The sequence below is a fragment of the Sphingomonas sp. UYP23 genome, assembly GCF_054059235.1.
Genome location: NZ_JBSSBX010000001.1, coordinates 4,573,455 through 4,631,125 on the forward strand (window position 1 = coordinate 4,573,455; position 57,671 = coordinate 4,631,125).

At 67.1% G+C, this 57,671-nt stretch carries 47 protein-coding genes, 1 pseudogene and 1 riboswitch (2 of these 49 cut by a window edge); of the genes and pseudogenes, 33 read left to right on the forward strand and 15 right to left on the reverse strand.

Features of this window, described 5'->3' with window-relative positions:
* The 5 genes from ACVWYO_RS22395 to ACVWYO_RS22415 all read right to left on the reverse strand — a co-directional run.
* Positions 1 to 917, reverse strand: partial view of a glycoside hydrolase family 2 TIM barrel-domain containing protein gene (locus ACVWYO_RS22395; RefSeq protein ID WP_457354596.1) — the 5' end (the start) only. It extends 1,804 nt beyond the left edge of the window; 917 of the gene's 2,721 nt are visible here — the first part of the coding sequence; its start codon is at positions 915 to 917; its stop codon lies off the left edge, out of view.
* A gap of 83 nt (positions 918 to 1,000) precedes the next feature.
* Entirely contained in the window at positions 1,001 to 1,426 is a 426-nt protein-coding gene (locus ACVWYO_RS22400) for a hypothetical protein (protein WP_457354598.1), read from the reverse strand.
* Positions 1,427 to 1,471: 45 nt separating this feature from the next.
* Positions 1,472 to 2,596, reverse strand: a complete 1,125-nt coding sequence (locus tag ACVWYO_RS22405) for an FAD-dependent oxidoreductase (RefSeq protein ID WP_457354600.1) — start codon at positions 2,594 to 2,596, stop codon at positions 1,472 to 1,474.
* Between the two features lie 111 nt (positions 2,597 to 2,707).
* The gene (gene uxuA / locus ACVWYO_RS22410; protein WP_457354602.1) at positions 2,708 to 3,877 is read right to left on the reverse strand and encodes a mannonate dehydratase; all 1,170 of its coding nucleotides are present in this window, start codon (positions 3,875 to 3,877) and stop codon (positions 2,708 to 2,710) included.
* 13 nt (positions 3,878 to 3,890) lie between these two features.
* Positions 3,891 to 5,171: an MFS transporter gene (locus ACVWYO_RS22415; RefSeq protein ID WP_457354604.1), complete on the reverse strand. Its 1,281-nt coding sequence runs from the start codon at positions 5,169 to 5,171 to the stop codon at positions 3,891 to 3,893.
* Positions 5,172 to 5,449: 278 nt separating this feature from the next.
* On the opposite strand from ACVWYO_RS22415, the gene ACVWYO_RS22420 reads away from it, so the two are divergent.
* Positions 5,450 to 5,635, forward strand: coding sequence for a hypothetical protein (locus ACVWYO_RS22420; RefSeq protein ID WP_457354606.1), 186 nt, complete (start codon positions 5,450 to 5,452; stop codon positions 5,633 to 5,635).
* On the opposite strand, the gene ACVWYO_RS22425 is transcribed toward ACVWYO_RS22420, so the two are convergent.
* Positions 5,632 to 6,603: a LysR family transcriptional regulator gene (locus tag ACVWYO_RS22425; RefSeq protein WP_457354608.1), complete on the reverse strand. Its 972-nt coding sequence runs from the start codon at positions 6,601 to 6,603 to the stop codon at positions 5,632 to 5,634. The two genes, ACVWYO_RS22420 and ACVWYO_RS22425, sit on opposite strands and share 4 nt — an antisense overlap.
* Positions 6,604 to 6,715: 112 nt before the next feature.
* On the opposite strand from ACVWYO_RS22425, the gene ACVWYO_RS22430 reads away from it, so the two are divergent.
* Positions 6,716 to 7,783, forward strand: a complete 1,068-nt coding sequence (locus ACVWYO_RS22430) for a TonB-dependent receptor (protein WP_457354610.1) — start codon at positions 6,716 to 6,718, stop codon at positions 7,781 to 7,783.
* A gap of 21 nt (positions 7,784 to 7,804) precedes the next feature.
* On the opposite strand, the gene ACVWYO_RS22435 is transcribed toward ACVWYO_RS22430, so the two are convergent.
* The gene (locus tag ACVWYO_RS22435; protein ID WP_457348219.1) at positions 7,805 to 8,737 is read right to left on the reverse strand and encodes an IS5 family transposase; all 933 of its coding nucleotides are present in this window, start codon (positions 8,735 to 8,737) and stop codon (positions 7,805 to 7,807) included.
* Between the two features lie 155 nt (positions 8,738 to 8,892).
* On the opposite strand from ACVWYO_RS22435, the gene ACVWYO_RS22440 reads away from it, so the two are divergent.
* From ACVWYO_RS22440 to ACVWYO_RS22530, 19 genes are all read left to right on the forward strand, one after another.
* Positions 8,893 to 9,555, forward strand: a complete 663-nt coding sequence (locus ACVWYO_RS22440) for a TadE/TadG family type IV pilus assembly protein (RefSeq protein ID WP_457354613.1) — start codon at positions 8,893 to 8,895, stop codon at positions 9,553 to 9,555.
* Positions 9,549 to 10,223, forward strand: coding sequence for a TadE/TadG family type IV pilus assembly protein (locus ACVWYO_RS22445; protein WP_457354615.1), 675 nt, complete (start codon positions 9,549 to 9,551; stop codon positions 10,221 to 10,223). The genes ACVWYO_RS22440 and ACVWYO_RS22445 overlap by 7 nt, the downstream gene beginning before the upstream one ends.
* A gap of 8 nt (positions 10,224 to 10,231) precedes the next feature.
* Entirely contained in the window at positions 10,232 to 12,073 is a 1,842-nt protein-coding gene (locus ACVWYO_RS22450; protein ID WP_457354617.1) for a pilus assembly protein TadG-related protein, read from the forward strand.
* Between the two features lie 276 nt (positions 12,074 to 12,349).
* Positions 12,350 to 13,501: a bile acid:sodium symporter family protein gene (locus ACVWYO_RS22455; protein WP_457354619.1), complete on the forward strand. Its 1,152-nt coding sequence runs from the start codon at positions 12,350 to 12,352 to the stop codon at positions 13,499 to 13,501.
* A complete protein-coding gene (locus tag ACVWYO_RS22460) occupies positions 13,498 to 14,841 on the forward strand; it encodes an AtzE family amidohydrolase (RefSeq protein WP_457354621.1) in 1,344 nt (447 codons plus the stop codon). Before ACVWYO_RS22455 ends, ACVWYO_RS22460 begins: the two co-directional genes overlap by 4 nt.
* Positions 14,842 to 14,882: 41 nt before the next feature.
* Positions 14,883 to 16,214 (forward strand): NCS2 family permease, encoded by a 1,332-nt coding sequence (locus tag ACVWYO_RS22465; RefSeq protein WP_457355124.1) that lies wholly within the window; start codon positions 14,883 to 14,885, stop codon positions 16,212 to 16,214.
* A 4-nt stretch (positions 16,215 to 16,218) separates the two neighbouring features.
* Complete coding sequence (locus ACVWYO_RS22470; protein WP_457354623.1) at positions 16,219 to 17,799, forward strand: gamma-glutamyltransferase family protein; 1,581 nt, start codon at positions 16,219 to 16,221, stop codon at positions 17,797 to 17,799.
* Positions 17,793 to 19,058, forward strand: a complete 1,266-nt coding sequence (locus ACVWYO_RS22475; protein ID WP_457354625.1) for an allantoate amidohydrolase — start codon at positions 17,793 to 17,795, stop codon at positions 19,056 to 19,058. The genes ACVWYO_RS22470 and ACVWYO_RS22475 overlap by 7 nt, the downstream gene beginning before the upstream one ends.
* Positions 19,048 to 20,289 (forward strand): pyridoxal-phosphate-dependent aminotransferase family protein, encoded by a 1,242-nt coding sequence (locus ACVWYO_RS22480; protein WP_457354627.1) that lies wholly within the window; start codon positions 19,048 to 19,050, stop codon positions 20,287 to 20,289. The genes ACVWYO_RS22475 and ACVWYO_RS22480 overlap by 11 nt, the downstream gene beginning before the upstream one ends.
* Positions 20,289 to 21,173, forward strand: a complete 885-nt coding sequence (gene puuE / locus ACVWYO_RS22485) for an allantoinase PuuE (protein WP_457354629.1) — start codon at positions 20,289 to 20,291, stop codon at positions 21,171 to 21,173. The genes ACVWYO_RS22480 and puuE overlap by 1 nt, the downstream gene beginning before the upstream one ends.
* On the forward strand, positions 21,170 to 21,559 hold the full coding sequence (hpxZ, locus tag ACVWYO_RS22490; RefSeq protein ID WP_457354631.1) for an oxalurate catabolism protein HpxZ: 390 nt from the start codon (positions 21,170 to 21,172) through the stop codon (positions 21,557 to 21,559). Before puuE ends, hpxZ begins: the two co-directional genes overlap by 4 nt.
* Entirely contained in the window at positions 21,556 to 21,996 is a 441-nt protein-coding gene (gene uraD / locus ACVWYO_RS22495) for a 2-oxo-4-hydroxy-4-carboxy-5-ureidoimidazoline decarboxylase (RefSeq protein WP_457354633.1), read from the forward strand. Before hpxZ ends, uraD begins: the two co-directional genes overlap by 4 nt.
* Positions 21,993 to 23,435 (forward strand): FAD/NAD(P)-binding protein, encoded by a 1,443-nt coding sequence (locus ACVWYO_RS22500; protein ID WP_457354635.1) that lies wholly within the window; start codon positions 21,993 to 21,995, stop codon positions 23,433 to 23,435. Before uraD ends, ACVWYO_RS22500 begins: the two co-directional genes overlap by 4 nt.
* Entirely contained in the window at positions 23,432 to 23,761 is a 330-nt protein-coding gene (gene uraH, locus ACVWYO_RS22505) for a hydroxyisourate hydrolase (RefSeq protein WP_457354637.1), read from the forward strand. The genes ACVWYO_RS22500 and uraH overlap by 4 nt, the downstream gene beginning before the upstream one ends.
* Position 23,762: 1 nt before the next feature.
* Positions 23,763 to 25,172, forward strand: a complete 1,410-nt coding sequence (gene xdhA, locus ACVWYO_RS22510) for a xanthine dehydrogenase small subunit (protein ID WP_457354639.1) — start codon at positions 23,763 to 23,765, stop codon at positions 25,170 to 25,172.
* Positions 25,165 to 27,477, forward strand: a complete 2,313-nt coding sequence (gene xdhB / locus ACVWYO_RS22515; RefSeq protein ID WP_457354641.1) for a xanthine dehydrogenase molybdopterin binding subunit — start codon at positions 25,165 to 25,167, stop codon at positions 27,475 to 27,477. The genes xdhA and xdhB overlap by 8 nt, the downstream gene beginning before the upstream one ends.
* Positions 27,474 to 28,397: a xanthine dehydrogenase accessory protein XdhC gene (gene xdhC / locus ACVWYO_RS22520; protein ID WP_457354643.1), complete on the forward strand. Its 924-nt coding sequence runs from the start codon at positions 27,474 to 27,476 to the stop codon at positions 28,395 to 28,397. The genes xdhB and xdhC overlap by 4 nt, the downstream gene beginning before the upstream one ends.
* The gene (gene guaD, locus ACVWYO_RS22525) at positions 28,394 to 29,686 is read left to right on the forward strand and encodes a guanine deaminase (RefSeq protein WP_457354645.1); all 1,293 of its coding nucleotides are present in this window, start codon (positions 28,394 to 28,396) and stop codon (positions 29,684 to 29,686) included. Before xdhC ends, guaD begins: the two co-directional genes overlap by 4 nt.
* Before the next feature lie 83 nt (positions 29,687 to 29,769).
* Complete coding sequence (locus ACVWYO_RS22530; protein WP_457354647.1) at positions 29,770 to 30,876, forward strand: nucleoside hydrolase; 1,107 nt, start codon at positions 29,770 to 29,772, stop codon at positions 30,874 to 30,876.
* Between the two features lie 6 nt (positions 30,877 to 30,882).
* Here ACVWYO_RS22530 and ACVWYO_RS22535 read toward each other — a convergent pair whose 3' ends face one another.
* Both ACVWYO_RS22535 and ACVWYO_RS22540 read right to left on the reverse strand, forming a co-directional pair.
* On the reverse strand, positions 30,883 to 31,413 hold the full coding sequence (locus ACVWYO_RS22535) for a phosphoribosyltransferase (RefSeq protein ID WP_457354649.1): 531 nt from the start codon (positions 31,411 to 31,413) through the stop codon (positions 30,883 to 30,885).
* Between the two features lie 91 nt (positions 31,414 to 31,504).
* The gene (locus tag ACVWYO_RS22540) at positions 31,505 to 32,446 is read right to left on the reverse strand and encodes a LysR family transcriptional regulator (protein WP_457354651.1); all 942 of its coding nucleotides are present in this window, start codon (positions 32,444 to 32,446) and stop codon (positions 31,505 to 31,507) included.
* Between the two features lie 428 nt (positions 32,447 to 32,874).
* On the opposite strand from ACVWYO_RS22540, the gene ACVWYO_RS22545 reads away from it, so the two are divergent.
* From ACVWYO_RS22545 to ACVWYO_RS22560, 4 genes are all read left to right on the forward strand, one after another.
* Entirely contained in the window at positions 32,875 to 35,358 is a 2,484-nt protein-coding gene (locus ACVWYO_RS22545; protein ID WP_457354653.1) for a TonB-dependent siderophore receptor, read from the forward strand.
* A 93-nt stretch (positions 35,359 to 35,451) separates the two neighbouring features.
* On the forward strand, positions 35,452 to 36,555 hold the full coding sequence (locus tag ACVWYO_RS22550; protein ID WP_457354655.1) for a purine nucleoside permease: 1,104 nt from the start codon (positions 35,452 to 35,454) through the stop codon (positions 36,553 to 36,555).
* The gene (locus ACVWYO_RS22555) at positions 36,552 to 37,913 is read left to right on the forward strand and encodes an 8-oxoguanine deaminase (protein ID WP_457354657.1); all 1,362 of its coding nucleotides are present in this window, start codon (positions 36,552 to 36,554) and stop codon (positions 37,911 to 37,913) included. The genes ACVWYO_RS22550 and ACVWYO_RS22555 overlap by 4 nt, the downstream gene beginning before the upstream one ends.
* Entirely contained in the window at positions 37,913 to 39,265 is a 1,353-nt protein-coding gene (locus ACVWYO_RS22560) for a uracil-xanthine permease family protein (protein WP_457354659.1), read from the forward strand. The genes ACVWYO_RS22555 and ACVWYO_RS22560 overlap by 1 nt, the downstream gene beginning before the upstream one ends.
* A 118-nt stretch (positions 39,266 to 39,383) precedes the next feature.
* On the opposite strand, the gene ACVWYO_RS22565 is transcribed toward ACVWYO_RS22560, so the two are convergent.
* Positions 39,384 to 40,892 (reverse strand): adenosine deaminase family protein, encoded by a 1,509-nt coding sequence (locus ACVWYO_RS22565; protein ID WP_457354661.1) that lies wholly within the window; start codon positions 40,890 to 40,892, stop codon positions 39,384 to 39,386.
* 218 nt (positions 40,893 to 41,110) lie between these two features.
* On the opposite strand from ACVWYO_RS22565, the gene ACVWYO_RS22570 reads away from it, so the two are divergent.
* The 6 genes from ACVWYO_RS22570 to ACVWYO_RS22595 all read left to right on the forward strand — a co-directional run bounded on the left by ACVWYO_RS22570 (position 41,111) and on the right by ACVWYO_RS22595 (position 47,983).
* Entirely contained in the window at positions 41,111 to 43,525 is a 2,415-nt protein-coding gene (locus tag ACVWYO_RS22570) for a DUF1592 domain-containing protein (RefSeq protein ID WP_457354663.1), read from the forward strand.
* Positions 43,526 to 43,535: 10 nt separating this feature from the next.
* Positions 43,536 to 44,876, forward strand: coding sequence for a DUF1552 domain-containing protein (locus ACVWYO_RS22575; RefSeq protein ID WP_457354665.1), 1,341 nt, complete (start codon positions 43,536 to 43,538; stop codon positions 44,874 to 44,876).
* A 4-nt stretch (positions 44,877 to 44,880) separates the two neighbouring features.
* Positions 44,881 to 46,254, forward strand: coding sequence for an ankyrin repeat domain-containing protein (locus ACVWYO_RS22580; RefSeq protein ID WP_457354667.1), 1,374 nt, complete (start codon positions 44,881 to 44,883; stop codon positions 46,252 to 46,254).
* A gap of 29 nt (positions 46,255 to 46,283) precedes the next feature.
* A complete protein-coding gene (locus tag ACVWYO_RS22585) occupies positions 46,284 to 46,766 on the forward strand; it encodes a c-type cytochrome (protein ID WP_457354669.1) in 483 nt (160 codons plus the stop codon).
* Positions 46,767 to 46,773: 7 nt separating this feature from the next.
* Positions 46,774 to 47,457: a cytochrome b/b6 domain-containing protein gene (locus ACVWYO_RS22590; protein ID WP_457354671.1), complete on the forward strand. Its 684-nt coding sequence runs from the start codon at positions 46,774 to 46,776 to the stop codon at positions 47,455 to 47,457.
* 64 nt (positions 47,458 to 47,521) lie between these two features.
* A complete protein-coding gene (locus tag ACVWYO_RS22595; RefSeq protein WP_457354673.1) occupies positions 47,522 to 47,983 on the forward strand; it encodes a hypothetical protein in 462 nt (153 codons plus the stop codon).
* Positions 47,984 to 48,019: 36 nt separating this feature from the next.
* On the opposite strand, the gene ACVWYO_RS22600 is transcribed toward ACVWYO_RS22595, so the two are convergent.
* From ACVWYO_RS22600 to ACVWYO_RS22615, 4 genes are read right to left on the reverse strand one after another with little or no spacing between them, the layout of a single operon-like run.
* Entirely contained in the window at positions 48,020 to 49,135 is a 1,116-nt protein-coding gene (locus tag ACVWYO_RS22600) for an adenosine deaminase family protein (RefSeq protein WP_457354675.1), read from the reverse strand.
* A 5-nt stretch (positions 49,136 to 49,140) separates the two neighbouring features.
* Positions 49,141 to 50,469 (reverse strand): NCS2 family permease, encoded by a 1,329-nt coding sequence (locus ACVWYO_RS22605; RefSeq protein ID WP_457354677.1) that lies wholly within the window; start codon positions 50,467 to 50,469, stop codon positions 49,141 to 49,143.
* Between the two features lie 3 nt (positions 50,470 to 50,472).
* Positions 50,473 to 51,576 carry a nucleoside hydrolase gene (locus ACVWYO_RS22610; protein ID WP_457354679.1) on the reverse strand — a complete coding sequence of 368 codons (1,104 nt, stop codon included), beginning with the start codon at positions 51,574 to 51,576 and terminating at the stop codon, positions 50,473 to 50,475.
* A complete protein-coding gene (locus tag ACVWYO_RS22615) occupies positions 51,576 to 54,599 on the reverse strand; it encodes a TonB-dependent receptor plug domain-containing protein (protein ID WP_457354681.1) in 3,024 nt (1,007 codons plus the stop codon). The genes ACVWYO_RS22610 and ACVWYO_RS22615 overlap by 1 nt, the downstream gene beginning before the upstream one ends.
* A gap of 187 nt (positions 54,600 to 54,786) precedes the next feature.
* Between ACVWYO_RS22615 and ACVWYO_RS22620 the strand changes: the two are divergent.
* Both ACVWYO_RS22620 and ACVWYO_RS22625 read left to right on the forward strand, forming a co-directional pair.
* Positions 54,787 to 55,512 (forward strand): annotated as a pseudogene (locus tag ACVWYO_RS22620) (LysR family transcriptional regulator); the annotation flags it as partial.
* Between the two features lie 468 nt (positions 55,513 to 55,980).
* Positions 55,981 to 56,057: riboswitch (Fluoride riboswitch) on the forward strand.
* A gap of 23 nt (positions 56,058 to 56,080) precedes the next feature.
* The gene (locus tag ACVWYO_RS22625; RefSeq protein ID WP_457354683.1) at positions 56,081 to 57,439 is read left to right on the forward strand and encodes a voltage-gated chloride channel family protein; all 1,359 of its coding nucleotides are present in this window, start codon (positions 56,081 to 56,083) and stop codon (positions 57,437 to 57,439) included.
* 171 nt (positions 57,440 to 57,610) lie between these two features.
* On the opposite strand, the gene ACVWYO_RS22630 is transcribed toward ACVWYO_RS22625, so the two are convergent.
* Positions 57,611 to 57,671: the 3' end of a serine hydrolase gene (locus tag ACVWYO_RS22630; protein ID WP_457354685.1), read on the reverse strand. 797 nt of this gene lie beyond the right edge of the window; only the last 61 of its 858 coding nucleotides appear in the window; its start codon lies beyond the right edge, outside the window — the gene reads right to left on this strand; the stop codon is at positions 57,611 to 57,613.

Sequence of the window (57,671 nt, forward strand, 5' to 3'; positions counted from 1 at the left end):
AGATAGGGATCGGCGACGCCCTGCCAGAGATGTGCCGCGGGGATCGCCAGCGACGCCTCGAGCGTCGCCGCGGCCCCACCGCGCAGCGCGAGCTTGCGTTCGACCGAACCTGCCGCCTTGCCGTCAGCATCGCGCAGCGTCGCGCGCATCAGCACCGGCTGGTTGCGCGCGCCATCATTCTTGAGCTTCACGCTGAGGTCGATCTGCGCGGTGCCGGCGGTGATCGCGCGGGTATGCGCATAGGCGCCGGGGCCGCCGGCATCGAGCATGTCGAGATGCACCGGATCGGTCGCGATCAGCCGCACCGGCCGATACAACCCACCCGGCACGAAGAAATCGCCCGTCAGCGGCAGCACGTCGGCGGTCGACGAGCCCGGCGCGGGCTTGGTATTGTCGGTCTTGACGACCAGCACGTTGTCGCCGGCCTTGGCAAGCGCATCGGTCGCATCAAGGCGGAAGCGCGAATAGCCGCCCTTATGCTCGCCGAGCAGCCGTCCGTTGAGCCACACGCTCGCGATCCGGCTCGCAGCGTCGAATTCGAGCCAGACGCGCTTGCCGGTGAAGCGCGCATCGGGGGTGAAGTGCAGCCGGTACCAGCCGATCCCCTGGACCTTGTTGACCACGCCCGGCAGGTTGATCCGCCCCTTGGTTGCCGGTCCGTAGACGCCGACGCGATTCCAGCTGTGCGGGACCGAGACCGTCGTCCAATCGGCATCGGCAAAAGCGCTCGCCTCGGCGCCCGTCGCGCGATCATCCTGGCGGAAGCGCCAGCCGTCGGCGAGCGGCATCACCGCGCGATCGCCAGCGGCGCGCAGCGCATCGGCTGCGGCGGACGGCGCCGACTGCGCGCTTGAGGACATCGGGGCGGCCAGCGCCACAAGGGCCACACCGAGCTGCAACGCGAGTTTCCCGGTCATACAATCCTGTCCTTCGTTGCGCGCGCCGAGCGCGCGTATTTTTCGTTATGTGCCGGGGCGTGAATTGGCACCACCCCGGTCGATCAGGCGTGCCGCGCCGCGGCGATGATCGGCCACACCGCGAGCGGCGCTACGATCGCACCGAGCACCGCGCCGAAGAGCGCCTTTATCGTTATCGCCGGGGCAGTCGGCAGCATCGCGGCACCGTGCAGCGCGCATAGCCCATAGGCGGCACCCCCTGCGATCGCCGCGCCGAGCAGCGCGAAAACGACCGCGCGCACCACGATTGGCTGAACCGCGCCGCCCAATTGCCGCCGCATCAGCAGCGCGGGGACGAGGCTCCCCATCAGCGAGACCATGAAGGCTTGCGGCAGGAAGTCCTGCCCAAGCGCATCCAGTCTCGGCGCCACCGAGATGCCGAAGACCAAAATGAAGAACACGATGCTCAGCGCCGCGTTGATGACAGCGCTGATCGCCGCCTCGCGCAACAGCAGCGCGCGCGCCGTCATCGCGCCGCGCCGGTCAGGACGAAGGATCGTTGCATCGTCCGCTCCTCAGATCGGTTCGGCAACGCGCACGAACATGTCGCGCGTGGCGGCGGCATTCTCGACCAGTGGGCCAAGCCCAAGCTGCCCCAGGCAGATGCTGCGGCTCGCCTCGACGATGTAGCGGCAACGCTCGACGCGCCTTGCATGAAAGGCGGTGAGCGCCGCATCGACCGTCTCGGCGCGCGCCAGTTCGTCGGCGAGCACGATCGAATCCTCGATCGCCATCCCCGCTCCCTGCCCGAGATGCGGCGTCGTCGCGTGGATCGCATCGCCGAGCAGCACGACCCGCCCCTTGTGCCACGCGCCCTCGAGAAACATCCATTCGAGCGGCTTGTAGACCACTTCGCTATCCTCGACGATCTGTGCGCGGAGCGCCTGGATCTCGGGTGCGGGAATGCCGGCGAGCGTGTCGGGCATCTTCGCCGCGATGCCCTCGACCGGATACCAGGGATTGCCCGGCTCGGCGGTCGTCACATACATGTACATCAGCGTGTCGGAGAGCGGGACCAGCCCGACCCCGGTCGGCCCCTCGAAGATCCGCATCCCCGTAAGATCGGGCAGCCGCGGAAAATTGTAGCGCCACACCGCCTGGCCGGTGAAGGTCGGCACCGGCGCCTCGGGAAACACCGTCTGGCGCGTCTGCGAATAGAGGCCGTCGGCGCCGATCACGAGATCGTAGCGCCCCTCAGACCCATCATCGAAGCCGACCGACACGCCAGCACCATCATCGTCGATCGTGTCCGCCGTCACCCCGAGCCGCACCACCGCGCCCGCCGCCTGGGTGCGCGCGCCGAGCACCGCATGCAGCGCGCGGCGACCGATCCCGACATTGCCGGGCAGTCCCTCGACCAGCCGCGGCGTCGGGATCTTGGCAACGACCTTGCCCGTCGGGATCGCGATCTCGAGATGGTCGAAGCCGAAGCCAGCCCCCAGATAATCCTCGATCAGCCCGAGCTCGGACATCGCGCGCACCACATTGCCCTGCTGGATGATCCCGACGCCGTAAACCGACCAGGTCGGGTCGCGCTCGATCACATCGACCGCGATGCCTTTCCCGCGCAGCGCGATCGCGGCGGTCAGCCCGCCGATGCCGCCGCCAATGACCAATGCCTTTTCGATCGAACGTCCCATGGGCTACCCCTCCTCATGCCGCTCGGCGCGGCTTGTCGGCAGATTTAGAGCGAGCGGGAAGCAAGCGGAAACTGATAGAACGAATAGAATTCGATCAGCTTTATTGCTGACTTACGCGGCGGCGCCATAAGCGATGCCGCGCTCGAGCCCGCGCAGCTCAGCAAGGCCGCGCATCCGCCCGAGCAGCGAATAGCCCGGATTGGTCGATCGCCCGAGATCATCGAGCATCTGGTGCCCGTGATCCGGCCGCATCGGGATGCTGCGGCCCCCACGCGTCGAGACGCGATGGACCGCCGCCATTACCGCGATCATTCCGGCATCGCCTTCGAGATGCGCCGCCTCGTGGAACGCGCCGTCGGGCTCGCGCTGGACCGAGCGCAGATGGAGGAAGCCGATCCGCTCGCCGAGCCGATCGACCATGCCCGGCAGGTCGTTATCGGCGCGCACGCCGAACGAGCCCGTACAGAAGCACAAGCCGTTCGACACATTGGGCACGCGCGCGAACAGGTCGGTGACATCAGCCTCGGTGCTGACGACGCGTGGCAGGCCGAAAATCGGAAAGGGCGGATCGTCGGGATGGACGACCAGGCGGATGCCGACCTCGTCCGCGACCGGGCAGACCGCCTCGAGAAAGGCGACATGGTTCGCGCGCAGCGTCGCCGCGTCGATCCCGGCATAGGCCTCGATCGCGCGGAGGAATTCGGCCGAGGTGAAGCCCTCCTCGCTGCCCGGGAGGCCCGCGATGATCGTGCGTTCGAGACGCGCGCGCGCCGCGTCGTCCATCGCGGCATAGCGCTCGCCTGCCGCCGCGCGGATCGCATCGTCATAATCGGCGGCGGCGTTCGGCCGGCGCAGGATGTGGATGTCATACGCCGCGACCGCGACCTTTTCGAAGCGCAACGCGCGCGCACCGTCGGGCAGTTCCCAGGCGAGATCGGTCCGCGTCCAGTCGAGCAGCGGCATGAAATTGTAGGTGACGACATCGATCCCGCATGCCGCCAGATTGCGCAGGCTCTGGCGATAGTGGTCGATCAGGCGGTCCCACTCGCCCCCACGCGTCTTCAGCCCCTCGTCGACGGGCAGGCTCTCGACCACTTTCCAGTCGAGCCCGGCCGCGACGATCTCGGCCTTACGCGCCGCGATTGCCTCCTGCGACCAAACCGCGCCGTTGGGCATTTCGTGCAACGCGGTGACCACGCCGGTCGCCCCCGCCTGGCGGATGCCCTGCAAGCTGACCGGATCCTTCGGCCCGAACCAGCGCATCGTCTGTGTCATCAACATGCGTTTCAATCCCTTACGCAGGTTCAACGAGCCGCGGCGGCTTCGCGCGGAGCAGGCTCCACAAGACGCCCGCGGCGATCAAATCAAGTCCGGCGAGCGCGACGAACAGTGGGTCATACCCCCATGCGTCGGCGCTCTGCCCGATCAGCAGCGTGAACAGCATCCCGCCGATCCATGCCGAAGTCCCCGCCATGCCGCTCGCCGTGCCGACGGTGCGGCTGTCGAACATGTCGGCGCACAGCGTGATCAGCGCGCCGCTCAGCATCTGGTGGGCAAAGCCGCCGATGCAGAAGAGCAGAATCGCGATTCCCGGCGACCAGGCAAGGCCGATACACGCCGGCCCGATCATGCACGCCGCCCCGACGCTCATCGTGATCTTGCGCGAGGCGACGAGCGGCACGCCGCGCTTCATCAGCCAGGTCGGCAGCACGCCAGCAGCAAGGCTGCCGAAGTCGGCGGCAAGGAACGGCAGCCACGCCCACAGCGCGATCCCCTTGAGGTCGAGCTTCCACACCGCGACGAGATAGAGCGGGATGAAGAAGTTGAAGGTCTGCCACGCCGGCTCGGCGAGGAAGCGCGGCACTGCGATCCCCCAGAAGCTGCGGCTGCGCAGCAGCGCGCGGCGCGTCGTCGGCTTGGCTGCGACATCTTCCTCGCGCGCCGCGATCAGCGCAGCGCGTTCGTCGTCGCTCAGCGCGGGGTGATCTGCCGGGCTGCGATAGCCCCACCACCACAACAATGCCCAGGCGAGGCTGAGCCCGCCGGTCACGAGGAATGCCGCCTGCCAGTTCCACGCCAGGATGCAGAACGCCACCAGCGGCGGTGCGATCATGTTGCCGACGCTCGTTCCCATCTGGAAGACGCTGGTCGCCAGTGAGCGTTCGCGCGGTGGAAACCATTCGGACACCGCCTTCGCACCCGCCGGGATCGCCGCCGCTTCGCTCGCGCCGAGCAGCGCGCGGAAGAAGGCAAGGCTCGGCCAGCCCGTCGCAAAGGCATGCGCCATATTGGCGAGCGCCCAGCCGACCGCGAAGATGAAGAAGCCGAGCCGCGTGCCGAGCGCATCGAGCACCCCGCCCGCGACGGTCTGCATGATCGTGTAGCTCGCCTGGAAGGCGAGCACGACCCAGCTGTAATCCTCGGTCGTCATGCCGAATTCGGTCTTCAACTGCGGCGCCGCGACCGACAGCGTCGAGCGCGCGAGATAGTTGAGGATCGTCCCGAGCATCACCAGCCCGATCAGGCGCCAGCGCAGCGGCACGCGGCGCAGGGACTGCAACCGTCCGGACGTCATGCGGCGAGCTCCCGCCATGTCTGGGCAGACAAGGACCTGCCCGCTCGCGCCCGGATGATCGCCGTCACGGCGGTCTCCGGAGGCACATCTGTGCACGTCCCCCGCATAGTCCTCTCCTATTGTTTGGCCAGATTGGTAAGGCCATAACAACTTTTGTCAAAATGAATTGATTTTGTACCGATGCCTTCATTTTCGTGATCGATGCGCAGACGTCGTCGTCCGCGATGTGGACTGCCTCCAGCGCAGGAGGGGCACCTCGTTTCGGATAGAGCACCACGATGGGCCAAGGCCGCGCAGGCGCTCGTCACTGGCTGTGGTTCGGTCGCGGGACATTCGATGGGCGCTCGAGCACGATCCGCTGCCCGGTCATGGTCGGTGTCGGGCGGCAAGACGTCTGGAGTCCGCACGAGCAAAGTGAAGCAATCGCTGCTGCGATCGCCGATGCGCGCTATGCCATTTTCTAGGACGGCGCCCGCATAGCGCCGATAGAGGCGCCCAAATCGACTGCGGCGGCATCGGGATATTGCTCCACCGCGATCCGCCGCATCAGCGCCAGGATCCACTGGACGCCTTCGTCGTTTGCGCGCGCCGAATGGACCTGCCCCACTTCGTGCATCGGGGGGATCTCGAGTGCTGGCGGCAACGGCAGGATCGCCATCGGAAAACTCTGCGCAAGCAGACGCGCGAGTCGCTCATGCATCACGGCCAGCCGATTTGTCCCGCAAAGGAGCCACGGCACGGTCGTGAAGGACGCCGTGACGACCTGAACGTTGCGGCGCCGCCCCAGCGTCCCGAGAAACGAGTCGGCATATGTCCCCTTGCCGATGCGCCCGATCGAGACAGCGACATGCTCGGCGGCGAAGAAGGCATCGTCGTCCATGTTGGCGAACGCGGTTTCGTTCGCGGAATCGCACACGATCACGTGCCGTTCGGAAAAGATCCGCTCGAACGGGTGGGCGGGCGAGACATAGACTTCGGGCGTGATGATCAGGTCGAGCTTGCCGTCGTCGAGATCGATCGTGCTGCGCTCGTCGGGGGCATTGATCTCGATCTGAATCGCGGGCGCGGTCTCGGCGAGCAGGCGGACCAGCGGACTGATCAGGATCGCGGTGATATAGTCCGATGCGGCAATGCGAAAACTGCGCTGGCTGGTCGCCGGATCGAACCCCGACTGGATCGCCAGGAGCCGCTCGGATTCCTGCAGGCAGCGGCGGATCTGCGGCCACAGGCTGTCGGCATGCGCGGTCGGATGCATCCGCTTGCCGACCGAGACGAGCAGATCGTCCTGAAAGAAGTCGCGCAATCGGCTGAGCGCGGCGCTGACCGCAGGCTGGCTGAGGTTGAGATGCTCGGCCGCGCGCGAAACGCTGTGAGTCGTCATCAGCGCGTCGAACGCGACCAACAGGTTGAGATCGAAGCCTTTGAACCGCATGCTCTATCCATGACTGTGATCGTTTTTTATTAGTATAAGCAATTATTCAAATGATGCCAGCTGCGATACGCTTTGTGCAGCCGTCGAGAGAACGGCCAACAGGAGAGAGAGCATGAAAGCAGCCCGTTGGATGGTGCAATGCGCCGTATTCGGTTTCGCCACGGCGGCGCATGCGCAGGTCACGCCCCCTTCGGCCGAAACACCGGCGGCCGCTCCCTCCGAGGCCGGGTTGCAGGACATCATCGTAACGGCGCAGCGCCGCTCGGAAAATCTCCAGCGCGCAGCGGTCGCGATCAGCGCGGTGTCGGGCGATACGCTCGCCAGCGCCGGCATCACGCGCCCGACCGAATTGACCTCGGTCGTCCCGTCGCTTCAGGTCGCGCCTGCCGCGGGCCCGTACGCGCTGTTCTACCTGCGTGGTGTCGGCAATTTCAACGGTAACGCGCTGTCGGATTCGGCGGTCGCGTTCAATTTCAACGGCGTCTATGTCGGCCGCCCGAGCTCGACCACGGGCTTCTTCTATGATCTCGAACGCGTCGAGGTGGTCAAGGGGCCGCAGGGCACGCTGTACGGCCGCAACGCCACCGGCGGTGCGATCAACGTTATTCCCAAGCGCCCCGATTTCGACACGGCGAGCGCCGAGGGCAATGTCGAATATGGCAATTACAACGCGCTGCGGCTCGACGCCGCGGTCAACGTGCCGCTCGGCGAAAATGTCGCGCTGCGCGCATCGGGTATCTATGTCCGCCACGACGCCTACATGAACGACGGGACCGACAATCAGAAGGACGGCGGCGGGCGGGTTTCACTGCGGCTGCGCCCGACCAACACGCTATCGATTAACCTCACCGCCGATTACTTCCGCCAGCGCGGCCGCGGCACCGGCGCCACCCCGCTCGGGCTCAACCCGGAGAATCGCGACGGCTTCTTCTCGCCCGCGGGCCAGGCGTTCGTCAACGGACAGGTCAACCAAGTGCTCGGCCGCACGATGGTCGCGCAGACCACGCCGCAGTTCCTCAACAACAGCTATTGGGGCGTGTCCTCGACGATCGAGCTGAACACGCCGGCAGGCACGATCACCGTCATCCCGGCCTATCGCGAGGGCAAGCTCGATTATCTGTCCTATTCGCCGGGTTTCTACATCCGCCAGGCTTTGTTGCATAATTACGCGAGAGCATGACCGACGTTTTACTTGAAGATGTTATTGGATGCGGACGGTCACCGGCGTTCCTATTTCGGAGAACCGATTGAGAATTGCAGCACGGACTTTGAGCTCGGTAATCTGACGATCGAAGGTGCGGGCGACAACGCGCTGGCCCAGGAGTTTGAAGCAGTGCATTTTGGTCTCGACCAGACTGCGGCGATGATAGCCGCTCCACTTTTTCCAGATTGCGCGACCAAGCCGCTTTGTCGCGCGTAGCGCTCCATTGCGTGCATCGACGCCGGGACCGCCTTCTGCCCATGGTTGCCCGTTGCGGCGGACCGGGATGACCGCATCGGCACCGCGCCCGGCAATAGCGGCATGGCAGTCCCTGGTATCATAAGCGCCATCTCCGCCGACGCTGAGTATCCGCTCGTCTCCGGGAATTTGCGCCAGGAGAACGGGCAGCGTCGGTGCGTCACCAATGGCATTCGTCGTGACCTCAATGGCCCGGATATCCAGCGTCCCAGCATCAATCCCGAGATGCACCTTGCGCCACTGGCGACGGTAGGACGGTCCGTGTTTGCGCGTCTTCCACTCGCCTTCTCCCGTCATTTTGATCCCGGTGCTGTCGACCAGCAGGTGCAGTCCGCCCGAGCTGATCCGCCCGCCGAGGTTGACCTTCAACGTCTTCTGCCGTCGGCACAGCGTCGTATAATCCGGCACCGACCAATCCAGCCCCGCCATTTTGATCAGGCTCGAAACCAACCCCGTCACTTGCCGCAAAGGCAGGTTGAACAGCGTCTTCAGCGTCAGGCACAGCTCTATCGCGCTGTCTGAAAACCGCATCGGGCGACCAGGGCGACCACACGGCTTCGAAAGCCAGTGCATCTCCGGATCAAACCATATTTCCAGCGACCCACGCCGCTTCAGCGCCGCATTATACTCAGGCCAGTTCGTCGTACGATACACAGGTGCGGCAGGTTTGGGCATTACGCCTATCTATACCGCTCGATTCCCTGCGTGAATCCCCGCCATCAGTTTTGCAACAAAGCCATTGGTTGCACCGCATATTTTCAGTCGCATTAACGAAATGTGAAAGAGAATTTCCCTACATACGGCGCAAAGGGGGCCTCACGGTGGTGGTATTGCGCGATAAGATCCGGTCATTCAGCGTGCCCGCGCGCCGTCGCCCCAATCTTGTGGAAAATTGCGCTGGGGCAGCCGCCACCGAATTCGCTATCGTCGGACCGGCCCTCATCGCCCTCATCCTCGCCATCCTCTACACGGCGCTTATTTTTCTGGCGCAGCAGATGCTGGAAACGGCAGCCCTCGCCTCGGCACGCCTGTACGTGACCGGATCTGCGCAAACGATCAAGTTGGCCAACGGCCAGATCGGGCTGTCCGCGAGCGACCTGAAGAATGCGATCTGCAACGGCACTACCGGCACGGACGCGAGCGGCCATGCCATCACTATTGCACGCTTGTTGCCGCCGATGCTCTCCTGCAGTCGGCTCACCGTCAACGTCAGCACCGCGGGCAGTTACAATGTAACGAGCACAGCTGCGCCAACATTCGCCTACAATAGCAATGGCGTCATAACGTCGACCAACACCGGCTATAACACGCAGTCGGGCGGAGACGGACAAAGCCAGATCCTGGTCGTGCAGCTCATCTACCTGTGGCCGACGGGCACGGGGCCGTTTGGGTTGAATTTCACGAACCAGCCCAATGGCAACCGCATGCTCGTCGCGACGTCGATTTCAACGACCGAGGCCTATTCGTGCAACTCGGCGCAAACCTCATGCTGAGGCGCCTTGTCCATGCCACGCGCGGGGTAGCGCTGATCGAATTCGCGCTGTGCCTGCCCGTCCTCATCGTTCTGTATCTCGGCGGATACGCTGCGCTCGACATGATATCGTCGACGCGCAAGGTCACCACCGCCACGCGCTCGCTCGTCGACCTGGTCAGCCGAACCATGTCGCCAGCGATTATCTACAATAGCCCGCAGGACGCGAATGCCACGTCGTATCTGAGTGCCGCCGCGGTTGCCCTGGCACCCTACAAGCTCAACAACGCAACCGCGCAGATCTCGCTGCTGAGGATCTGCGACGCCACGCACGCCTATGTCGTCTGGACCCAGGCGCAGACGCAGACAGTCGATGGCAGCATCGTGAGCGCCGCGACATCGACTCTCACCGCCGGGACGCTTCCCGCGAACCAAACACAGTCGGCCCCCACCGTCGTCTCGATCCCGGGCACGATGGTTACGTCCCCGGTAGTACCGGCTTCGCCCGACGGCTCGAATGTGTGCGGGAACTTCGCGCCGAGTACCAGCACCAAGACACAAGTCGGCACCGCGGGTGGCTGGCTGTTCGTCGGTACAGTCAAATATCGGTACACCCCGAGCATCAACTTCTTGTCTTTGCCGACAACGATGCTGACCGACACGATCTATATGTCGCCGCGCCTTTACTAGGTGGATAGATGATGAAAAGCCCACGTACGTTCCGACCCTGGGTTGATTTGGTCACGCTCTTTCGACGGCTCAGCGCCGATCGGAAGGGCGGCGTCCTGATGATCATGGGTTTCTCGATCATCCCGCTCACCTTCGCGACGGGCTTCGGGATCGATTATGCACGGGCCATGCGACTTCAGACCCATCTGAACTCCGTTGCCGATGCGGCGGCGCTGGCGGCGGTCTCTCCCGCGATGATCCTACGCGCCAGACAGGATTCGACCGATGCCGGCAATAACATGTTTGACGCGCAAGCATCGGGTATTGGCGGCTATCTGGGGATGCAGAGAACCGTCACCGTCACGGATGGCTCGTCCGGCAGCGGCCAGACATTGGCAGCCCTCCGCACGGCGACCGTGACCTACACTGCGCAGTCGATCAACATTTTCGGCGGCATTCTCGGTTCCAGCTCATTGACGGTGCATGGCACCGCGACCGCAAACGCTGCACAGCCGCCCAACGTGGACTTCTATCTGGCGATGGACAATTCCCCATCGATGCTGCTCCCGGCAACCGCGGACGGCATCAGCAAGGTCCAGAGCGTCACTGGCTGTGCCTTCTCATGCCATGAATATTTGCCGCATAGTCCAAGCGACAAGATATTTGTGAAAAACAACAAGGGCTTGGACGTTTTGCTTTCCGCTAGCTATTACGCCAAGGGAAATTCCAAACACAATGTCTTCTATCTCTACAATTCCACGACGCTGACGCTCTACGACGGCGCGGGAATTGCGATGAATTCCACATCGTCGGTGTCCGGTACTACGGTCACCACTGCGGGAAGAACCGGCGCGCAACCAACCAGCATCGCCACCACGCCGGTTACGGACACCACGATCAGCTACGCCATTACCGATCCGCCAGATGCGGCGGTAACGATCACCCAGACGACCACCGTAACGCAAAAAACGCAAGTCGTAACGACGCAGAGCAACGGAACCTCGACCAGAAGCGCGACGACCAACAGTACCCAAAAAACGAACGCGACCTTCGACACCGGATATTGGGCGGACGGCTACTGGCTAACGCACAATTACGGGCTTGCCTATGGCAGCCCCTCGAGCATCGTCTTGCGCAAGGACGACGTCGTTTCCGCCGCATCCCAATTGATGCCGTTTGCCTCCAGCCAGGCAAAGCAGTTCAAGGTCACCTACCAGGCACAGATGTTTTCGTTCGACTGGACTCGCTCCGGCGCCAGTTCTCCCGTCAAGACGCTGAACACCCTGACCGATGTCACGAAGTACGCCAGCGACTTTTCGGCAGCCACCTTGTTTCCCGACGACGACTATTGGTGGGTGAACAGCCAGCCGACCAAGGGGAACAATACCAACGATCAAGCCACCGAGATCTCCAACATGCTGACCACGATGAACGGCCTTATTCCCAAGGCCGGCACGGGCGCGCCCGGCGACACCCCCCAGAAAATCCTGTTCCTCGTAACGGACGGCATGGTGGATCAACCCAGCCGATATTTTGGACCGCTGCGGAGCAGTGATCAGACCATTTGCACCGCCATCAAAGCAAAAGGCATCAAGATCGCGATCCTGTATACGCAATATCTGCCGGAGGCGCTGGCTGGCGACGACTGGTCGCAGAAGAATGTGGCGTCGTTCCTGCCGCCCCCTCCGGCGCCCTACGCGACAGGCAGCGCGGGAAGCTCCGATCAGGTCCTGACCGCGCTCCAGCGATGCGCTTCACCCGGAATCAACGGGGCAGCGCTCGTGCAGACCGTAACTGCCAACGACAGTATCATTACCGCGCTCCAGCAATTGTTCTCCACGGCGCTCCAAACATCCCGCCTCGTGCAGTAATCGCTTAAGCCACAAACGACATTCGATCACGGAGCCTCCCTCGCCGGCCTTTCAGCCCGCGCGAGGGGCCTCCCGCTCGGTATCGCGAGGGGACGAGCGGACTCGCCGAATGCGGATCGCATCCTCTTCCGCCGGCTGGAGACCGCTGCATCAGGGTTGGCTATCGCTGCAGCCGGGCCTCCGGATCGCCGCATCATGGCAGTGCGTGGTTTTTTGCAACGAAGCATGCCGGTCATTGTGTTGGATCGTGCGCACAAAGCAGGCCATGACGCGGTGATGTCGCGCGCCTTCAGACTTCTTCTCTCGATCGATCGTTTTCTGCTGTGGCTGATCGCCACCGTCGTGGTGGCAAGCCTCCTGCCCGCTCGCGGCGTTGCGGCCGGCTGGGCCGATTTGATCGCCGATCTGGCGATCGCGTTGCTGTTTTTCCTGCACGGCGCAAAACTGTCGCGCGCGGCAATCGTGCAGGGGATCGGCAATTGGCGACTGCACGCGCTGACGCTCGGATCGACCTACCTGCTGTTTCCCGCAGTGGGCCTCGCGCTGGTCTGGGCAGCGCGCGGCTGGGTCGATCCCTTGCTGCTCTCGGGGCCGCTCTACCTCACGCTGCTGCCCTCGACGGTGCAATCTTCGATCGCGTTCACCGCGATGGCGCGCGGTAACGTGGCGGCGGCGGTGTGCAGCGCGTCGCTGTCGAACCTGCTGGGTATTTTCCTGACGCCGCTCCTGGTCGGCGTGTTCATGCACGTGGCGGGCGGCGGTGCCGTCGCGTCAACGCACTCGATCGCGACGATCGCGCTGCAATTGCTGCTGCCGTTCCTCGCCGGGCATTTGCTGCGTCCGGTAATTGGCGGCTTCGTCGATCGCAACAAGGCCATCTTGCAGCCGGTCGATCGCGGATCGATCCTGCTCGTCGTCTATTCGGCGTTCGGGGCCGCCGTGATCGGCGGGATCTGGACGAAGGTCGGCGTCGGCGACGTGCTGATCCTCGTCGCGTTGAGCGCGGTGATCCTGGGGCTGGTGATGGGCGTCAACGTGCTCGTCGCGCGGATGGGCGGCCTGTCGCGCGAGGATGCGATCGTGCTGCTGTTCTGCGGATCGAAGAAGAGTCTTGCATCGGGCGTGCCGATGGCGGGCGCGCTGTTCCCGAGCGCGCAGGTCGGCGTGATCGTGCTGCCGGTGATGATCTTTCACCAACTCCAATTGTTCGTCTGCGCCGCGTTGGCGGGGTATTTTCAACGGCAGAGCGAGCGCGACGCGCCCGCCGCTGCCCCCCTGCCCCGCACTGACGACGCGATTGCGGCAGCAGCGGCAGCACGCGGGATCGCGGTGCCCGACGCCTGCATGCCCGGCGTGACTGCAAATCTGGCCGTGCTCGACGCGCAGCTCGACACGCTGCGCGGCGCCGACGCGAACAACGCCCGATGACGAGCGCGATCGCTATCGCCGCAGCGGTCCGCGCCGGTCAGGTACGCGCTTCCGACATCGTCGAGCGCCACCTCGCGGCACTGGCGGCGGACGACAACCGGCTCGTGGCGGTGACGCGCGTGCTGGCGGAGCGTGCGCGCGCCGAGGCGCAGCAGGTCGACGCCACGATCGCCGCCGGGGGCGACCCCGGGCCGCTGGCGGGCGTGCCGTACGGCGTGAAGGATCTGTTTGATGTGCGCGGCCTGTCGACGACGGCGGGCTCGTCGCTTTACGCCGACGCCGCGCCGGCTACCGCCGACGCGCCCGCGATCGAACGGCTGCGCGCGGCGGGTGCGGTGCTGGTCGCGACGCTCAACATGGACGAATTCGCCTATGGCTTCGCGACGATCAACGCGGCGCATGGCACGACCCGCAACCCGCACGCCCTCGACCGGCTCGCCGGCGGTTCGTCGGGCGGATCCGCAGCGGTCGTCGCGGCCGGGCGGCTCCCCTTTTCGCTCGGATCCGACACCAACGGGTCGATCCGCGTCCCCGCGAGCCTGACCGGGATCTACGGACTCAAGCCGACGCATGGCGGGCTGCCGCTGGCGGGTGTCTTCCCGTTCGCCGCGAGTTTCGACGATATCGGGCCGTTCACCAACTCGCTCGCCGATCTCGCCTTGCTATGGGACGTCCTCAGCGACAGCGTCGGCGAGCGTAGCGGGACGCCGCTCCGCGTCGCACGGCTCGGCGGGCGCTTCGCCGAAAATTTCGACCCCGACCAGCGCGCTGCGATCGACGCGATCGCGCCCGACGCGCCGACGATCTCGCTCGGCGACGTCGCCCGCGCCCGCGCGGCGGCGTTTCTGATCACCGCATTCGAAGGCGGCGCAGTCCACCGTGCTGCGTTCGCGCGAGGGCAGGTGCTGCAGTTCGATCCCGCCACGCGCGATCGGTTGCTCGCCGGCGCGCTGCTCCCCGATGCCGTGTACGCCGAAGCGCAGGCGTTCCGCGCGACCTTCACCCAGGCGCTCGAGCCGGTCTTCGCCCAATACGACGTATTGATCGCGCCCTCGGCCCCCTGCGTCGCCCCGACGATCGCCGATCCGCAGATCCTGATCGACGGCGTGGCGACCCCGGCGCGGCGCGATCTCGGCATCCATACGCAGCCGATCAGCTTCACCGGCTGCCCGGCGCTCGCGGTGCCGCTGCTGCGGCCGGGTCGCTTGCCGCTGGGCTTGCAGTTGATCGGCGCGCCGGGGGGCGAGCGGACGCTGTTCCGCTTTGCGGCGATGCTGGAGGAACGGGGGCTGACCGGGGTATCCCCGCCGGCCGGGGCATTTCAGGGGGATTATCGATGACGCAAGCGACCAGACCGATCGACCCGGGAGCCCCGCCGACGATGGGCGCACACCGCCTCGACCGCTATTTCCGGATGAGCGAGCGCGGCACCACTGCGCGGACCGAAGTGCTGGCGGGGGTCACCACCTTCCTGACGATGGCCTATATCGTGCTGGTCAATCCCGCGATCCTCGGTCAGGCCGGGATGCCGGTCGCCTCGGTCGCCGCCGCGACCTGCTTTGCCGCCGCCTTCGCCTCGATCCTGATGGGTATGGTCGCCAATACCCCGCTGGCGCTCGCACCGGGCATGGGGCTCAACGCCTATTTTAGCTTTACCGTCGTCCAGCAGATGGGCGTTCCCTGGCCGGTCGCGCTGGGTTGCGTGCTGATCTCGGGCGTGGCCTTCCTGCTGCTGACGCTGACGGGCGTGCGGCAGATGATCGTCGCCGTCATCCCGCAGCATCTGTTCGCCGCGGTGGCGGGCGGGATCGGGCTGTTCATCGGCTTTATCGGGTTGAAGAATGCCGGGATCGTCGTCGCCAGCCCCGCGACGCTGGTCGCGCTCGGCGATCTCAAGGCGCCGGGCGCGGCGCTGGCCTTGTTCGGCCTGCTCGCGATCGGCGCGCTGAGCGTGTGGAACGTGCGCGGCGCGATGCTGATCGGGATCATCGGCACCACCCTGGTCGGCTGGTTCGCCGGGCAGGTCGTGTTCAAGCCCGAGCCCTATAGCCTCGCGGCGCTGACCGGCACCGCGTTCAAGCTCGATCTGCCCGGCGTGTTCGGGCTCGGCGGGCGGCACGGGCTCGGGCTGATCGAGATCCTGTTCGTCTTCCTGTTCGTAGATCTGTTCGACAATATCGGCACGCTCGTCGCGGTGACCAAGCGCGCCGGACTGATGGACGCCGCCGGGCGCATCCCCGGGCTCAACCGCATCCTGATGACCGATGCCGTCGCGACGATCGTCGGCTCGCTCGCGGGCACGAGCACGGTGACGTCCTATGTCGAGAGCGCCGCTGGCGTGCAGGCGGGCGGCCGCACCGGGCTGACCGCGGTGGTGACCGGCGTGCTGTTCCTGCTCACCATGTTCGTCGCGCCCTATGCGCAGCTGATCCCGCTGGCCGCGACCGCGCCGGCGCTGATCATCGTCGGCGGGCTGATGTTGCTCCCATTGCGCGAAGTCGAATGGGAGGATGCCTATTCGGCGATCCCCGCCTTCCTCACCGTGGCGATGATCCCGCTGACCTTCTCGATCGCCAACGGGCTCGCCTTCGGCATCACCGCGCATGCGCTGTTGAAGCTGGTCCGCGGGCGGATCACCACCGCGGACTGGTTCCTGCTGCTGCTCGCCGGACTGTTCGTCGTGCGCTTCGTGTGGATGAGCGCGGGGGCATGAGCTGATGCGCCACTCCGTTCGATCGTATCGCGGCATGGTCACCGCGCCACACCACCTTGCCGCGCAGGCCGGGCTCGACGTGCTGCGCGACGGCGGGACCGCGATCGAGGCGAGCGTCGCGGTCGCGGCGACGCTCGCGGTGGTCTATCCGCACATGACCGGCATCGGCGGCGACGGCTTCTGGCTGATCGCCGAGCCCGATGGCCGCGTGCACGCGGTGCATGGCTGCGGCGGCGCGGCCGGCGCTGCAGACCTCGCGCTCTATGCGGGGCACGACACCGTGCCGACGCGCGGGCCGCTCGCCGCCAACACCGTCGCGGGAGCGGTTTCGGCCTGGGCTGCCGTGCTAGAACAGGGTGGCGGCACGCTGCCGCTCGCGCGCTTGCTGCGCGACGCGATCCACCATGCCGAAAACGGGGTCGCCGTGACGCGTGGTGGGGCCGAGATCGCCGCGGCAAAGGGCGGCGAGTTGCGCGGTCAGCCCGGGGCTTATGCCGCGATCTTCGAGCCCGATGGGCGGCCGTTGCGCGAAGGCGAGCGGCTCCTCCAGCCGCTGCTCGCCGAGACGCTGCGGCGGATCGGCAGCGAGGACGCCGACGGCTTCTATCGCGGTGCGCTCGCCGCGCTGCTGGCGGAGGATCTGGCCGCGCTCGGCAGTCCGGTTTCCGCCGCAGATCTTGCCGCGCATGCCGCGACCCGGCCGACGCCGCTGCATACGCGCATCGCCGGGGCCGAGCTGTACAACAGCGCCTCGCCGACGCAAGGGCTCGCCTCGCTGCTGATCCTCGCGCTGTTCGACCGGCTGGGCGCCGCCACAGCGGACGGCTTCGACCATGTCCACGGTCTCGTCGAGGCCACCAAGCAGGCGTTCCTGCTGCGCGACCAGCATGTCGGCGACCGCGCGTTTCACGCGTTCGACGATCAGGCGCTACTCGACGATGCCGCCGCGCTCGACGCGCTCGCCGCGCAGATCGATCCGGCGACAGCGCTGCCCTGGCCGCGACCGGCCGCGCTCGGCGACACGTGCTGGTTCGGCGCGGCGGACAGCGAGGGCCGCGTGGTGAGCGCGATCCAGTCGACCTATTTCGAATTCGGGTCGGGGCTCGTGCTGCCGCAAACCGGGGTGACGTGGCAGAATCGCGGCAGCTCGTTCCGGCTGGCTGCCGTCGGATGGAATGCGCTGCGGCCGACGCGCAAACCGTTCCACACGCTCAACCCCGCGCTCGCGCGCTTCGATGATGGGCGGACGATGGCCTATGGCACGATGGGCGGCGAGGGCCAGCCGCAGACGCAGGCTGCGTTGTTCTCGCGGTACGCTCGCTTCGGCGTGGGGCTGCAGGAGGCGGTCAGCGCGCCACGCTGGCTGCTCGGGCGGACCTGGGGCGACCAGAGCACGACGCTCAAGATCGAGGACGGCTTCGCGCCAGGCGTCTATACCGCGCTCGCCGCTGCCGGCCATGACGTCGAGCGCGTCGGTCCGCCGACCGCGATGATGGGGCATGCCGGCGCGATCGTCCGCTCGGCCGATGGGATGCTCGAAGGCGCGACCGATCCGCGCAGCGACGGCCAGGTGGCGGCATGGTAAGCGCGGCTGCCGGCGGCGCGCGCGCGGCGGTGAGGTGCGACCTACTCGGCGTTGCGCCGTTCAGCGACCTGCCGGACGCGCTGTATCGCGGCTATCTGACGCCGGCGCATCGCGCCGCGGTCGATCAGGTCGGCCGCTGGATGGTCGAAGCGGGGATGGCCGTCGCGCTCGATCCCACCGCCAATCTGGTCGGCCACTATCCCGGCACCATCGCCGACGCGCCTGCGCTGGTGATCGGCAGCCATCTCGACAGCGTGCGCGACGGTGGCTGTTATGACGGGCCGCTCGGCGTGATGCTCGGCATCGAATGCGTCGCGGCGCTTCATGCGGAAGGGCGGCGCTTGCCCTTCCCGATCGAGATCTACGGCTTTGGCGACGAGGAAGGCTCGCGCTTTCCGGCAGCGATGCTGACCAGCCGTGCGGTCGCCGGGACGCTCGACGGCGATTTGCTGGCGATCCGCGACGCCGACGGGGTTCCGCTCGCGACCGCGCTTCGGCTGTTCGATGGCAAATCAGATCTGGACGTCGCGTCCTTCCACCAGGCCCGACGGCCCGCGGGTTCGACGCTCGCCTATCTCGAAGCGCATATCGAACAGGGCCCGGTGCTCGAGGCCGAAGGCCTTGCGGTCGGCACGGTGACCGGCATCGCCGCGCAACTCCGCTATCGCATCGCGGTAAGCGGGACCGCAGGCCATGCCGGAACCACATCGATGCCGCTGCGCCGCGATGCGCTTGCGGGCGCGGCCGAAATGCTCCTCGCGGTCGAAGCCATCGCCCGCGCCGACGCCTCCGATCTCGTCGCGACGGTCGGCGCGATCGAGGCGCTGCCGGGCGCCGCCAACGTCATTCCCGGGCGCGTGCGCTTCACGCTCGATGTCCGCGCAGGCGATGCCGCGCGGCGGGATGCGGCGGCGGAGGCGATCCTCGATCGCATCCACACGATCGCCGATACGCGCGGGCTCGATCTTGCGATCGAGCGGGTGCATGATCTTCCCGCGAGCCCATGCGATACCGCGCTGATGGATCTGCTCGACGCCGCGACGCTAGCGGCCGGGCAGTCGGTCCGCCGCCTCGTCTCGGGCGCGGGGCATGATGCGATGGTGATGGCCGCATTGTGTCCCACCGCGATACTGTTCCTGCGCTGCAAGGGCGGGATCAGCCACAATCCGGCCGAGCAGGTCGCCCCCGCTGACGCCCAGGTCGCGCTCGCGGTCATGCTCGGCTTCATCGAACGTCTTGGAGCAGCATATGGCGGATGAGTTGAGCGTGGACCTGTTCGGCGAGATTGATCCCCCGCAGCGGCTGCTGATGGGCCCGGGCCCGGTCAACGCGCATCCACGCGTGCTGCGCGCGATGTCGGCCGATCTGCTCGGGCAGTTCGACCCCGAGATGACCGGTTACATGAACCAGGTGATGGCGCTCTATCGCCCGATCTTCGGCACGGGCAACCGCTGGACGATGCTGATCGACGGCACCGCGCGCGCCGCGATCGAAGCCTCGCTGGTCTCGCTGGTGGTGCCGGGCGACCGCGTGCTGGTGGTCAATTTCGGGCGCTTCGGGCTGTTGCTGACCGAGATCCTCGGGCGGATCGGCGCGGTGGTCGAGACGGTCGATGCAGCCTGGGGCGAAACCGTCCCGCTCGACGCAATTGCCGCGGCGATCGAACGCTTCGCGCCGAAGGTCGTGGCCACCGTCCACGGCGACACCTCGACCACGATGGCGCAACCGCTCGAAGGCCTTGGCGCGCTGTGCCGCGCGGCAGGCGCCTTGTCCTATGTCGATGCCACCGCGACGCTCGGCGGGATGGAGATCGCGACCGATCGCTGGGGGATCGACGTGGTCACCGGTGGCCTGCAGAAATGCCTCGGCGGGCCGTCGGGCTCGGCGCCGATCACGTTGTCCGACGCCGCCGCCACGCACATCTACGCGCGGCGCCATGTCGAACAGGGCATCCGCCGCGCCGATATCGTCGATGGTGCCGGGCCGCGGATCGGCTCGAACTATTTCGATCTCGCGATGATCATGGATTATTGGTCGGAGAAGCGGCTCAACCACCATACCGAGGCCACCTCGATGCTCTACGCGGCGCGCGAATGCGCCCGCGTCGCGCTGGGCGAAGGGCTCGACGCGCGCTTCGCCCGCCATGCCGCCGCGGGCCGCGCGATGACCGCCGGCTTGCGCGCGATGGGCTTGCGCGTGTTCGGCGACGATGCGCACCGGATGACCAACGTCACCGGCGTCCACATCCCCGACGGGGTCGACGGCGAACGCGTCCGCACCGCGATGCGCGACCAGTTCGAGATCGAGATCGGCACCGCGTTCGGCCCGTTGCAGGGGCGGATCTGGCGGCTCGGCGCGATGGGCTATAATGCGATGAAGCATAAGGTCTTCATCACGCTCGGTGCGCTCGAAGTCTGCCTGCGTCGCGAGGGGTTCGCGGTGTCGGCGGGCGGCGGCGTCGAGGCGGCGATCGCGGCGTGGGACGCGTGATGCCGCCGCGCGACCTGATCGGCTATGGCGCCACCCCGCCCGATCCGCGCTGGCCGGGCGGCGCGCGCGTCGCGGTGCAGTTCGTCGTCAATTACGAGGAAGGCGCCGAGAACTCGGTGCTCAACGGCGATGCCGGCTCGGAAGCCTTCCTGTCCGAGATGGTCGGCGCCGCGAGCCATCCCGACCGCGCGATGGCGATGGAAAGCCTCTACGAATATGGCAGCCGCGCGGGCTTCTGGCGGCTCCACCGGCTGTTCACCGCGCGCGGTGTGCCGGTGACGGCGTTCGCCGTCGCCAAGGCGATGGAGGCGAACCCCGCGGTCGTCGCCGCGATGCAGGATGCCGGGTGGGAGATCGCCAGCCACGGCCTGCGCTGGATCGACTATCAGCGCGTCCCCGAAGCCACCGAGCGCGCGCATATCGCCGAGGCGATCGCGCTCCACACACGGCTGACCGGGAGCCGCCCGCTCGGCTGGTATCAGGGCCGCACCTCGCCCAACACCGCGCGGCTCGTCGCCGAGGAAGGCGGGTTCGTCTACGATGCCGACAGCTATGCCGACGATGTGCCCTATTGGGACCGTCGCTTCGGCCGCGCGCAATTGATCGTGCCCTACACGCTCGACGCCAACGACATGAAGATGGTCGCGCTCAACGGCTTTACCGAGGGCGAGCAGTTCTTCCGCTACCTCTGCGACAGCTTCGACCAGCTGCGCGAGGAAGGCGGGCGGATGCTGTCGATCGGCCTGCACGGCCGAATCGCCGGCCGCCCGGCGCGCGCGCGGGCGCTTGCGCACTTCGTCGATCATGTCCTCGCCTCGGGCGATGCATGGATCGCGCGGCGCATCGATATCGCGCGCCACTGGATGGAGGTTTGCCCGGCATGACCGATACCCCGATCGACGATCCGATCCTCCTCGCCGAAGTGACCGCGGCGTTCCACCGCTACGAGCGCGCGCTGATGGCCGACGACGTCGCGACGATGGACGCGTTGTTCCATGCCGCACCGACGACCAACCGCTACGGCGTCGGCGAAGTGCTGTACGGCATCGACGAGATCCGCGACTTCCGCAAAGGCCGTGGCGGGTCGCCGCAGCGCAGGCTCGGGCGCGTCGCGATCACCGTCTATGGCGCGGGCTTCGCCACCGCCGACGCCGAATTCTTTCGCGAGAATAGCGACCGGCGCGGACGGCAGAGCCAGGCGTGGGTCAAGTTCGCCGATGGCTGGAAGGTCGTCTCGGCGCATGTCAGCCTTGAGGGAAACAGCCATTGAGCGCGCTGTTCGAGCATAGCCCATGGGTCGAGCAGCGCGCCGACGCGGCTGCGGCGTCGGGCGATCGCCATGCCGATCTCATCGCGGTGGTCGCCGCCGCGACACCCGAGGAACAGCTCGCGCTGATCCGCGCGCATCCCGAACTCGCCGGCAAGGCGGCGATCGGTCGCACGCTCACCGATGCGTCGGCAGCCGAGCAGGCATCGGCCGGGCTCGATCGCCTCACGCCCGACGAATTTGCGCGCTTCCACGCGCTCAATGCGGCGTACCGCGCGCGCTTCGACTTTCCCTTCATCATCTGCGTGCGGCTGACCGACAAGGCCGGCATCCTCGCGGCGATGGAGCACCGCCTGGGCAACGACCGCGACACGGAGATCGCCGCCGCGCTGACCCAAATCGGCGAAATCGTCAGGCTGCGACTGGAGGATCTGCGATGAACGACGCAATCGGCCTGCCCGCGCTCGAGGCGGAGCTCGCGCGGCAGCTCGTGCTGATCGGTCATGGCGGTGCCGATTGGACACGCCCGCGCGGCGATGCCGATACGCGGGTCTATGACGTGGTGATCGTCGGCGGCGGCCAGAGCGGACTGGCGGCAGCGTTCGGGCTGCTGCGCGAGCGTGTCTCCAACCTGCTTGTCATCGACGAGAACCCGGCGGGCTTCGAAGGCCCGTGGGAAACCTATGCGCGGATGATCACGCTGCGCACCCCCAAGCAGCTCAACCCGATCGATTTCGGCATTCCGGCACTCAGCTTCCGCGCCTGGTGGGAGGCACAGCACGGCGCCAGCGGATGGAACGCGCTCGACAGGATCGCGCGCGGCGACTGGATGGCGTATCTGCGCTGGTATCGCCGCGTGCTCGCGCTGCCGGTGCGCAACGACACGCGGCTCACGCTGATCGAGCCGCTGGGGGACGGGCTCCACCGTTTGCACCTCGCGGGACAAGACCCGATCCTCGCGCGCAAAGTCGTGCTGGCGACCGGGATCCAGGGCGGCGGCGAGTGGCATGTCCCGCCGATGGTCGCCGACGTGCTGCCGCCGACGCTCTACGCACACACCAGCGCGGCGATCGATTATGCCGCGCTCGCGGACAAGCGGATCGGCATATTGGGTGGCGGCGCATCGGCGTTCGACAATGCCAATCATGCTTTGAGCTTGGGCGTCGCCGAAGCGCATGTCTTCCTGCGCCGCACGCACTTGCCGCGGATCAACCCGATCCGCTTCATGGAACGCGTCGGTTTCACCGGACGCTATCCCGCGCTGTCGGACGCCGAGAAATATGCCGTGATGGCGTCGTTCCTCGGGCACAACCAACCGCCGACCAACGACACCTTCGCGCGTGCCGCCGCCTGGCCGGGCTTCACGCTGCATCTGGGGTCGCCGTGGCTGTCGGTCGCAGCGACGGCGGACGGCGCGCGCGTGACGACGCCCCAAGGGCCCCACGATTTCGACTTTCTCGTTCTCTCGACCGGCCTCGTCAGCGACCCCGGTCTGCGCCCCGAATTGCGGCTGATCGCCGACAAGGTCGCGCGCTGGGCGGATCGCTTCACCCCGGCGGCGGGCGCCGGCAACGCGCTGATCGACGCGCATCCCTATCTCGGGACGGGCTTCGAACTGCTCCCGCGCGACCCGGCCGATGCCGACACGCTGCACGGGCTGTTCGGGTTCAATTATGCCGCGTTGATCAGCCTCGGGCTGTCCGCCTCGGCGCTGTCGGGGTTGCAGGCCGCGCTGCCGCGCCTCGTCCGCGGCGTATCCGACCAGCTGTTCCGCGACGATCGCACTGCGCTGATCGCCGATCTGCTCGCCTATGACGAGGCCGAGTTCGTCGGCGAATGGCCCCTTCCCTCCCCACCCCAGGCAACGGCAACCGCATGACAAGCCTCTCGACGCATGTGCTCGACACCACGCACGGCCGCCCCGCGAGCGGGATCGCGCTACGACTGGAGGCGGCCGACGGCGCGCTGCTGTTCGAGGGCGTCACCAATGCCGACGGACGCTGCCTCGGCCTGCCCGGCCTTTCGATCGGGCAGTATCGCATCGCCTTTGCCGTCGCCGATTATTTCCGGGGCTTGGGCGTCGCATTGGCCGACCCGCCCTTTCTCGATGTGGTGACGATCGCTTTCGGAGTCGCCGATACCGGCCATTACCACGTGCCCTTGCTCGTCTCGCCCTACGGCTATTCGACCTATCGAGGCAGCTGAGGTGGAGGTGCGCTTCATCCTCGACGGCGAAACGATCGAGCTCGCAGACGTCGATCCGACCGCGACCTTGCTCGACCATCTGCGCTACACGCTGCGGCGGACCGGGACCAAGGAAGGCTGTGCCGAAGGCGATTGCGGCGCCTGCACCGTGCTGGTCGGCGAGCCCGACCCCAGCGGGAAAGCGGTCGCGTGGCGCGCGGTCAATGCCTGTATCCAGTTGCTGCCGATGCTCGACGGCAAGGCGTTGCTGACGGTCGAAAGCCTCGCGCAGGGCGACGCGCTGACACCGTTGCAAGCGTGCATGGCGGAGAATGGCAGCTCGCAGTGCGGCTTCTGCACGCCGGGGTTCGTGATGTCGCTGTACGGCCGCTGCATCGGCGCGGCGGGGGCGGCGCTCCCGGTTGCGGACGTGGTGGCGGGCAATCTGTGTCGCTGCACCGGCTATGGTCCCATCCTCGAAGCCGCGGAGACCGCCGCGCCGGTGGTGCGCGACGATGCGGCCCTGTTGGCGCGGCTGCACGCGCTCGGCGAACGGGCACCCGATCCGATCGTCCCGCGGACCGCCGAAGCCCTCGCCGATCTGCTCGCAGAACGTCCCGATGCATGCCTCGTCGCGGGCGCGACCGATGTCGGGCTGTGGGTCACGAAGGAACTGCGCACGATCGAAACGCCGATCTTCATCGGCGAGATCGCGGACCTGCGCACGATCGAAGAAGACGCCGACGGCGTTCGGATCGGCGCGGCGGTCCGCTATGCCGAGGCGCACACCGTTTTCGCGCGGCTGCATCCCGACCTCGGCGAACTGACGCGGCGCTTTGCCGCGCTGCAGGTGCGCAACGCCGCGACGATCGGCGGCAATATTGCCAACGGCTCGCCGATCGGCGACGGCCCGCCCGCCTTCATCGCGCTCGGCGCCGAGCTGAGGCTGCGCAGCAAGGCCGGACGCCGGACGATTCCGCTCGAAGCCTATTTCCTCGACTATCGCCAACAGGATCTGCGCCCCGGGGAGTTCGTCGAGAGCCTGTGGATTCCGCGGCCTAGTCCCGACGATCTGGTCCATATCTCCAAGCTGACGCGGCGTTTCGACAGCGATATCTCGGCGGTCTGCGGCGCGTTCAAGCTGACGATCCAGGGCGGTCGCATCACCGCGGCACGCGTCGCGTTCGGCGGGATGGCGGCGACACCGCGCCGCGCGCCGGCCTGCGAGGCGGCGCTCACCGGCGCGGCCTTCACCCTCGCGACGATCGAGGCCGCGGCCGAGGCGCTGCAGCAAAACTATACTCCGCTCAGCGATGTCCGCGGCTCGAGCGGCTATCGGCTCGAGGCGGCGGGCAATCTGCTCCGCCGCTTGTGGCAAAAGGCGCAGGGCGAAACCGTGTCGGTGCTCGATCTGGAGCGCGCGCATGGCTGATCGCGCGACACGCCTGCCGCTCCCCGCAACGCGGTCGCGCCCGCACGACAGCGCCCGCCTGCATGTCAGCGGCGCAGCGGGCTATGCCGATGACGGCACCGAACCGCCGGGGATGCTCCACCTCGCCTTCGGGCAAAGCGCGCAAGCCCACGCCGCGATCCGCGCAATCGACCTCAGCGCGGTACGCGCCGCCGAGGGCGTCATCGCGGTGTTCACCGCCGCCGACATTCCCGGCGCGAACGACGTCAGCCCGGTCGCGCATGACGACCGGCTGCTTGCCGATGGCGAAGTGCTGTGCGTTGGCCAGGCGATCTTCCTCGTTGCCGCGACCAGCCGCACCGCAGCGCGCAAGGCCGCGCGGCTCGGCCGGATCGACTATGAACCGCGCCCCGCCTTGCTCTCGATCGCGGACGCGCGCGCGGCGGCATCGCAGATCGAGGCGACCCAGCGCATGGCGCGCGGCGATGCGGCGGCGGCGCTGGCCAGCGCGCCACACACGCTGTCGGGCGGGTTCGATCTCGGCGGACAGGATCATTTCTACCTCGAAGGGCAAGTCGCGCTCGCTACGCCGGGCGAGGACGGGCAGATCCATGTGCTGAGTTCGACCCAGCACCCGAGCGAAGTCCAGCATCTCATCGCGCACATGCTCGGCCGTAGCTCAGCCGATGTCACGGTCGAGGTGCGCCGGATGGGCGGCGCGTTCGGCGGCAAGGAGACGCAAGCCGCCTTGTTCGCCGCCGCCGCTGCGCTCGTCGCGGTCAGGACCGGTCGCCCCGCCAAATTCTGCTGCGACCGTGACGACGACATGGTGATGACCGGCAAGCGTCACGATTTCCGCATCGACTACGATGTCGGGTTCGATGCCGAGGGGCATCTCCTCGCGCTGCAGCTGCGCCTCGCCTCGCGCTGTGGCGCGACGGTCGATCTCTCGCCCGCAATCAACGACCGCGCGATGTTCCACGCCGACAATTGCTACTGGCTCCCCGCGGTCGAGATCGTGTCGGAGCGGCTCAAGACCCACACGGTCTCGGCCACCGCATTCCGCGGCTTCGGCGGGCCGCAGGGGATGATCGCGATCGAGCGCGTGATCGACGCGGTCGCGCACGCGCTCGATCGCGATCCGGTCGATGTGCGCATCGCCAATCTCTACGGTCCGGGTCGCGACGTCACGCCGTACGGCATGACCGTGACCGACAATATCGCGCCCGAGCTGATCGCCCGGCTGCGCCGCGACAGCGACTATGACGCGCGGCGCGCTGCGGTCGAGACGTTCAACGCGTCGCACACGGTGCTGAAGAAAGGCATCGCGCTGACCCCGGTGAAGTTCGGGATCAGCTTCACCACCACGCATCTCAATCAGGCCGGCGCGCTGGTGCTGGTCTATGCCGACGGCAGCATCCAGATCAATCACGGCGGCACCGAGATGGGGCAGGGCCTCTACGTCAAGGTCGCGCAGATCGTCGCCGACGTGTTCGCGGTGCCGCTGGCGCAAGTGCGCATTACCGCGACGCGGACCGACAAGGTCCCCAACACCTCGGCCACCGCCGCCTCGTCGGGCGCTGACCTCAACGGCATGGCGGCGTTCAATGCGGCGATGACGATCCGCGACCGGCTCACCGCCTTCCTCGCGCGCAGCTTCGCGTGCGACGCCGATGCGGTTGCCTTCACGCCCGACGGCGTGGTCGCCGGCGCGGAACGAATGAGCTTCGGCCAGGCGTGCCGCAAGGCGCATATCGGCAGGATCTCGCTCGCCGCGACGGGCTATTACGCCACGCCCGACATCGCCTATGACCGCGCCGCGCATCACGGGCGGCCCTTCTATTACTTCGCGTACGGCGCGGCAGTCGCCGAGGTCGCGATCGACACGCTGACCGGCGAGCACAAGGTGCTCGCGGTCGACATCCTCCACGATGTCGGACGCTCGCTCAATCCGGCAATCGATCTCGGGCAGATCGAGGGCGGTTTCCTGCAGGGGCAAGGCTGGCTGACCACCGAGGAACTCGTGTTCGACGCCAAGGGCAAGCTGCTGACGCACTCGCCCGCGACCTACAAGATCCCCACCGCGTCAGATCGCCCGAGGCATCTCCGCATCGGCCTGTGGGACGGCGAGAATGTCGAGCCGACGATCCACCGCTCGAAAGCGGTCGGCGAGCCGCCGTTCATGCTGGCGATCTCGGTCTTCTCGGCGCTCACCGCCGCGGTCGCCGCGACCACGCCCGAGCAGCGCGCGCTTCCCCCGCTCGATGCGCCCGCCACGCCCGAGGCGATCCTCCGCGCGATCGCCGCGCACCGGGCCGCGGCATGACCGCGTGGCTCGGCTGGCTGCGCGAGGTCGCAGCGCACACGCCGTCGGCGCTGGTGCACGTGCTCGCGAGCGAGGGCTCCGCGCCGCGCGGTGCGGGCACGCGGATGCTGGTCAGCGGCGACGCGCTGTACGGGACGATCGGCGGCGGACAGCTCGAATATCGCGCGATCGAGCAGGCGCGCGCGATCCTGGCGCTCGCGCCGGGGAGCTGGCGGATCCAGGATTATCCGCTCGGGCCGCTGCTCGGGCAATGCTGTGGCGGCCGCGTCCGGCTGTTGATCGAGCATATCGACCCGGCGCGGCTCGGCTGGGTCGCCGACGCGACCGAACAGCGCGTGCTTGTCTCGACGCTGCACACCGACCGGATCGACCGCCACGTCCGCACCGATGCGGTCGCGCAGCACCTCTCGGCCCGTGGCGACCGTCCGCGCACGGGCAGCAGCTTTGCCGAGATCATCGGCCAGTATCGCCGCCCGCTCTACCTGTTCGGCGCCGGCCATGTCGGCCAGGCGATCGCTCGGCATATCGAGCATCTGCCCTTCCGGCTCGCCTGGTTCGATACGCGCCCGGTGTTCGATTCGATCGACGGGGTGGCGGTGGTGCCCGAAGCCGCGATCGAGCAGTGCGTCGCCGAAGCGCCCGACGATGCCGCGATCGTGATCCTGACGCACGACCATGCGATCGACTATCGCCTGACGCGCGCCGCGCTGCGCCGGACGCAGACTGCCTTTGTCGGGCTGATCGGATCGGCGACCAAGAAAGCGCGCTTCGCCTCCAGGCTTGCCGAGGACGGGCTCGACACCGAACAGCGCGCACGGCTGACCTCGCCGATCGGAATTGCCGGCGTGAGCGGCAAGGAACCCGATGTCATCGCCATCGCGACGCTCACGCAATTGCTCCAGCTCGGCCGCACGGCATGAGCGCGCGCGGTTTTCGCGGAGAAATCCTGTCGGTCGCGCACGATCCACGCGATCATCCGGGTGCGATCCGACACGAACCCGATGGGCTGCTGATCGTCGAGGACGGGATTGTCGTAGCACGCGGTCCATATGGAGAACTGGCGCCGCATTATCCGGGAGTCGCGATCGAGCCGCTGGCCGGGCTCATCGTTCCCGGCTTTATCGATGCGCATATCCACTATCCGCAGATGGACCGGATCGCCTCGCATGGTGACCAATTGCTCGACTGGCTCGACCGTCACATCTTCCCTGCGGAGAAGGCGTTTGCCGACCGCGCGCATGCCGATGGCGTGGCCGCGGCGTTCCTCACCGAATTGCTGCGCAACGGCACGACCAGCGCGCTGGTGTTCGCGACCGTCCATCCGCAATCCGTCGATGCGCTGTTCGAGGCAGCCGCACGCCGCAATATGCGGATCGTCGCAGGCAAGGTGTTGATGGACCGCGGGCCAGAGGGCCTCGCCGATACCCCGCAGTCGGGCCGCGCCGAAAGCGAGGCGCTGATCCGGCGCTGGCATGGCCACAAACGGCTCGGCTATGCGGTGACGCCGCGTTTCGCGCTGACCTCGTCCGACGCGCAATTGGCCGATAGCGGTGCGCTGCTCGCGGCGCATCCCGGGGTGCTGCTCCACACGCATCTCGCCGAAAACCTCGGCGAGTGCGCCGCGGTCGCCGAGCGCTTCCCCGACGCGCACGATTATCTCGACGTGTACGATCGCTTCGGCCTGGTCGGCCCGCGCTCGGTCTTCGCGCACGGCGTCCATCTGTCCGACCGCGCCTGCGCGCGGCTCCATGAAAGCGGTGCGGGAATCGCGGTGTGCCCGAGCTCGAACCTGTTCCTCGGATCGGGCTTCTTCGATTTCGGGCAAGCCGACCGCCATTCGGTACGGCTCGGGCTCGGCACCGATGTCGGCGCGGGGACCTCGTTCTCGCTGCTGTCGAGCGCGGGGCTCGCCTATCAGGCGGCGCTCGCGCGGGGCGATCGGCTCGATCCGTTCCGCGCGCTCTATCTGGCGACCGCAGGCAGTGCCGGTTTGCTCCACATCGACGACCGGCTTGGAAGCCTCGAGCCCGGGCAGGAAGCCGATTTCGTCGTGCTCGACACCGCCGCCACGCCCTTGCTCGCGCGCCGCACGACAGGCGCGAGCCTCGCCGAGCGGCTGTTCGCGCTGCAGATCCTCGGCGATGACCGCGCGCTCAGCCGGACCTACCTGCTCGGCGACTGCGTATGGGACAAACACGCCGACCGCTGATCCGCGCGCCTGCGCACAATTTTGCACGTCCGCGTCGAATTCATTGCGTTTGATGGCATGCGCCCCGCCGGTAGATTGCCGGCATGACCCGTATCTGCCAGCTCCTTATCGCCTGCCTCTGTCTGCTCGCCTGCATCGCGCCCGCAATGGCGCAACCCGAGCGCCGCAAGATCATCATCGACGACGAGGGCTTCGCGCTGATGCACGTCATGCTGCTCGAGGCGCCCGACGTCGACGTGCTCGGCCTCACCACGGTCTCGGGCAACGTCTGGGTCAACCGCGCGACCGCCGAGGCGCTGCGCGGGCTCGAGATCCTGGGGCGTCGTGACGTGCCGGTCGCGGCGGGCGCGACCTATCCGCTGCTCAATTCGGAACAGCAGACCGAACGCTGGGAGGCGCTGTACGGCAAGCTGACCTGGAAAGGCGCGTGGATGCAGCACTGGGTCGAGCCGACCGCGCAGAGCACCCCGCCCTATCACGGCGCGAACGACCCGGTCGATCTGGCGGACGGCAATCCCGTGACCAAGCCGTCGCCCGAGATCGCCGCCAATTTCCTGATCCGGATGGTGCATCGCTATCCGGGACAAGTGACGATCCTGGCGAGCGGCCCGCTCACCAACCTCGCGCTGGCGCAGCGGCTCGACCCGGGCTTTGCCGGACTCGCCAAGGAGCTCGTCTATATGGGCGGCAGCCTCAACCCGCAGCAGGTGCTCGGCACCGTGTCGGCGGCGCAATTCGCGCGCGAATTCGTCAACACCCCGCGCAGCGAGTTCAACATCCGCTTCGACCCGGAAGCCGCCAGCATCGTGTCGCGCAGCGCGTGGCGCAAGATCACGATCGTCCCCGTCGATCCCTCGACCGCGACCCAGCGGACGCAGCAGTTGCTCGACCGTATGAAGGCGGTCGCCTCCCCCGCGCTCACGCGCTTCCTCGCCAAACTGGAGCCGGGCTTTCCGTTATGGGACGAGATCGCCGCCGGGGTGTGGCTCGACCCGACGCTCGTCACCGCGCGCGAAACGCTGTTCGTCGATTACAACACGCAGTTCGGACCGGGCTATGGCGATCTGCTGTCGTGGCGCGCTGGGTATCAGCCGGGGCTCGGCGAGCAATCGGCCGAGGTGGTGCGCAAGATCGATCCCGCGCGGCTCGAGGCGCTGATGGTCCGCCTCGTCGCTAACCGCGTGCGATAAACGACGTCACGCGAGGCGATGCGGAACCGACATCGCTTCCTCGACGATCGTCTCGCTCATGCCGACCGCTTCCCACGGGAAAACGAACCAGCGTTTGTCGTCGGCGCGATCGATCGTCTTGGCGTGATAATCGACGCGCACTTGCGAGCGGACATTGTCGAGCAGGACGGCGAAGCGCACCTGCGCGCTGTCGCAGCCGGAGTCGGCGAGCAAGCGCCGGATATCGGCGATCGTCCCGCCGCTGTCGTTGATGTCGTCGACGAACAGCAGACGGACGCCATCCGCGCTCTTCGCCGCGACCTTGCTGAGCAACTCCTCGGCAAAGCCGGGCACCTTCGACGAATGATCGATCGACAGCATGTGCACGTTGAGCGCGTGCGACAGGAACACCGCGGGCACCAGACCGCCGCGCCCGATCCCGACCACGAAATCAGGCATCCACGCTCCGCGCGCGACGGCCTGCGCCACTGCGAGCGTATCGGCGACGAAATCGTCGTGCGCGATGTAGAAAAGCTCTGGGCTGGCGGCGGGGCTCATGGCGCGACACTCCGAATGGCGGCGCAATGCGCGGCCGCCGAAGCGAGGCCGGTTATCGCGTCTGATCGATCAGGGCAACCGGCGCCGCGCATCACGCGGGACCCGCGGAGACCGGCTCGATCGAAGCGGGATAGCTCAATTGCGCAAAGCCGTGCTCGATCTCGCTCAGCACCAGGCCCGCGGCGTGCGACGGCGTGCGCGCCGAGGCGGTGCACAGCGCCAGCGTCATCGGGCGCAGGATCGGATCGGAGATGCGCGTGAAGGACAACAGGCCGCGCTTCACCTCGGTGATGATGTCGAGCGAGGTGAGGATCCCGATCCCCACCCCTTGCAGCACCAGCGAGGTGATCATCTGGATATTGTCGGACGCGACCTTCTTGTCGAGCACGACGCCCGACGTGCCCTCGAGCACCGCGATCTGCTGGTACATGGCCAGCGGTTCGGCGGGCACGATCAAGGGCGAGCCGACCCCGGCCGAGAAGCGCGCTTCGCGGCGCTGCCCGAACGGATGCCCGGCGGGCGTGACGAAGCCGAGCACGACATCGACGAATGCGCGCACGGTGATATCGCGGAACGATTGCGGTTCGAAGAAGATGCCGAAATCGACCTTCCCGCTGGCGATCGCAAGCCGCACCGCGTCATTCTCGAGCACCTTAACGCCGATCGAGATTCCCGGATAACGGCTCTGGATCGACTGGATCATGGCGGGGAGGAAACCCTTGGCGAGCGCATCGATCACCGCGATGTCGACATGCCCGCGCTTGAGGCCCTGCAGATCCTCGATCTGCGCGCGGACGTCGGCCATGTTCTTCTGCCACCGCCCGCCCGCCGCCATCATGATCTCGCCAGCCGCGGTCAGCCGCAGCCCGGTCGGCAGCCGCTCGAACAGCGGCATGCCGATATCGGCCTCGACGTTGAGGATCTGCCGATCGATCGCCGATGCCGACACATTGAGCTCGTCAGCCGCCTTCCGGATCGAACCGAGGCGACCGACAGCAATGAAATAGCGCAGAAAACGGGAAAACGCGGGCATACCACTCTAACTTTTGCAACACTGTGTCGAATTCATTGCATTTGCTCGCTGCAGGTCAAGCGATTACCACCGAAATCGTCAAAAAGTAGCGCATAAATGTCCAGCCATTCAAAATTTCAATAATATAGCTGGTATTAGAAGCTAAGGCACGATGAACAGGCAAGCCGACCTTAGCGGTTCCGGCAATACTTCCTTTCGCCTAAGTGGCCTCATACAATAGAATTACATGAACACGGACCGCGACTTAAATGTCACCGAGCTCGTTCATTTCAACTACGTTACGAATATGTATTTACACTTCGGCAACGGCAACGATAGTTTGTGCAACGCAACAAATTGGCGGGATGGAGCTACCTCCCCGCCAAATCACGCGCAACGGCCCGGGGGGATAGCCGGCCGTTGGTTCACCAAGGGGGGAATTCCGGACCATGACAGAGACTTCATTCGCTACAGGCATGTCGCAGGCAGCAGCGTCGCACGGACGCCTGCGCGGATCGCTGCTGAGCGCGGCGGCGCTGTTGTGCTGCACCGCGATGACGGCGCCAGCCTTCGCGCAGACCGGGCCCGAGCCCGACGCGCCCGCGAAAACCGATGCCGACCAGGACATCGTCGTGACCGGCTCGCTCAACGCGATGCCCGACAAGAATGTCGGCTCGATCTTCGGCTTCAACAAGACGCTGGTGGAAACGCCGCGCTCGGCCTCGACGATCAGCAGCGAGCAGATCGAACGCTTCGGCATTACCGACATCTATGATCTCGTCGCACAGGCGCCGGGCACCTTCACCAACTCGTTCTTCGGCGTCGGCGGCGCGCTCGATATTCGCGGCACGCCGGGCGAAGTCTATTTCCGTGGCGTCCGCCGGCTCGACAATCCCGGCAACTATCCCACGCCGATCGCCGCGTCGGACCGGATCGACATCGTCCGCGGACCGGCCTCGCCGATCTATGGCCCGTCGAAGACCGGCGGCTATATGAACTTCGTGCCCAAATCGGCACGCGTGAAGGGCGGCGCGCTGCTCGACCATGCCGAGGGCGAGGTCAGCTACACCGGCGGCAGCTGGTCGTACAACGTCATCAAGGCGCAGGTCCGCGGTCCTTTGCGCGTCGGCGGCACCGAATTCGGCTACAGCCTGTATGGCGAGGTCGAGGATTCGGGCAGCTATTATCGCAACATGTCGACGCGCAACGTCGTGCTGCAGGCAGCGTTCGACAATCAGATCACCGATCGGCTGCGCATCGAATTTGGCGGCATGTACCAGAAATATGACGGTCAGCAGAACGGCGGCTGGAACCGCCTGACCCAGGCGCTGGTCGACAACGGCACGTACATCACGGGCTCAGCCAAGCCGCTCGATACGAATGGCGACGGGCAGATCGCGCCAAACGAGTTTACCTCGGTCGGCACCTTCTCGCCCTTCGGCACCTTCGCCTGCGGCGGGGGCAGCACGTCGGCGGCATCGTTCACCAACGCCTGCTTCACCGGGACCTATCCCTATCTCGGGCTGACCAACACCGGCACGACAACGCTCAGCCGCAAGAACGTGCTGACCGGCCCGAACGATTTCCTCAAGAACGTGGCGAAGACCGGCTATTTCGACATCATCTTCGATGCCGGGAACGATCTCGAGATCAAGAACCAGCTGTTTTACGACGGCATCAGGAACGACAACAACAACGCTTATGGCTTCTCGCAATTCCACCGGTCCTATGTGATCGAGGACAAGATCGTCGCCTCGAAGACGATCAAGAGCGACATCGGCACCTTCTCGATCCAGGCATCGCCTTCGATCCGCTACACCAAGTTCCTCCACGGCGATGATTTCACGTTCGAATATTTCCACCGGGTCGATCTGTCGGTCGGCTACACGCCGCTATCGGACCGGCTGCTGTCGAACGAATGCGGCTGCAACTATACCGACTATCTGAAGGGCCATTACACCGATTACGGCGCCGCCGCGCTGGTCGACCTCGACTTCGCGTTCGGCCTCGATGTGATCCTGGGCGGGCGTTACGACCAGATCGACGTCAGCTCGACAAACATCCTCAACAAATTGCGCGTCGCAACCGGGGTTTTGCCGTCCGGGTCAGGGAGCAAGGGCGGCTGGTCGTACAATGGCAGCGTCTCGTACAAGCTGCCTTTCGGCCTGATCCCGTACGGCACGATTTCGCGCCAGACGACCGTCATCGCCGGCCAAGGCTCGGAAATCGCCGCCGCCGATGCCACCGGCGGGACCTTCATCACCGCCTCCAAGCTTTATGAGGGCGGCATCAAGGGCAGCTGGCTCAACAATAAGCTGTACGCCGCGCTGTCGGTCTACAAGCAGGAGCGCGTCGACCACAACATCCAGTCGTCGACCGTCAACCAATCGGTCGAGACCGACGGGCTCGAGGCCGAAGCACGCTGGTCGGTCGACAAGCATCTGCTCGTCACGGCGGCCTATACCCGCACCAAGGTCTATAACCTGACCTTCCTCGATGCCGGTTCGACCTTCAGCTTCTTCGGCATCGGCGATCTGGTCAACGTGACCAATCCGACGCTGTTCCTCGGCGGACAGCCGGGTGGCCTCGTACCGATCCCCAACAAGGAAGCGTCGCGCCGCCAGGGCATCCCGACCAACCTCTATTCGGCGACGGCGTCCTATGCGTTCGACAACGGGCTCGCCTTCACCGCGAGCCTTGCACAGGTCGACTCGGTCTATTCGGGCCAGTCGCGCGTCGTGAAGCTGCCGGCGTATACGCTGGTCGATCTCGGCGTGTCCTATGCGCGCGACAATTGGCTGTTCCGCGTCGTCGTCAAGAACGCAACCGATGCCGTCTATTACCGCGCGAACTTCACCGAGCTGTTCGGCAGCACGATCGTGCTCCCCGAAAAGCCACGCAGCTTCCAGGCGAGCGTGACCTACAAGTTCTGATGCGCAGGCGGGCACCGGTTCGCGCCGGTGCCCGCCCCCCCTGTAGTGCCCCCCGTAACGCCGCAGCGTTCCCGACCGTCGAAGGCCTTTGTCATGCGTTTCCAACTCCGCGCGATGCTGTTTGCGCTTGCCGGGCTCGGCCTGCTCGGCAGCGTCGCCGAGGCACGCCCGCCAGCCCCGGCACCCGTGGCGGATTGCCAGCCCGGCGGCCCCTGCTCGCACCCGCTCCCGGTCCGCATCGTCATCGTCACGCTGTTCGAGATCGGCCAGGACAGCGGCGACGTCGCGGGCGAATTCCAGCTGTGGAAGGCGCGGCGCCACCTCGATGTCCGCATCCCCTTCCCGCAAGGGTCGCACGATCTCTATTATAATCCCGACAGCCAGATCCTCGGCGTGGTGACGGGGGTCGGCAACATCCGCTCGGCCAATACGACGATGGCGCTCGGGCTCGATCCGCGCTTCGATCTGCGCCACGCCTATTTCCTCGTCGCCGGGATCGCCGGGATCGACCCGCACCGCGCGTCGATCGGCTCGGCGGCATGGGCGCGCTTCCTCGTCGATGGCGATCTCGCGCATGAGATCGATGCGCGCGAAATCCCGGCCGACTGGAAGACCGGCTATTTCCCGCGCGACAAGAAGGGCCCGAACGACACCTCGCCGCCCAAGCCTTCGGGCGAGGTGTTCGAGATCAATCCAGCTTTGCGCGACTGGGCCTACACCCTGACGCGCAACGTCGTGCTGCCCGACGATCCGCATATCGCCGCCGAGCGCGCGCGCTATGTCGGCTATCCGATGGCGCAACGCCCGCCCTTCGTGCTGACCGGCGACAATCTCGCCGCGCTGACCTTCTGGCACGGCGCGCGGATGACCGACTGGGCCGCCGATTGGGTGCGCTATTGGACGCGCGGGCAAGGCACCTTCGTCACCTCGGCGATGGAGGAAACCGGCACCTATCAGGCGATCCTCGGGCTCGACCGGATCGGGCGCGTCGACAAGAACCGCTTCATGGTGCTCCGCGCAGGCAGCAACTACACGATGCCGCCGCCCGGCGTCGACGCGGCGAGCTATCTGCTGCGCGAGAATGAGGGCTATGCCGGGCTCGAGGCCTCGGTCGAGAGCCTGTACCGCGTCGGCTCGAAAGTGGTCGACGAGCTCGAGGCGCATTGGCCCAAGTACGAGAAGACTGTTCCGCAATGACGCTAAGCGTCATCGCGCATGCCGAGAGGCTCGTCTGCGTCGATGATGCGCGGCGCGAAATCCCCGACGGTGCGATCGGTTTTCGCGGCGGCGAGATCGTCGCGGTCGGCACGACCGCCGAGCTCGCAGCGCTGATCGCCGAGGCCGACACCGTGATCGATGCACGCGGCTGCGTCGTGACGCCGGGGCTGGTCAACACGCACCACCATCTGTTCCAGTCACTCACCCGTGCCGTACCGGAGGCGATCAACGCGCCGCTGTTCGGCTGGCTCAAGCGGCTCTATCCGATCTGGGCGCGCTATCGGCCCGAAGACGTGTTCGCGGCGACGCAGCTAGGCCTCGCCGAGCTGGTGCTGTCGGGCTGCACGCTGAGTTCGGACCATCTTTACCTGTTCCCCGATGGCGTGACGCTCGACGACACGATCGCCGCGGCGAGCGAGATCGGCATCCGCTTCCACCCGACGCGCGGCGCGATGAGCGTCGGCGAAAGCCTGGGCGGCCTGCCGCCCGACAGCCTGGTCGAGGACGAAGAGGCGATCCTAGCCGACACGATCCGCGTGATCGATCGCTTCCATGATTCCACATCGGGCGCGATGGTGCGTGTGAGCGTGGCGCCGTGCTCGCCCTTCTCGGTCAGCCAGGGGCTGATGCGCGATTCAGCGCTGCTCGCACGCGACAAGAAGGTCATGCTCCACACGCATCTCGCCGAGGATGCCGACGACGTCGCCTTCTCGCTCGAACGCTTCGGCTGTCGCCCCGGGGAATATGCCGAAGGCCTCGGCTGGACCGGCCCCGACGTCTGGCACGCGCACTGCGTCCAACTCGACACGCAGGAAATCGCCTTGTTCGCGCGCACGCGCACCGGCGTCGCGCATTGCCCGTGTTCGAACTGTCGGCTCGGCGCCGGGATCGCGCCGCTGCGCGCGATGATCGAGGCCGGGGTGCCGCTCGGGCTCGGTGTCGATGGCTCGGCGTCGAACGACAGCGGCAATCTGCTCCACGAGGCGCGTCAAGCCTTGCTCCTGCAGCGCGCAGTCGGCGGCCCCGCCGCCTTCGATCCGCGCGCCGCTTTGTTCCTCGCCACGCGCGGCGGCGCCGAGATGCTCGGGCGGCCCGACTGCGGGTCGCTCGCGATCGGCAAGCGCGCCGACATCGCGGTCTGGGACATGGGCGACGTCGCGAGTTGCGGGGCGTGGGACCTGGTCGCCGCGCTGATCCTCAGCCCGCCGCCGGGTGCGCGCGACGTGTTCGTCGAGGGCCGCGCGGTGGTACGCGACGGCGAACTCGCGCAGGCCGACCGCCGCACGATCCTGCGCGCGGCGGCGCGGTCGCGTACGCGCCTGATGGAGTTCGCCTGATGTCCGAACTGATGACGCGCGAGCAGGCGCGCGATCCCGACTATTTCCCGGGGTTCGGGGTCGCGATCCCGCTCGGCATCCAGCATGTACTGGCGATGTTCGTCAGCAACATGACGCCGCCGATCATCGTCGCGGGGGCGGCGGGCTTCGGCTATGGGTCGAAGGATCCGAGCGCGATGATCTATCTGATCCAGATGTCGATGCTGTTCGCCGGAATCGCCACGCTGATCCAGACGATCGGCGTGGGCCCCGCGGGCGCGCGGCTGCCGCTCGTCCAGGGAACGAGCTTTGCCTTCCTGCCGGTGATGATACCGATCGTCGCCGGGCAAGGCCCCGCCGCGATCGGCGCGCTGATGACCGCGGCCTTGTGCGGCGGGCTGGTCCATACGGCGCTCAGCTTCTTCGTCGGGCGGATCCGCTTTGCGCTGCCGCCGATCGTCACCGGGCTGGTCGTCCTGATGATCGGCCTCTCGCTGATGCGGATCGGGGTGCAATATGCGGCTGGCGGCGTGTCGGTGCAGGGCAGCGCAGCCTATGGCGCGGGCGAGAGCTGGCTGCTCGCGGGCGTCGTCGTCGTCGTGACGCTGGGCTTCAGCTTTTACGGGCGCGGCATCGGATCGAGCGCGGCGGTGCTGATCGGCCTGATCGCTGGGTATGTCGCTGCCGCGGCACTCGGCAAGGTGTCGCTGGCGCCGATCGGCAGCGCGGACTGGGTGATGCTCCCCTCACCCTTCCATTTCGGCTTTGCGGTCTCGGCCTCGGCGATCGCCGGGTTCGTGCTGATGGGGTTCATCTCGGCGATCGAATCGATCGGCGCGGTTTCGGCGATCTGCGAGGGCACCGCGCAGCGCCCCGCCACCGACCGCGAGCTGATCGGCGCGACCTGCGCCGACGGCGTCGGCACCGCGATCGGCGCGGTGTTCGGCGCGATGCCCAACACCTCGTTCAGCCAGAATGTCGGGCTGATCGCGATCACCGGCGTAATGAGCCGCCATATCGTCACGATCGGCGCGCTGTTTCTCGTGCTGTGCGGGCTCGCGCCGAAGGTCGGCGCGGCGATCATCACGATCCCGATCGAAGTGCTCGGCGGCGGCGTGATCGTGATGTTCGGGATGGTCGCCTCGGCCGCATTGTCGATCCTGTCCGAGGTCGACTGGAGCCAGCGCAACATGCTGATCTTCGGCGTCGCGCTGTCGGTTGCGGTCGGGCTCGAGCTCGAACCCTGCGCGGTGGCGCATTTGCCGACGACGCTGCGCATCCTCGCGACATCCGGCGTGCTGCCTGCGGCGGTGATCGCGGTGGTGCTCAATCTGGTCGTGCCGCACCCGGTGAAAGAGCTGGCGGCGGCCTGAACCCCCCGTCGCCTGGGCCTCGTGCCGGGGCCCACCGGGCGACGCACGCATCACCGGCAGAACGCGCATCCCGGTAGACCCCGGAACACGTCCGGGGTGACGGAGAGATGGGTATTCGTTAGCGCCGCACCGCCTCGAACGCCGCCAGATCCCGCTCGAGCGCCGCCTGTTTCGCGGCCTTGGGGTTCACCGCGAGGAACGTCGCGCAGCCCGGCGACGTCACCACCCCACACACCGTCACCCGCGCGCCGCCCGCCCGGTCGCGCCATAAGCTCGCCCCCGGGAGAAACGAGTATTGCAACCCATCGCGCACGATCTGCTTGAGATCGGCGTAGCGCAGATGCTGCTCGGTGACCGCGCGGACATATTCGTTGGTCATGTCGGAGCGCGAGACGCCTTCGTCGTCGGTCGACAGCACCACCGGCACCCCCGCCGCGCGATACAGCGAGAGCGGATGATCGCGCCCCTTCACCCCAAGGATCACCGCGTTGCTCGTCAGGTTGATCTCCACCGCAACGCGCTCGCGCGCCATCTGCGCGAGCAGTGCGGTCGCATCGGTCTCGTACGCGATATCGACTCCGTGGCCGATCCGGCGCGCGCCCGCCACCGCGACCGCACCGCGGATGTGGAAGGCGAGGTCGCGCGGCGGCACCAGACCCATCGTCAGCTCGCCGGCATGCAGCGACAGCCCCACGCTCGGATGCCGCGCCTTGAGAAACGCGATCATCCGCATGTGCAGCGCATAGTCGCGCACCGCGACCGGATCATGCTCGGGCGCGGCGATGTTGATCCCGACGAAGCGCGGATCGGCCTCGGCGACCGCGAACCCTAGCGCCAGTTGCGCGAACACCGCCGCGGCCGGCAGCGTACGCAGCGCGGTGTAGAGATAGCGCGTCTCGACCCCGCACGCGGGCGCAGGCGTCGCGCTGCGGCACCCGTCGATCGCGGCCGCCTTGGCCTCGGTCTCGTCGAATTCGGCGCGAACCTTGGCGACCGCGCCGGGCAGCATCGGCGCGAGCCGCGCCGCCATCGCCGCAAAGTCGCTCGCGTCCGCGACGCTCCCCAGCGCGGCGACGGCGGCGACCGAGGTGTGCGACCCGGCACCGAGTTCGATGTAGGACACATGGTCGGCCGCGGCCTGCTCCCGCGTCAGCGCGAGCGACGCCCCGTTATTGCCGCGCGACGCCGCCGAGAACGCATCGAAGGTCGCGAAGAAGCGGTCATAGCCCGACACGCTGCGGTCGCCGACCCCGGACTCGAACCCACGCGTCGAGAAGGCATCGATCGCGCGGCTGTAGCGCGGATAGTCGCGCTCGAGCCCGGCGGCGGGGACGCGGTTGGGCGCATCGCACGGCGGATCGACGACGCGCCAGCTGTCGGTCGCGATGCACAGCCCGCCCGCCGCCGCCCAGCGCAGGAAATCCTCGGCATAGATCGATCCGCCATTGTGGTTGTGGAGATCGCCGCCCTTGGGCATTTGCGCGAGGAAGATGCGCAGCCGCGGCGGGCTGTCGGCGATCCGGTCGAGCGTGGCGGCGGTGCGCGCTTCGTCGGTTGCAGCTGGTGCCCCCGATGCCACCGCCGGCGTCGCGCATAACGATATCGCGACCAGAACCGCCTTGCGCATGTACGTACCCCCCGGCCGCCGATCGACGCAGGCGTTCTGGCCAGCGCACCCCATGAGTTCAATGTCGATATTGCGCACGATCCGTTGCGGAAATGCGCGCTGCGCAGGCGACCGAACCCGAAGCATAGCGCGCTCTTTTTGCGGTCTCAGCGTCGCGTTAACGGCAATGGACGCGAGCACGGCACCCCGATAGCCCGACAGCGAACAGGGGTGTTTCGATGAGCGTGCGACGGCGTCCAACTCTCGGCAGCAGCGTGTTCGCGCTGAGCGTCGTGCTGGCCGCGACCGCGGTCTTCGCGCATCCCGCGCCGCAGGTTGCGACCGCTGCCCCGCGCGAAGTGGCGCCGGCGATGCTCGGGACCTATTGCGCGAGCTGCCACAATGACGACGACCGGATCGCGAACCTGTCGATCGACGATCTGCGCAGCGTCGACCTCACCAACGGCGACCACGGCGACGCATGGGAAAAGATCCTCCGCCGCGTCCGCATCGGCGAGATGCCGCCTGCCAGCAAGCCGCAACCCGATCCGGTGTCGCGCGCGGCGTTCGTCGCCTGGCTCGAAAGCTCGCTCGACCGCTATGCCGTGGCGCATCCCGATCCCGGCCGCGCGACGATCCGCCGGCTCAACCGCGTCGAGTATGCCAATGCGGTGCGCGATCTGCTCGGGCTCGAGGTCAATGTCGCGCACGATCTGCCACAGGACAATTCGGGGTACGGCTTCGACAATATCGCCGATGTGCTGAGCGTTTCGCCGACGCTGATGGACCGCTATGTCGCGGTCGCCGGCAAGGTCGCGCGGATGGCGACCGGGCTGACCTCGTCGCGCCCGTTCGTAACGGCATATGAACTGCCCAAGGACGGCTCGATCGCCAATGGCGGCCGCCCCGCCTATAACGAGCGCGCGAGCGACGATCTCCCGCTCGGCTCGCGCGGCGGTGGCAGCATCGCCTATTTCGCGCGCTACGACGCGACCTATGAAGTGAGCGGCTGGCTCAACGCCAATACCAATAACGAGACCGACCATCTGAACGAGGACAAGGTCAGCGTGCGCGTGCCGTTGAAGGCGGGCGCGCATGTCATCGGCCTGTCGTTCCACCGCGAGATCGCGCCCGACGAGAGCATCCAGACGCTGCGCAACGATCTCGACAAGGTGCCGCTGCCGACCGCCGCGCCGGTGCAGCTCCCGCTCGACGTGTCGGTCGACGGGGTACGCGTCGCGCAGATCAGCGCGCCCTCCTACCGGCTGTCGGCGCGCTATGCGCAGCAGAACTTCCCGCGCGACGTCCAGCAGATCGACGTGGCCGGCCCGTTCGGCCCGACCGGCATGGCGAACACGCCCAGCCGCAAGCGCATCTTCACTTGCACGCCGACCAGCGCCGCCGCCGAACTGCCGTGCGCGACGCGGATCGTCGCGGCGCTCGCGCGGCGCGCCTATCGTCGCCCGGTCACCCAGGCCGATCTCGCGCCGTTGCTGCGGCTCTACCGCGCCGAACGCGCATCGTCCGATTTCGAGCATGGTGTCGAGGCGATGGTCGAGGCGCTGCTCGTTTCGCCAAACTTCCTGTTCCTGGTCGAGCAGGACCCCGCCGGCAGTGCGCCCGGCAGCGTCCATCCGGTCAGCGATGTCGAGCTCGCCTCGCGCCTGTCCTTCTTCCTGTGGAGCAGTATTCCCGACGAGGCCCTGCTGCGCACCGCCGAGCAGAACCGCCTGCACGATCCCGCGATGCTCAAGGCGCAAGTCGCGCGGATGCTCGCCGATCCGCGCGCGGCGGCGCTGACCAGCAACTTTGCCGGGCAGTGGCTGTACCTGCGCAACCTCGACCAGCAGCGCCCCGACATCACCGCCTATCCGCAGTTCGATGCCCGACTGCGCGCGGCGATGGGCCAGGAAACCGCGTTGTTCTTCGGCTATGTGCTGCGCAGCAATCGCAGCGTGCTCGATTTCATTGCCGCCGATTACACCTTCCTCAACCAGCGCCTCGCCGACCATTACGGCATCGCCGGCGTGCGCGGGACGGCGATGCGGCGCGTCAGCCTCGATCCCGCCGAGCATCGCGGTGGCTTGCTCGGCCAGGCGAGCATCCTGACCGTGACGTCCTATGGCAACCACACCTCGGTGGTGAAGCGCGGCAAGTGGATCCTCGAAAACCTGCTCGCCGCAGCGCCGCCGCCGCCGCCGCCCGACGTGCCCGCCTTGGTCACCGTCCATGCCGGCCGCGCGCTCAACGCCCGCCAGCAGCTCGAACTCCACCGCACCAGCCCGGCCTGCGCCGCGTGCCACGTCAAGATGGACCCGCTCGGCTTCGCGCTCGAGAATTTCGATGCGATCGGCGGGTATCGCCTCGCCGATGCCGGTCAGCCGATCGACGTGTCGGCGCAGATGCCCGACGGCACGCGCTTCGCCGGGCTTGCCGGGCTCCAGAAGATCCTGCTCGCGCACAAGGACGAATTCACCAGCGCGTTCACCGAGCGGCTGCTGACCTATGCGCTCGCGCGCGGGCTTACGCCGCGCGACATGCCCGCGGTGCGCGGCGTCGCGAACGGTGCGGCGGCGGATGGCTATCGCATCCAGACGATCGTGCAGGGGGTCGTGGCTAGCGACCCGTTCCGCCTGCGCAAAACCCCGAAATGAGGAGGCCGGCATGATCGTCCTGCGCGCACCGATGGCAAGGCGTACGATGCTGCGCGGGCTCGGCACGATGATCGCGCTGCCGTTCCTCGAGGCGATGATGCCCGCGGCCAAGGCGGCCGATCTGGCGTCACGCCCCAAGCGGCTGCAGGTGTTCTATTCGCCCAACGGCATGATGATGGAGGGCTTCCAGCCGAGCGCTGCGGGCGGCGGCCTCACGCTGCCCCCGACGTTGGAACCGTTGGCACCGCACCGCCGCTACGTTTCGGTGATCAGCGGCCTGGGGCATCCAAGCGCCGCGGCGATGGGCGACCGGCCCGCGGGGCATGGCCGGTCGTGTCCGGCGTTCCTCACCGGCGTCCACGTCAAGCAGACCGAGGGCACCGACATCCGCTGCGGCATCTCGGCCGATCAGGTCTATGCCAACCATCTCGGCGACGCGACGCAGCTCAGTTCGCTCGAGCTCGGAATCGATCAGCCGAGCCTGCTCGGCAGCTGCGACATCAATTACAGCTGCGCCTACACCAACGGCATTTCGTGGCGCAACGCGACGGTGCCGATGCCCGTGACGGTCAATCCACGCGACGTGTTCGAGCGGCTGTTCGGCGACGGCGAGGCGCTCGATGCGAAGAGCCGCCTCGCCCAGCTCCGCCGCCAGACGAGCATGCTCGATTTCGTGCGCGACGATACCGCGCGGCTTGCCGGGCGGCTCGGCGCCGAGGACAAGCACAAGCTCGCCGATTATCTCGAGGCGACGCGCGACATCGAACGCCGCATCCAGCGCACGGTGACCTCGGGCGGTGGCCCCGAGGCGAACGGGCTCGAGCGCCCCGGCGGCATCCCCGATTCGTTCGACACGCATGTCCGGATGATGATCGACTTGCAGGTGCTGGCGATGCAGGCCGACATCACGCGCGTCGGCAGCTTCATGATCGGGCGCGAGCTGAGCAACCGCACCTATCCCGAAATCGGCGTGCCCGATTCGCACCACATGCTCAGCCATCACGGCCACGACCCCGCCAAGATCGCCAAGCTGTCGCGGATCAACCGCCATCACATGGAGTATTTCGCCTATTATCTCGACCGGATGGCGGCGGCGAAGGATGGCGAGGGCAGTCTGCTCGACCGGACGCTGGTGCTGCGCGGCTCGGCGTTCGGCGACCCCAACGAGCATGATTTCATGGATCTGCCGATCATCGTCGCGGGCGGACTGGTGAAGGGCGACCGGCATATCGTGGTCGAGAAGAAGACCAGCGCGTCGAACCTGCTGCTCGCGGCGCTCAACGTGCTCGACGTGCCGATCACGACGTTCGGCGACAGCAGCGGGCCGCTCGCGGCGCTCGCCAATGGTTGAGCGGATGCCTCGGCTGTTGCTCGCCATCGCGTGCCTGGTCGGGTGCGGCACGGCACAGGCAAGCCCGCCCGCGACCGACGCCGACGCGGCGCTCGGCGCTGCAATCCGCGCCAATGACGTGGGTGGCGCACGCGCCGCGCTGGCCCACCATGCCGACGTCAACCGCCGCCTCGCGTTCGGTGCGACGCCGCTCGGCTGGGCGGTCGACACGCAGAACGCCGAGATGGTCGCCCTGCTGCTCGACCGCGGCGCGACGCCGGGTGTCGCAGACAGCGACGGCGTCTCGCCGCTCGACCTCGCTTGCGAGCTCGGCAATGCCGCGATCGTCACCAGGATCCTCGACGCCGGGGCCCCGCTGCGGACGACGCGCACCGACGGCGTGACCCCGCTTGCGATCTGCGCGCGCTACGGGCCGGTCGAGGCGGTGGCGTGGATGCTGGCGCACGGCGCAACGCCCGACGCGCTCGACGCGCGCGGCCAGACGCCGCTGATGTGGGCCGCGGCCGCCGGCCGGCGCGAGGCGGTCGCGCTACTGCTCAAGGCGGGCGCGGATTCCAATCGCGTGTCGAAGGCGGGCTTCACGCCGCTGTTCTTCGCAATCAAGAGCGGCGACGTGGCGGCGACCGATGCCCTGCTAGCGGCGGGTGCGCGCGCAGACTATCGCGGGCCCGAGCAGACCAGTCCGCTCCAGCTCGCCGGCTATCAAAAGCGCTACGCAGTGGCGACGCTGCTAGTGTCACGTGGCGCCGACCTGAGCGAGCGCGACCGCGAGGGCAAGCAGCCGCTCCACATCGCCGCCGCCGCGGGGGACCTCGACCTCATCAGAGCCTTGCTCGCCAAGGGCGCCGATCCCAATGGCCTCACCGGGCAATCGGGGATCACCTGGGTGACCGAGGCCAATTTCGGCGTGCCACCGACCGCCGTGCCCCCCACCCCGCCGCTGCTGCTCGCCGCGGCAAACGGCCAGGCCGCGGCGATGACGCTGCTCCTCGCAGCCGGGGCAGACCCGCATTTCGTCGCGGCGAACGGCACCACTGTCCTGCTCGCGTCGGCGCGCGGCGGTAGCGCTGCCGCGCTGACGCTCGCTTTTCTGCTCGCGCCCGACCCGAACGTCGCCGACGCCAGTGGCAATACCGCGCTCCACGTGCTGGTCGGCGGCGGGATGCAGCCCGAGCTTGGCGCGATGCTGCAGCTGCTCGCCGCACGCGGCGCGCGCGCCGATATCGCCAACCGCCGCGGCACGACGCCCGCTCAAATGGCAGATGGTGGCCTGTCGGAGGTCAAAGCGGTTTTTCACGAACATTTTCCCGATCGCACTGGCGTGAAACTCGCAGATGCGGGACACAGGCAGAAGCTGCCGGCCACGGCACAGAATTGATCGTCCCCTTTTAGTCATGGATATTCGCGATGCTTAAACTGCGTACCTTCAAGACTGTGTCGCTCGCCACCGGTGCGCTGTGCGCGACGGTGCTGGCAGGATCGCTCGCCGCCGGTGCGGGCCCGTCGACCGACGCCGTGATCGCCACGCGCGTCGCGGGCTTCAAGAAGATGGGCGGCGCGATGAAGGCGCTCAACGACCAGCTGAAGAGCGGCGCGCCGGTCAAGGCGACGATGGTCGCCGCCGCGCAGACGATCGCCGAGAACGCGCGGGCGCAGGGCAAGCTGTTCCCCGCCGGCAGCGGTCCAGCGCCCGGCGTCAAGACCGACGCGCTGCCCAACATCTGGACCGACCGCGCGACCTTCGACGCGCAGATGGCCAAGCTCGTCACCGCCGCCGACACGCTCGTCACGGTCGCGAACAGCGGCGATGCCGCGGCGATCGGCGCGCAGGCAAAGGCGACCGGCGCGGTGTGCGGCGGCTGCCATCGCCAGTTCCGCTCGAACACCTGACGCGCCGATGCTCGCCCGCGACCTCCGCGAGAGTGCCGAGACCAAAGTGCGCATCTGGGACGTGCCGATACGGCTGTTCCATTGGCTGCTCGTCGGCCTGCTCGGCTTTTCGTGGTGGAGCGGGTCGCAGCATCTGATGGACTGGCATCGGCTGTCGGGCTTTACGATTCTCGCGCTGCTGCTGTTCCGGCTCTACTGGGGCGTGGTCGGCAGCCCGACAGCGCGCTTCGGCCAGTTCGTTCGGGGGCCGCGCGCGGTGCTCACCGCGCTGCGCGCCAAGGCGCCGAGCGTACCAGGGCATACCCCGATCGGCGGATGGAGCGTCGTCGCGATGCTCGCGACGCTTAGCGCGATGGTGCTCGCCGGGCTGTTCGCGATTGACGTCGACGGGCTCGAATCGGGTCCGCTCGCGGACTATGTGAGTTTCGACCAGGGGCGGCTCGCGGCCGAGATCCATCACTGGATCTTCAACGCGCTGCTTGCGCTCGTTGCGCTGCACGTGCTCGCGATCGCCTTCTATCACCTGCACCGGCGCAAGAACCTGATCGGCCCGATGATCACCGGTCGCGGACGCGCGAGCGCGACGATCGCGGCGCCGGAGCCGGCTCGCGCCTGGGCGTTGAAGGCCGTGCTCGGCGTTATCGGCGCAGGCCTCATCGCGCTCGCGGTCGCGCGTGGCTTTCGCTTCTAAGCGGGGACCATCGCTCCTCCGAAATCCGATCGTTTGCTTGAAGGCGGTCTGCTATTCATCGCCAATGGCAATCAACCCGGCCCTCTCGGCATCGCTGACCGCGGTCGGCACCATCATGGGCCAGGCGAATGACCCCTGGTGGATCATCGCCAGCGCCGCCGTCGCGCTTCACGGCGCCGATCCAGGACACGTGGCGGACGTGGACGTGCTGCTGAGCATTGCCGATGCCAAACGCATCCTGCCGACGATCGGCGTCGCGGTTCGGGCCGGTTCGGCCCATGCGACCTTCCGGTCGAGCATCTTCGGAACGTGGCCGGGCACGATCCTGCCGGTCGAGTTCATGGCCGACTTTCAGCGCCGGTCGGGCGGGGAATGGCTGCCGGTGCAGCCGACGACGCGTCAAGCGATCGCGGTCGATGGCGCGGTCGTGTTCGTCCCTGAGAAGGCCGAGCTGCAGGCGATGCTTGTCACGTTCGGCCGGCCGAAGGATCTCGAGCAGGCCCGAAGCCTTGCAGCGGTGCTGTAGCGGCGTCTGCCACGACGCCATGTCGAGCCGGCCTCTCTAGCTGCGCAGTACCTCTGCCGACCTTTCGTCGAAGGCGGCGCCCCATTCGCGTTTCCATTGCGCTTTGACGGCATCCGCCATCCACGCGCCGTCGATCCCGTTCAGCATCATCGCGCGCAAGGCGGGCAGCTCGAAGCCCAGATGCGTATACATCAATTCCCATGCTCCCGCCGGGCTGACCGCGTGGAGCGTCGGATCGTCGGTGTTGGGATGCAAGCGCAGCCCCAGTTCGGCCATCCGCCGGATCGGATGATCGAGCGCCCAGCGATCCGGCGCGAGCGTGCGCATGTAATAGGAATTGGTCGGGACGACGGTGAAGACGATCCCGCGATCGGCATAGCGCTGCGCGAGATCGGGATTGTCGACGATCGTGTAGCCATGATCGACCCGGTCGACGCCCAGCACGTCGACCGCGGTCGCCACGTTGCGCCACGAGGTGCCGAACTCCCCCGCATGCGCCGTCGCGCGTAAGCCCGCACGGCGGGCGAGTGCGAAGGCGTCCGCGAACAATTCCGGCGGGCGGTCAATCTCGCCATAATCGATGCCGATCCCGCCGACCCGCGCGTCGCGCGCAGCGAGCATCGCCTCGACCATCGCCACCGCCTCGGCCGGCGATGCCTCGCGGTCGATGCTCGGGATCAGGACGGACGTGATGCCGTAATCGGTCTGCGCATCGCGCATCCCCGCCACGATCGCCGCCTGCATCTCGGGATAGCGTAAGCCCGACGTCCGCAAGCTCGCGGTCGGGTTCCAGAAGAATTCGGCGTGGCGGACATTCTCGGCAGCGGCGCTGGCGAGATATTCGTACGCGATCCGCCGGAAATTGTCGGGCGCCAGCAGCAGATGCTGTTCGAGCGCACGCAGCACGCGCAAGACGCCGACGGGCTTCTCGCCGCGTTCGTAGAAGGAGGCGATGTCCTCGGCGCTCAGCGGCGCGCTGTGCTCGGCGACGAGATCGGTAAACGTCTCACGCCGTACCGCGCCGAGCAGGTGACAATGCAGCTCGGCTTTGGGCATCGCGGCGAAGAAGCCGCGCAACGCGTCGCCCGCGACACGGTCGAGCGGCGACGAGGGAACATGGCCGATCGACGGCCGGGTGTGGGTCAGCGACATAAATCTCAATGGGGCTTGAAGGCAGCGTAAAGGTAGTAAGCGAGCGGGATCGCCAGCACGATCAGCCCGATCGGCACCCGGCGGATTCGTCCGGCGAGGAACTCGACCGCGACGTACAGCAGAATCCCCGCCGCGATCCCGGTGCCGAAGCTGTTGGCGATCAACGTGACCAGCACCATCGCGATCGGCGCGAAGAGCTCGGTTGGATCATCCCCCGGCAGCTTGCGGATCGTCGCGAGCATCGCGATGCCGATCAGGATCAACGCCGGCGCCGTCGCCTGCCGCGGCACCGCCATGGCAAGCGGCAACACCGCCAGGCACAGCAGGAAGCACAATGCCGCAATGATCGGCGTCAGGCCGGTGCGGCCGCCCGCTTCGACGCCGGCGGCGGACTCGATCAGGGCGGTCGCAGCCGGGATGCCGATCAGCGGGCCGACGGTCGCGGCGATCGCATCGACCAGGAACGGCTTGCGGATGCCGGGCAGATTGCCCGCGGCATCGGTCAGCCCGGCCTTGGCGCCGATCGCCAGCGTCGTGCCGAGCGTCGAGAAGAACTCGGCGGCGAAGAAGGCGAACATATAGGGGAAGGCGGCGAGCGTGAGCGCGGCGAGCGGATCCGCCTTGCCCGCGATCGCGCCGATCCCGTGCGGCAAGGACAGCGGCGCGCCGCCGAAATGCGTGACGCCGAGCGGGATGCCGACCAGCGCCGCAACGACGATCCCCGCGATCACCGCCCCGGGCCAGCGCCGCGCGCTCATCGCCAGCGCGACGGCAAGCCCGACCAGCGCCATCACCGGCCCCGCCTGCGTGAGATCGGCGAGCGCCAGCGCGTTGGTCTTGGCATTGACCGTGACCATCCCGGCGTCGCGAAACCCGAGCATCGCGATGAACATGCCGATCGACGCGCCGAGGCCGAGCTTGATCGGCAACGGCACGAGCCGCACCACGATCTCGCGCGCGCCCGACAGCGTCAGCACGAGGAACAGCAGGCCAGAGATCAGCGCGATCCCGAGCCCGGTCTGCCAGCCGATGCCCGGCATATGCGCCAGCGTCGCGCCGAGCAGCGCCGAGCCGCCGATCCCCGGCCCGACGATGAACGGCAGATTGGCATACAGGCCCATCGCGATGCTGCCCGCGGCCAGCAGCAGCAGCACCGCGGTCGTCGCCGCACCCCGCTCCATGCCACCGCTCGCCAGGAGCGAGGGGATAACCGCGATGAGATAGGCCGCGGCGAGGAAGGTGGTGAGCCCGGCGGCCACTTCGCGCCCGACGGTGCTGCCGCGCGCGGTGATATCGAAACGGCGATCGAGCGCCGCGGGAAAGGTCGTCCGCATCGCCTAGCGGGTCGCTTGCGCGGTAAAGCGGTCGAGGAAGCGCGTGGTATCGATCGCCTGCACCAAGTGGACGTCGCGCTCCCCGGCATTGGGCGCGAACTTCGCGTTCCAGATCTGCGCCTGGCCGTAGGTCGCGCCCGGCAGCAGATCGACGTCCATCCGCACGACGATCTCCTGCGTCACCAGCGTGCGATCGACCGCGACGGCGCTGACGATCTCGTCCCACATCGGCTGTCCCCGCTTGGCATAGCTGTCGAAATAGCGCGCGACCGGCGTGCCCGCCGCGCCGATCCTGGTGGCAAGCTCGGGCGTCACCTTGACCGATCCGGTGACGTTGCCGAGCACGGTGACCTTGGGCCATGCCGCGGTCAGCACGATGTGCGCGGCCTCGGGATCGAACAGGAAATTGAAGTCGGTCGCATAATCGGTGTTGCCGGTGACGCGCGCGAGCGCGCTGTCGATCCCGCCCCCCTCGATCACGATCTCCTTGGCGAGCGCAGGCAGATCGGGTGCGATCCGAACCGCGAGCGCGATATCGGTGAGCGGCCCGGCGGTGACGATCGTGATCTGGTGTGGATGCGCGCGCACCTGACGGATCAGGAAGCCGACCGCATCCTCGCGCGCTGCCTTCAGTTTCGGCGGCCCTTCGGCGAGCGGCGGGACGATCGCGGGATCATCGGGATGATAGGTGCGGCCCGGCTTTACCGCGTTCCACGCGCCCTTCCACGGGATCGCACCGTAACGCGCTTCCCAGTTGCGCATCTCGCCCTGGGTGCGGAGCAATGGCATCTCGGCGCCGGCAACAACCGGGACATCGCCGCGCCCCGCGATTTCGAGAAAGCGCAGCGTGTGCGCCAGTTCCTCGCGCAGCCACGCATCGCCGGTGACGACGCCGATCCCGACGAGATCGACGCGCTCGTCGCGCAGCAGCGGGATCAGCGCCTGGATGTTGCTCTGCCCCGGCCCCAGGAAATCGTTGTCGAAGAAGATCGACACCTTCCCCGCGCTCGCCGCGTCTTTGGCAGGCGCGGCGGGCGCCGATTGCGCCATCACCGGGAGCGGGGTTGAGGCGAGCAGCGCTGCGAGCACGAGGAAAGGCGTGCGCATCAGAAGCGCGCCGTCACGCCGGCGAACACATAGCGTCCGAGCGAGTCGTACATGCCAGCGAAGAACGCGCCGTTGGAGGTCTGCCCGGTCGAGGCGGCGCTGGCGGTCAGCGGCGGATCGCGGTCGAGCAGATTGTTGACCCCGCCGCGCAGCGTGAAGCGCTTGCCGACATTGACCGCGGCGGTCAGGTCGAAATAGCTCGTCGCGCCGAGCCGCGCATCATAGGCGAAATAGGTGCCGGTCAGGTACGTCGCGCTGCTCGATTTGTCGTTCTTGGTCGGCCCGATATAGCGCCACGTCCCGCCGACGCTGAACCCGCCCTGCGGCGACGTCCAGTTGACCAGCAAGCGATGCCGCCAGTGCGGGATCGGCTGGCCACAGGTCGTGCCGAAATAGCCGTCGCAGCGATAGACCGGGGCACCGGGGAGCACCTGCACCGCATATTTCTCGGTACGCGTCCCACCGAAATTGAGGTCCACGCGGCCGAGATGCCCGCCGAAGATATCGCCCAATTGCTGCGACGCGGTGGCGGTGAAATCGATGCCGCTGGTCTGCAGATAGCCGGCGTTGACATAGGTCGTCACCACATAGCCGCTATTGACCAGCGATCCGGTCGCGGGATTGCGCACGATCAGGTCGCAGGCGACGCCGGTCGCGATGCACTGGTTGAGGATGATCGACGGCGCCACGGTGCTGATCAGCTTCTTCACCTTGATGTCGAAATAATCGACGCCGATCGTGACCCCGCGCAGGAAGCGCGGCGTGAGTTCGGCACCGAACGACTTGGTATAGGCGACTTCGGGCTTCAAATCGGGGTTGCCGCCAACGCGCGCGCCCGATTGCTGACCCGCCGCAGGGGCGATGTTGCGATACTGGACCGCCGTCACGCCCGACAATGCGCATTGTGCGGCGGTCGCCTTGGGCGCGGTGCCCTCGCACGGATCGGTGATGCTGGCGGTCGTGCCGCGCTGCGGGCCGAACAATTCGGTCAGGTTCGGCGCGCGCACCGCCCGCTGGAAGCTGCCGCGCAGGCGCAGGTCGCGGACCGGCGACCATTCCGCACCGGCCTTGAAAGCGATCGTGTCGCCGGCGGTGCTGTAGTTGGAGTAGCGGATGCCGCCTTCCGCGCTCAGGCTGTGGAAGAACGGCCGCGCCTCGATCAGCGGCACGCGCACTTCGCCATAGACTTCCTTGACGTTGAACGACCCCATTGCCGGGAATTCGCCGCCCGAATTGCCCGCGACGTCCCTGCTGCTGTAGAAATTATCGGGCTGGAAGTTCAGTTTCTCGTCGCGATATTCGGCGCCGATCGCGACGCCGATCGGATGGCTGGCGAGCGGGCTGCCAAAGCCGAGATTGCCCGAGACCGACCCGCTGGCGATGAACTCCTGCGTGTAGCCGGTGCGGTGGACGGTGTTCTCGACATAGGCCCGCGCGCTGTCGGTGATGCCGTTCACCGCGAACAGGTTGATCGGCACGCACGACGGATTGGTCGCGGCCGAAGCGCAGACGATCTGCCCGCCGACATTCACCGCCTGCAGCGCGTTGGCGAACTTGGCGAGCGAGATCTCGTTGATCGTCGTCGAATCGTACTCGGTGCGGCCATATTGTGCATAGGCGTCGTAATGCCAGTTGCCGGCGAAATCGCCGCGCAGCCCGAGCACGCCCTGATACGATGTGTGATTGGTATAATCATGCCGCGAGCCCGCGAGCGCATCGCGGAACGAGACGTTGACCGTCGCGCTCTGCGCCGGGGTGAGCCCGACCGAGGTGCAGATGAGGTTTACCTCGGAGGCCGAGAGGTACGGATTGTTGCAGTTGATCTTCTCGGCGACGGTGAAAACCCCCGTCGGCGAAATGCGGATATCCGCTTCGTCGCGCATGAACATGAATTGCCCATAGACTTCGACCGCGTCCGAGATCTTGTAATGCGCAAAGATGTCGGCGTTGATCCGCTTGTCGGGGGCCTGCGCGTCATAGGTCGGCCCGTTGCTGAAACCGTCGCTGGTGCGATAGGTGCGGAGCGAGTTTCCGGTCGTCGAATCGAGCGTGTAGCTGCCGCGGACCGCGCCCGTCGTCGGATTGGTCAGCTGGAACTGCGCCGGATAGGTCGTGCTCGACAGCGAGCAGCTATAGCCTGCAGCGCTCGCCGCGAGATTGCAGGTCGAGAAATCGCGATCGGCGGTGCCGACGCCGGCGATCTGGCGATAGCTGGCAAAGGCGGTCACGTTGCCGCGCCCGTCGTCGAAATTCTTGCCGAAGGTCAGCGAGACGCTCTGCTGGCCGCCATCGATCGTCTGCCCGCTGATGACGGGCTGGCCCGCCGCGCGTGCGACACTGGAGATCGGATTGCGATTGTCGTGCGTGAACAGGCCGGCCTGCGCATCCGCCTGAAACCCGTCGAAATTCTTCTTGAGCACGAAATTGACAACGCCCGCGATCGCGTCCGATCCATAGACCGCCGACGCGCCGCCGGTCACCACGTCGATCCGGTCGACCAGTGCCGCGGGGACGTTGTTGATGTCGGCCGCCTGCGCCGCCGATCGCGCGGGGTCGCCCTGCATCAGGCGCCGCCCGTCGATCAGCACCAGCGTGCGCTGGTTGCCGAGATTGCGCAGGTTGATCGTCGCCGTACCACTCGCGCCGACCGTGCCGCCCCGGTTGCCACCGCCCTGATCGGCATAGGCTTGCGGCAGCGTGTTGATCAGATCCTCGATCCGGGTTGCGCCGCGATTGAGGATTTCCTGGCCGCTGACGGTCGTGATCGCGCTGACGCTGGTGGCGTTGGGCGAGCGGATGCGCGATCCGGTGACGACGATATCGCCGCCGTTGCTCGGGGCCGCGCCATTGGCGTCGGTGGGTGCGTCTTGCGGCAGCGTCGGGGCCTGTTGCGCGAGCGCGGGCTGGATCGACCCGGCCGCCAGCGCGAGCAACCACGCGGTCGTCAAAGACGCGCCAGTCGGCGTCAGGCGCGAAAAGCCGCGGGGCGAGAGACGATTGGCCGAGTGGCGAGCAGATGGCATGACGGACCCCCTTTTGGTCTGTGACTGCCTGTCAGCGCCCTCCCCCGACATATTTTCTGGCGTGCTTCGCACCTTGGAATGCTGAAGCGACTCGAAAGCTAGCCCGCTTGGGCATTAAGTGGAAAGCCATCGTCTTTATACATTCATAAATGTTGCTTATAACCGAAACCTGCGCAATTCATCCGGCATGAGCTCCGACGGCCGACCAACCGGCGCCCACCTCGCAACACGCCTGCAGGCGATTTCCCTGCGGCAATTGCGATTCTTCGCCGAGCTGGCGGACGGTGCCAATTTCAGCCGCGCGGCCGAGCGGATGGCCGTTTCCCAACCCGCGCTCAGTGCAGCGATCCGACAGATCGAAGCGCTGCTCGATTTGACGCTGTTCGACCGAACCACCCATCGCGTCGCGCTCACCGATGTCGGAGCCGCCTTGCTGCCGCATGTTCGGCGTTTGCTGATCACCGCCGACAATGCTTTTTCGGACATGGCCGAAGCGGCGGTGCGCCAACGCACCATCGTCCGGATGGGCGCGATCCCATCGGCGATACCCGCAGTCGCGAGCCAGCTCGCGGCGTTCAAGGCACGATCGACCGAGCCGATCGACGTCACGTTGTGCGACGGCAAGAGCGACAGCTTGCTACAGCAATTGCACAGCGGGATGCTGGATCTCGTCGTCGGGGTCCACCCGGTCGAGGAGCCGACCCTTGAGTCGATCCCCCTGATCGAAGACGCGCTGCTGCTGGTCGTACCGACCAACCACGCCTTCGCAGCGGCCAAGGCCATATCGTGGCGCGACCTTGGTGGGAATGAGATCGTCCATTTCGGGGGCGGCAGCATTGGCGAGGTCACATCGGCCGCGATGCGCCAGAATAACCTCACCCCGTCGGCGCGCTATCGTGTCGATCAGGTCGATTCGCTGTTCGGACTCGTGCGGGCCGGTCTGGCGGTGGGAATCATGCCGGCGGCTTTATACGATGGGGCTCGGGTGGGACGGCGTAGCCCTCGTACCGCTCGTGAAACCCCGGATCGTGCGCCGGCTGGTCCTGTTGTCACGTCGGGGGCTTGCGGCCGAACACCCGGCGGGCGCCCAGTTCGCGCGCGACATCTGCGTAGGGCTCGGCGCGGCGTTGATGGGTTCAATCCGCACCTAGCGCACACGCACGAAGAGGCGTGGTGCCGATATGGGCCTCATGGGCGCCGGGCCGTACGCCCAGGTCGTGTCCGAGCGGATTGTCGGTATCGGCCTGCAGGCAGGACTTTGCGGCACGCACCCGCGTCGACGCACCGAGGCACAGAGAAGCGGACGATCCGGAAAACGATGGTGAAGCGCGACGATGATGAGACCGCGCCCGTTGACGAAATCGCGTTCGAACGCCATGTCTGCGGCAACGGCGATGGATTTCCGCCGGGCCATTCGGCCGAACCGCCCTCGCAGGGGCCGATGATTCCTACCAGGCGCCGCAAGGCAGCAAGGAGGAATCGTGCGCGCAACTTTTCGCAATCTCTTCGACGACTTGACCCTGTCGGCGTTCGTCCGCAACCGGCACGGCCATGCCGCATCGGTACTGCGCTGGGCGCTGATCCTGATGCCGATGGCAGCCGCGGTCGGCACGTTGTGCGCCGCCTTTCTGTGGAGCCTCGACGCCGTGACAAGGGTGCGGTTCGCCTGGCCGTGGCTTCTGTACCTGCTGCCCGTTGGAGGCTTTGCGGTTGGACTGCTCTATCATCTGACCGGGCGTTCGGTGGAGGGCGGCAATAACCTGATCGTCGAGCAGATCCACGAGCCGGGGGGCGGCGTGCCGTGGCGCATGGCGCCGCTGATCTTCCTGGGCACGGTGGTGACCCATCTGTGCGGCGGATCGGCCGGGCGCGAAGGCACCGCCGTCCAGCTCGGCGGTAGCCTTGCGAGCGGCTTCGGCCGCGCCCTGAAGCTCGATGCCGAGCGTACCCGGGTTCTGCTGATGACCGGGATTGCGGCCGGGTTCGGTGCCGTGTTCGGCACGCCCATCGCTGGCGCGGTGTTCGCGCTGGAGGTGCTGGCGATCGGGCGCATCGAATATCGCGCGCTGGTGCCGTGCCTGGTCGCGGCGCTGGTCGGGGACTGGACCTGCCTTGCCTGGGGCATCCACCACGGCGTGTATCGGATCGATGCGCTGGTGCCGGTCGATGCGCTGCTCGTCGTCAAGGCGGGCATCGCCGGCGTGGCGTTCGGGTTGGCCGGTCTTGCCTTCGCCGAAGCCAATCATGCGCTCGGCGGATGGCTCAAGCGGATCGTACCCTATGGTCCGTTGCGCCCCGTTGTCGGGGGGCTCGCGGTCATTGCCCTGGTCCATCTGGTCGGCACGCGCGATTACCTTGGCTTGGGCACGCTGGCGGCGACGCCGGACGGCCTCACCCTCTTCAGCTTCTTCGGCCCCGACACGCATCCGTGGAGCTGGGCGCTGAAGCTGGTGTTCACCGTCATCACGCTGAGCGCAGGTTTCAAGGGGGGTGAGGTAACACCGCTGTTCTTCATCGGCGCAGCGCTCGGCAACGCCCTCGCCCCTATGTTCGGCGTACCGACCGGCGTGTTCGCCGCGCTTGGTTTCGTCGCGCTGTTCGCTGGCGCGGCCAACACACCGCTCGCCTGCACCTTCATGGGGATCGAGCTGTTCGGCGCGGCCTATGCGGTCCCGATCGCGGTCGCCTGCTTCGTGGCCTACCTCTGCTCAGGACACAACGGCATCTACCTGTCGCAGCGTGTCGCCGTGCCCAAGGTCCGTGGGGATGGCCTTGAGCCGAACGCGACCCTGCGCGATGCCCGGACCCATCGTGCATCGCGCCGTCGCGCCCGTCCTTAACCCCCACCACCATCGAAGCCGGAGCATGCGCTTGGCAGCAGAAACGTGAAACTGCGCTCGATCCTGGCCACGCATCCAGCCGTTGACTGGGCTCGCGCGTGACGCATTTTCCCGGCGTTCGGGCATCGCGACCTGCGCGTAATCACCAGCGCGCAATCAAACAGCGTCAGATCACCGCATCCGCATGAAGACAGCGAGGGCGTTGCGCGCACTATCGGCAAACCGATCGTAA

What these genes read in the sequence shown, in the direction of transcription:
- puuE (WP_457354629.1), top strand. Translation starts at nt 20,289, where the DNA reads ATGCCGCCGCGCGACCTGATCGGCTATGGCGCCACCCCGCCCGATCCG.
- ACVWYO_RS22465 (WP_457355124.1), top strand. Translation starts at nt 14,883, where the DNA reads ATGGGCGCACACCGCCTCGACCGCTATTTCCGGATGAGCGAGCGCGGC.
- ACVWYO_RS22595 (WP_457354673.1), top strand. Translation starts at nt 47,522, where the DNA reads ATGGCAATCAACCCGGCCCTCTCGGCATCGCTGACCGCGGTCGGCACC.
- ACVWYO_RS22460 (WP_457354621.1), top strand. Translation starts at nt 13,498, where the DNA reads ATGACGAGCGCGATCGCTATCGCCGCAGCGGTCCGCGCCGGTCAGGTA.
- ACVWYO_RS22550 (WP_457354655.1), top strand. Translation starts at nt 35,452, where the DNA reads ATGCGTTTCCAACTCCGCGCGATGCTGTTTGCGCTTGCCGGGCTCGGC.
- ACVWYO_RS22600 (WP_457354675.1), bottom strand. Translation starts at nt 49,135, where the DNA reads ATGTCGCTGACCCACACCCGGCCGTCGATCGGCCATGTTCCCTCGTCG.
- ACVWYO_RS22575 (WP_457354665.1), top strand. Translation starts at nt 43,536, where the DNA reads ATGATCGTCCTGCGCGCACCGATGGCAAGGCGTACGATGCTGCGCGGG.
- ACVWYO_RS22470 (WP_457354623.1), top strand. Translation starts at nt 16,219, where the DNA reads ATGCGCCACTCCGTTCGATCGTATCGCGGCATGGTCACCGCGCCACAC.
- ACVWYO_RS22540 (WP_457354651.1), bottom strand. Translation starts at nt 32,446, where the DNA reads ATGCCCGCGTTTTCCCGTTTTCTGCGCTATTTCATTGCTGTCGGTCGC.
- ACVWYO_RS22445 (WP_457354615.1), top strand. Translation starts at nt 9,549, where the DNA reads ATGCTGAGGCGCCTTGTCCATGCCACGCGCGGGGTAGCGCTGATCGAA.
- ACVWYO_RS22535 (WP_457354649.1), bottom strand. Translation starts at nt 31,413, where the DNA reads ATGAGCCCCGCCGCCAGCCCAGAGCTTTTCTACATCGCGCACGACGAT.
- ACVWYO_RS22590 (WP_457354671.1), top strand. Translation starts at nt 46,774, where the DNA reads ATGCTCGCCCGCGACCTCCGCGAGAGTGCCGAGACCAAAGTGCGCATC.
- ACVWYO_RS22565 (WP_457354661.1), bottom strand. Translation starts at nt 40,892, where the DNA reads ATGCGCAAGGCGGTTCTGGTCGCGATATCGTTATGCGCGACGCCGGCG.
- ACVWYO_RS22580 (WP_457354667.1), top strand. Translation starts at nt 44,881, where the DNA reads ATGCCTCGGCTGTTGCTCGCCATCGCGTGCCTGGTCGGGTGCGGCACG.
- ACVWYO_RS22455 (WP_457354619.1), top strand. Translation starts at nt 12,350, where the DNA reads ATGTCGCGCGCCTTCAGACTTCTTCTCTCGATCGATCGTTTTCTGCTG.
- ACVWYO_RS22560 (WP_457354659.1), top strand. Translation starts at nt 37,913, where the DNA reads ATGTCCGAACTGATGACGCGCGAGCAGGCGCGCGATCCCGACTATTTC.
- ACVWYO_RS22405 (WP_457354600.1), bottom strand. Translation starts at nt 2,596, where the DNA reads ATGGGACGTTCGATCGAAAAGGCATTGGTCATTGGCGGCGGCATCGGC.
- guaD (WP_457354645.1), top strand. Translation starts at nt 28,394, where the DNA reads ATGAGCGCGCGCGGTTTTCGCGGAGAAATCCTGTCGGTCGCGCACGAT.
- ACVWYO_RS22415 (WP_457354604.1), bottom strand. Translation starts at nt 5,171, where the DNA reads ATGACGTCCGGACGGTTGCAGTCCCTGCGCCGCGTGCCGCTGCGCTGG.
- hpxZ (WP_457354631.1), top strand. Translation starts at nt 21,170, where the DNA reads ATGACCGATACCCCGATCGACGATCCGATCCTCCTCGCCGAAGTGACC.
- ACVWYO_RS22610 (WP_457354679.1), bottom strand. Translation starts at nt 51,576, where the DNA reads ATGCGCACGCCTTTCCTCGTGCTCGCAGCGCTGCTCGCCTCAACCCCG.
- uxuA (WP_457354602.1), bottom strand. Translation starts at nt 3,877, where the DNA reads ATGTTGATGACACAGACGATGCGCTGGTTCGGGCCGAAGGATCCGGTC.
- uraH (WP_457354637.1), top strand. Translation starts at nt 23,432, where the DNA reads ATGACAAGCCTCTCGACGCATGTGCTCGACACCACGCACGGCCGCCCC.
- ACVWYO_RS22570 (WP_457354663.1), top strand. Translation starts at nt 41,111, where the DNA reads ATGAGCGTGCGACGGCGTCCAACTCTCGGCAGCAGCGTGTTCGCGCTG.
- ACVWYO_RS22545 (WP_457354653.1), top strand. Translation starts at nt 32,875, where the DNA reads ATGACAGAGACTTCATTCGCTACAGGCATGTCGCAGGCAGCAGCGTCG.
- ACVWYO_RS22555 (WP_457354657.1), top strand. Translation starts at nt 36,552, where the DNA reads ATGACGCTAAGCGTCATCGCGCATGCCGAGAGGCTCGTCTGCGTCGAT.
- ACVWYO_RS22400 (WP_457354598.1), bottom strand. Translation starts at nt 1,426, where the DNA reads ATGACGGCGCGCGCGCTGCTGTTGCGCGAGGCGGCGATCAGCGCTGTC.
- ACVWYO_RS22450 (WP_457354617.1), top strand. Translation starts at nt 10,232, where the DNA reads ATGATGAAAAGCCCACGTACGTTCCGACCCTGGGTTGATTTGGTCACG.
- ACVWYO_RS22425 (WP_457354608.1), bottom strand. Translation starts at nt 6,603, where the DNA reads ATGCGGTTCAAAGGCTTCGATCTCAACCTGTTGGTCGCGTTCGACGCG.
- ACVWYO_RS22475 (WP_457354625.1), top strand. Translation starts at nt 17,793, where the DNA reads ATGGTAAGCGCGGCTGCCGGCGGCGCGCGCGCGGCGGTGAGGTGCGAC.
- ACVWYO_RS22480 (WP_457354627.1), top strand. Translation starts at nt 19,048, where the DNA reads ATGGCGGATGAGTTGAGCGTGGACCTGTTCGGCGAGATTGATCCCCCG.
- xdhB (WP_457354641.1), top strand. Translation starts at nt 25,165, where the DNA reads ATGGCTGATCGCGCGACACGCCTGCCGCTCCCCGCAACGCGGTCGCGC.
- ACVWYO_RS22605 (WP_457354677.1), bottom strand. Translation starts at nt 50,469, where the DNA reads ATGCGGACGACCTTTCCCGCGGCGCTCGATCGCCGTTTCGATATCACC.
- ACVWYO_RS22420 (WP_457354606.1), top strand. Translation starts at nt 5,450, where the DNA reads ATGGGCCAAGGCCGCGCAGGCGCTCGTCACTGGCTGTGGTTCGGTCGC.
- ACVWYO_RS22430 (WP_457354610.1), top strand. Translation starts at nt 6,716, where the DNA reads ATGAAAGCAGCCCGTTGGATGGTGCAATGCGCCGTATTCGGTTTCGCC.
- ACVWYO_RS22530 (WP_457354647.1), top strand. Translation starts at nt 29,770, where the DNA reads ATGACCCGTATCTGCCAGCTCCTTATCGCCTGCCTCTGTCTGCTCGCC.
- ACVWYO_RS22615 (WP_457354681.1), bottom strand. Translation starts at nt 54,599, where the DNA reads ATGCCATCTGCTCGCCACTCGGCCAATCGTCTCTCGCCCCGCGGCTTT.
- ACVWYO_RS22435 (WP_457348219.1), bottom strand. Translation starts at nt 8,737, where the DNA reads ATGCCCAAACCTGCCGCACCTGTGTATCGTACGACGAACTGGCCTGAG.
- ACVWYO_RS22585 (WP_457354669.1), top strand. Translation starts at nt 46,284, where the DNA reads ATGCTTAAACTGCGTACCTTCAAGACTGTGTCGCTCGCCACCGGTGCG.
- ACVWYO_RS22500 (WP_457354635.1), top strand. Translation starts at nt 21,993, where the DNA reads ATGAACGACGCAATCGGCCTGCCCGCGCTCGAGGCGGAGCTCGCGCGG.
- xdhC (WP_457354643.1), top strand. Translation starts at nt 27,474, where the DNA reads ATGACCGCGTGGCTCGGCTGGCTGCGCGAGGTCGCAGCGCACACGCCG.